The sequence below is a fragment of the Bradyrhizobium sp. AZCC 1610 genome (assembly GCF_036924515.1).
Lineage (GTDB): Bacteria > Pseudomonadota > Alphaproteobacteria > Rhizobiales > Xanthobacteraceae > Bradyrhizobium.
The window spans coordinates 6483917-6541587 of sequence record NZ_JAZHRR010000001.1 but is presented as its reverse complement, the minus strand read 5'-3'; the positions used below and the strand labels follow the sequence as shown (position 1 = coordinate 6541587).

Genomic DNA, 57671 nt, shown 5'->3' with positions numbered 1-57671 from the left:
GAATTATGTTGGCGCCACCTCTTGCGGCCATCTCCTTTTTGAGAAGGATGCAGATCGCGGCCTGAGCCAGTTCGGACTCAAAAGCCAGGTCTGCAACCTGAGAGTCGGCCGTGCGTCCGATTGCTGCATATGCAGTGACGCCGATGCGTTCACTTTCAAGAAGCTCCTTGAGAAAATGCAGTATCTCTTCCTTAGACCAATAGCCGAGGTACCTGGGGTCGCCCACATTCGTCCTGCGAGGAGAGGACGCGAAATGTTGGGTCGTGTCGTCTAAGTCCGCTTGTTGGCCTAACCGGGCTTTCCGCATGATTTCGTTTCCCTGCGAGAACGAGATGAGGATCTGCAGCCGTCTTACTCTTCGGACCGCGTGTTGCTTGGGCTGCCGCGCACAACTACTTGCTATTTGGCCAAGTTCTACAAGCGAAAAGTATTGTCAGTTTGCATCAAGAAAGTTGTTACTTGAAAGAGTTGGAGTGGCGCAGTGTGCGATATGCGTATGTTGCGCGGGCTCCGTCTTCCACTTCGCGGGTGAGCGAGCGGTATTGGGTGACGCTGTGAACACGCTGACGTGAAATTGGTCAGCGACGTTGATGAACATCGCGCCGATAACATTGGCCGATAGCATTGAAGGAGCGCGCATAAGGATGATGAACCTTCATGCTAGCAGGTCCAAGTCATTTGCGGATTGATAGTACGACGGTGAGGCGTCTGATCGATCAGCACTCGTTGTCGACGTTAACAATTCCGGTGTGCCTCAAAGCATTGGTGTCAAAATCGGATCGAGCGGGATGTTGGACATCGACGCTGCTTTCGTAGCCATAGGCCTACTCATGATCTTCACGATATCGACAATTGGATTGGTCGCGACGTAACGACGGGCGATGGCCCTGTTCGGCTAGGCCAAAGACTGACATTGACCAGCAAGAGGCCTCCAGGCGGCTTTACTCGGCGGGCGGCTCCCTCCGTTTCCTAAACGGATCGGCCGCATCGTCGTGACCGCTGCGGCTGCTGAAAAACATGAGGGCCATCAGACCGCATCCAATGAGAAGCGAAAAGAATGTGCCGAGACCGAGGGCGATCCAGCCGTGCTTATCCATCACGACGTCGCCGGAGGAGTTCCATACCATCGTTGCCCATATGCCAGTGAGAATGAGCAAGGCAACGAGAACTGCGATAAGAGCGATTTGGCCGGGGCTAAGTCTTCGCATGGGTAGCGCCTTTCCGTTCCAATCTCCGACAGGCGAGTTGAACCAGCAGGGGCATCCGTTCCTCAGCGAAAAATGGATCAGGACGGGGCGGTTCGCCTATTTGGAGCAACGGGGTCATGTACCTATGCAGGCTGATGGTCGACACCGCCTCCAAGTGGCCCAGCTGTTCCTCTACAATACGTTCGCTGGCAAACAAGCTTAAGCCAACACAATGGAAGCTGGATCTGAGCAAGTCGTCGATCGACAACAAAAGCCTGCGCACGAATGGAGATGCCAATAGTCTCTCATCGAAGGATGCAGCATGCAAAACAATTTAATTCACATTTGAATGTAATTGTCATGCTAGATGAGGTCCCTGGACATCGAATTGGCTGGGACGTTTTTGGAGATCGCCTCGACGGCAAGCTTCATCAAGGCTGCCGAGTGACTACATGTCGGTCAAACAACCATCAGCGCTTGGGTACGCTTGAACAGCTTGGGCGTCCGCGTTTTGTCCGGAACAAAGCCGGAGCGTCTCTGGCCCCAGCCGAACAGCAATTTCTGCGTTTCGCACCAAGCTTTGTGCAACTCTGGCCACGTGCACCAGCAAGTGGCCGTGCCAGCCGGAAATCGCGCGGTGCTTGCCGGTGGGTAGCGAGGTCCCTGTGGCAGTCTCTCTTGCTCAACTGGGTTCGGCGGATGCGACGTTCATACTCGAACATTGCTCTTCGCGTTCATGTCGATGTCCACAGGATCTCATCACTCATGTAGCAGCGGGAATTGTCGACATCGCGTATGCGCCTCAACACCGGCCATGACTAAAGATCGATCTGGTAATGGAAGAGGATTTGTCCTGCATGGCTACGATCCCTCTCAGGTCGTGCGGACTGCGGAGCGCTCTCGCTCGACGCGTTCGGTGACGTCGCGTGCCACGGCGACCGAACCAAGCACTTCGCCTTCGTCGACCTTGACGATGGCAAAGGTCATCTCGACGTAGAGTTTGCGTCCGCTTTTGTGCAGCGCCCGGGTCAACGTCGGACGACCTTGAAGCTTCGTTACGCCCGTTGTCATCGCCGCGTTAAAGCCGCTCCAGTGCGAGGCGCGCAGATGCTCTGGAATGATCAGATCGAGGCTACGGCCGAGCGCCTCTTCCGCGGAGAAGCCAAACATACTCGTCGTAGCGCGGTTCCATCGGACAATTTCGCCCGATCGGTTTGCGTAGACAACGGCATCGGCAATTTGATCGAGAATTCTCTCAGCCAAGAGTCGGTCTTCCATGGGTAGCCTCCCGGACATCGGCTCCGCGACGAACGCTAGACGTCTTCTGATTGTCGAGCAACCTGCTGGTCTCGAGGATTGCAGCAATTGTTTTGGGCCCGAGGCGCAATTTTTTTCGCTTGTAGAAAGCGAGTGGTAAGCGAGAATTGCGTGGCTGGATACGACAGGAGTCTGGAAAATGAATGCCGCCGACTACCATCATCCCGTGACGCTTCCCCCGGTCATTATTTCAGAGACGGATCGAGAGAATCTGTACACTATTGCCACCTCCGCGCTGACGAATAGTCGCATGGCGCCGGCTGCGTCAAACGTATTGCGGGAGATCTATCGAGCGACAATTGTCCCTAATGATCAGCTTCCAACGAATGTTGTAGCTGTCAACTCATGCGTAGATGTACGGGACAACGTCGCCGGCGCGAACAGGCGAATAGTCCTCGCCCTGCCAGACGAAACGTCTTGCGAACCGAACACGGTTTCGGTGTTGAGCCCGCTGGGCGCGGCCTTGATTGGACTGTCGGAAGGCGCGTCGGTCGAATGGTGCACTGCAAGCGGCGATCGAAGGAGTATAACGGTTGTTCGCTCCACGCCGAGTTCGGCAATGCTCGCCGATAGGAAAGTATCGCAACTCGAAAAGCCCATGTGAGGTAAATGCGGGCAAGGCGAGTAGGGCAGGCAATGTATACAACGCTTCCGTGCGACGGGTTTACAACGTCGCACGGCCAAGCATCGCGTCAGTGCCGATGAAGTTTGCGGACCGAGATTACGGTGAGTTGCCGCGTCTCTCCGAGGGGCGTTTCCCACGTGATCGAGTGTCCGGTCCGCAGGCCAATTAGGGCTGTTCCGACCGGCGTCATCACGGAGATCTTCCCTTGCGAGATGTCGGCTTCGTCAGGATACACGAGTGTAACCTGACGGGCACGCCCCGTCGTATCATCGCGAAATTCGACGTCGTCGTTCATGCCCACGAACTGGTTCGCTATTTCGTCCCGGCCCAGCACGTGCGCGCGGCCGACCTCCGCGGCCAACTCAGACGCCAGATCAGGCAGTCTGTTCTGAGCCGCGCGCGCAAGCGTGGAAAGCCGATCATAGTCCTTTGCTGAGAGGATGATCGCGGGCTTGACGTCGCTCCTCGCCATGGTGACTGTCTTTTCAATTGTCATCTCAATCTCCCTGATTCATGCTCGCCAAGTCGCCGTTTTGCTAGGTAAGCATCGGCGGTCGGACGGCACCGAAGTCATTACGTTATCTTCCTTAGGCGGTCTGCACTGCGGCTTCCGGCGTTAGCTGCCGGCTGATTGCTTGTTAAGCGTTGGTCCGACGATCAGCAGTCAGGGCTTTTCTCGGCCCCGCTGTGGCTCCGACGAGGTCTCGGTGCGCTGAATCCATCGGGGTCAAAAAACAACACCAAGCTTAGCCACAAAATCAGGACAGTCGCTGTTAACATTAGCAGCATTGACATCATCACTCCTCTATCGCGCGAGCTACGACCGTTCCGCCTGGCAGGCGTGCAACGACGCGTGCCAAGCGGGTCGAGTAGGTGAGATTGCAAAAATTGGATAGAATCATCCCGGCCGGCGTAAGCCGTCCGGGCTACCTGCCAGCTTGCAGGAGGCCCACGCGAGATTGTAAGGGGGGCGCTTTTGACATCATCATACCTACGAGCTAATCATGAAATCAGAAACGTCAAGTCGTCGTTATTTCACTTCCACGCTCATACAGATCGTCTGTGTCGAAGCTCAGGAAAATTTATCGGCAAACTGCTTTGCTAGCGCGTCAGCGGTAGCATCGGCAATTTGATAGATGTGATTTTTCATCTCTTCCCAGGTGTGAGCCTCGGCTTCGTACTTGCGACCTTTCAATTGTTGGATCTGCTGGATGTGATGACCGCCATGCGCCAAAAGAAGGTTGTTAACTGCATCCTTCGGCAAAAAAGGGTTTGCTTTGCTTAAGAAGCTGGCAATCTCCTCAGCGTTCGACGTCAGAGATTGAGTTGCCGTGCCTTGCTTGGTGGCGTCGTCTGCGACCGTCGCCACAAGATAGGCCTTTACAGCACCATAGTGCCCCGCGAGGAGCTTGAAGAAGGTGTCCTTGGCCGCTGCTCCGTAAAATGGTTCGATGGTCGCGGCGATGGACTGCGCGTTGGTGACGGCTTGTTGCTCTGCTATTGTTGCGGCGGCGTCGTGCTTTTCGATCGTGGCTACCGAGACCGCTCTTACCCAGAAGATATGTCCGATCCAAAGATCTCGAAGAAGCGCTGCGGTCTCGAACGTTTTATCGGTGCGGGCCTTTCTTTTGGCGCGGTGAGAATGTCTGCTGGCCGCGAAGGCACTTCCGGAGAGTGGCACTAACGCTGCGATAGCGGCACCGACGGTTAAAAGCTCGCGACGATCGGTGAGGGCCTGTCGTATTACGTTCCGTGACATTGAAGCCTCCTCGGACGGATCAGCACCGTTTGGCTTGAGTGGTTTAAAAGGTTGTATTTCACCAAGGGTCGGACCAGGCAAACGAATATAATTGTGATTTCAATTCATGATTGTTGCTAATCGTGGCGCGGCGAGGAATTTCGGCCATGAACGTCGTAGACTGGTAGCATGAGCTACATGGCGAGCTGTCGAAGCCGAATTGTCGCGCAACTGCACGTGCAGACTGGCGCATTGACAATCTGCTCGCCAATGCCTCTAGCGACAACGCGTCGCGTCTTGTCGTCCCGTCGAAGGGTAGCTTTTAGAATCGGACGGACCAACTGAAACGAGAGGGAATCAACAAGGGTGTCGGACCGGGCCTCTTGATGAGTGGACCTCGGCAATCTTTGTTAGGAGCGATCGTATGCAGATCCTGGCAGCAACGGATTTTTCCACGCGGTCCCAGCGGGCGTTGCGTCGAGCTGGCCAATTGGCTCAAGCCACGGCCGCGGAACTCGCCATCGTCCATGTCGTGGATGATGATCAGCCACAGCGTCTCGTCGAAATGGAGGCGCGGGAGAGCGAACGCATGCTTACGGAACTGATCGGCGCAGTGTCGGAATTGCGCGACGTGCGATGCCACCCGAGGGTCGTGATAGGCGATCCCTTCGACGCCATCGTGCGCACGGCCGTGGCGCAAACGGCTGATCTCATCGTGATGGGTGCACACCGCAAGCAGTTACTGCGCGATATCTTCGTGGGCACGACAGTTGAGCGCGTGATCCGAACCGGACACCATCCGGTGCTCATGGTAAACAACGAAGTGAACCTACCTTACGAGGTTGTGCTGTCTCCTGTCGACTTGTCGGACGCATCCGCGAATGCGATCAGGGCTGCCCGAACCGTGGGGGTGATCGACGGAGCCCGCTTGGAGATCCTTCACGCATTCCTGCCGGTGGGGAAGGGGAAGATGTCGATGGCGGGTCTCGATCAAGCCGACATCGACGAGTACGTTTCGAGTGAACGTCAGGAAGTGACGGAGGACCTGACAGCGTTCTTGCTCGAAAGCGATCTTGGTGGGCTTGGAGCATCTCTGCGCGTCGAGGAAGGAGGTGCTTTCGAAGTGATCTCTGCTGGAGTCGATAGGATGAGGCCTGATCTTCTGGTCATTGGAACGCATGGCCGTTCTGGGTTGCTGAAGGTGCTGCTTGGAAGCGTCACCGAAGAGGTGCTGCGTTCGTTGAATGTGGACATTCTGGCTGTGCCACCTAACAAACGGGAAGATATAACCGGGCCCTGAGCAAGACATACAAGGCGCACAGTGCGATCACTCGCAGCCGTCCGTCACGATCGGCTGGGTATGCTCGTCTCGGGTCTCGACGATCGTCGCCGTGCAGCAGCTTATAATTGTCGGAATTGCGGGCCTCCGTCGACGTCAACTTGCCTCGATGTTGTGATGGCGTGAGCTACGCCGGCAGACCCGGCTTGAACGAGAATCCAGTGCGCGGTTTCGCCGCAATGTAGGCAACGCGATGTGGCACTATGTTAGGTCTTCCATGACAAACGCTTCCGACATTGATCCGCGCATCGCGCGGCTTTGTGCGCATTCCGGCCGCCTGCAACTAGGCATCTAACCGGGCGGCTAGTCGCGCCGTCCGGCTTCTTTTCGAATCCCATTCTGATTTGTGGCTGCTCTGCAGGGGCCGGTTGCTTCGAACGTGGGAGTGCGCCGTGCTGCCTCTTCCTAAGCTCGCCTTGACTGCTTTCAACTATCCCGCCTTGAACAGCCCGCGCGGGTAGCCGCTAAACGGGGGGATATCGATGCGTTGTCCCTGATGATTGAGATCAACCGCGCGGAGATTGTCCCTGACGATGCGCTCGAAATCGAATCGATCGCAAGGATCGGGTCTTGGGTGAACTACTGGACGAGGCGGCGCATGTTTCGAAAGACCGTACAACTGGTCTGGCCGGAAGGACCGCACGTCCGACCTCGCCCGTATCTCGGTTCTGTCCCCATTGGGCGCGGCACTGATCGGCCTCCGTGCCGCGATCAGATGGCCATACTTTGTCGCCGGTGCCATGAACGTCGTACGATCGAAAGCGTGAAACAGTCCAAGCCCAATGTCGATCCTCTTGATCCGCTACTCCGCGCTCCCGTATTGGTCAATGATGACGGCGACGATCCAGGAACGACAACCGCCTCAGAAGGAGGGAGTGCAGTGAAGAGCAGATGCGAGGGCAAGCCCAGACCCACGCTGCCGTCTATCGTAATCAATGCGCGTCTGTTCCCGCGTGCAGCGCGCTTCCTCGCGCGCGAGATCGATCGTGCGAGCGTCGTGCCTGACAGTAACGAACTGCGGAACGTGGTCCGGATGGGCTCCGAGGTCACATATCACGATGAAGAGACCGGCGAGGTGCGGAATGTGAGGTTGGTCTATCCGCACGAGGCGGACATCTCCCATGGAAGGATCTCCGTCCTTGCGCCGGTCGGCACCGCTCTGGTCGGTCTGTCGGTCGGACAGGCGGTCGAATTCGGACGCCGAGCCATGAAACGCGAAACATTACCGTTTTGAGCGTTTCGAAGTGAGGAGTGGCTCGCGAACACGTGACAAAGTCTTTTGCAGGGACAGGCCCGATTGTGCTGTGATGTTTACCCGTAGGGCTCGCCATGAACCATGGTCGGCAAAGGATGACGAACTGCTGCGCACGATGTCTCACGCGGGAAAGAGCATCACGCTAATGACCGTCAAACTCAATCGCCCTATCGCGTCCATCAAGGCCCGAGCCGCGGATATCGGCGTCGGCATCCCTGGCACCCGAATCGGTCGGCAGAGTAAGCCAAGGAGATCTGTTTGAATGAGTTTGTTCGAAGGCAATGGCGGTGTTCACTAACCTAACCCTCGTTCTCGAAGGAGTTGAACTAATGCTGAGATCAGTTACTTCGAAAACTATTGTCTACGATCTATTCGAGGTTGCGTTCGCAACGTTGGCCGCGTTTTCGGCTGTGTCGCGAAACCGGGCGGCGCCGACCAATACGGTCAGAGCGACGGGCGGGGTCACGGCACCTAACCCGACAATCAGGATTTCGTGCAGCACGGGCCGGCTCTGGAGAACTGAAAAGTAAACGATTGAAGCAAGCGCCACGAATACGGTGCCGAGCGTTGTCCCGAGCGTTGGTGCATGGACCCGCTCGTAGAAGGTGCCGAGCCGCAAGAGACCGAGCGAGCCGACCAGCGTGACCGCGGCGCCCATCAAAAGGAGAGCTGCCGTGAGAGCAGCAGCCCAAGCCGGCACTTGTTCCATACCAGTCATTCGATCACCTCGCCGCGTAGCAGAAATTTGGCCAAAGCGACTGTGCCAACAAAACCTAGGAGGGCCATCGCCAGAGCCGCCTCGAAATAGAGCGTGTTGCCTGATCGGATGCCGAGCGTCAGAAGCAATAGCATCCCATTCACATACAATGTGTCGAAGCCCAGCACGCGGTCCTGCGCTCTCGGTCCCCGAAAGATGCGGAAGACAGCGCAACCCATGGCCATCCCAAGCAGGATCTGTGCGACCGCAAGAGAGTATGTCAGCAGGAGGGCGGTCATTCGAATATCTCCAGCAGATGACGTTCGTAGCGGCCCTTGATCGTGCGAATCCACTCGCCTTCATCGATCAAGTCGAGAACATGGATCATCAACAAGCGCTTCTGTGCATCGAAGTTGACCCACAGCGTGCCGGGAGTCGAAGTGATGATGCAAGCTAATAAGGCCAGCCCGTAGGGATTGCGGATGTCGAGGGGGATGGTCACGAACCCAGACGTTCGCTGTCGCCTTCCAAAACCGACAATGATCCGGCCAACTGCGATGTTTGAGCGGATGATGTCCATCGATACCAGGCCCAACAATCGGAGGAGGGTACTCGGCCGGCGAACGTGCGCTCTTGGCAACTGCAGGGTGGTCAGGATCCACCCGCCGACAAGCGCGATCACGCAACCGATGAGGAGCTGTCCCAATGAGGCTGTTTGATTGAGCAACATCCATAGCACTAGAAGGCCGAAACTCACGAACGGAAAAGGTAGCAGTCGTGTCATATGCCGCCTGCCTTTCGTGTGCTTTGCCCGCTGGTCTCCAGGACGTCGCGGATGTAGCCGCTCGGCGCATGCAGCGATTGTGCTGTGGCCTGCATGAAGCGCATGACCGGTCCGGCTTGTACGGTTTGGGCGGCGCAAATGATCAAGAGGAACATGACCGGCGCCATCTCGATCACGCGCACACGCGGCACGGTGCGATCCGGTGAGGCCCAGAAAGAGCGGATGCCCGCTCGCGTCATCGCGACCAGCGTCGCAAAGCCGGACGAAATTAGTACCACGAGGATCGCCCATCCATTGCCAGGAATGGCACCGGCTCGGTGCATCTCCGATGGATGGAGGGCGGCTGTGAGGAGCGCGAATTTGGCGATGAACCCCGACAGCGGCGGAAATCCGGCGATGACGAGCGCGCACCCGATGAAAGCAACACCAAGCAGCCCCATCGTGGCCACAATGGCCATGCCGACCTCCTCTTCCTCTTTGTCCGCGTCATCATCTTCTCCGTAAGCCTCTCGGGTGACGGCGATCATGTCCGCTCCAGGTTCGCGCCCGCGCTCGATTAGTTCGATTAGAAGGAAGAAAGCGCTGATGCCGAGCGTCGAGCTAACCAGGTAAAAAAGCGCTCCACCGGTGACACCGACTTGTCCCATCCCGGTGGCGGCCAGCACCGTTCCGGAGGATACGAGCACTGAAAAAGAGGCTAGACGGGCCGTGTCTTGCGATGCCAAGGTTCCGATTGCGCCGAATACGATCGTCGCCAACCCGCCCAAAAACAACCAGCTGCTGCCGAAGCCCGCCGATGCGCCAGCACCGTCGCCAAAAAGCAATAGCGAGAGTCGCAGCACGATATAGACGCCGACTTTCGTCATGATCGCAAAGATCGAGGCCACCGGCGGACTCGCTGCTGCGTAGGTCGTCGGCAGCCAGAAACATAGTGGCCAGATTCCCGCTTTGAGCAGGAATGCCATCGCTAGGATGCCGGCACCTGCCTCGAGCAAACCGCGGTTCTCAGCAGCGATCGTCGGTATCCGCGCCGCAAGATCTGCCATATTGAGGGTCCCGGACACGCCGTAGATCAGACTGACGCCGATCAGAAACAGCAGCGATGCCACCAGATTCACCACGATGTAATGCAACCCGGCTTTCACCCGCGCAAGGCCGGAACCATGCAGCAGAAGACCGTATGACGCCGCCAGCAATAACTCGAAGAAAACAAACAGGTTGAAGAGATCGCCGGTCAGGAAGGCGCCGTTCAGGCCCATCAGTAAGAACTGAAAGAGGGGATGGAAATGCGCGCCTGCGCGATGCCAACGGGCGAGCGAGAACACCACCGCGGCCAAGGCCAGGATGCTCGTCAGGAACAGCATAAGAGCGGAGAGGCGATCCAGAACGAGCACAATTCCAAACGGAGCCGGCCAATCGCCGAGACGATAGACTTGGCTGATCCCCGTCTGACTCGCATCCGACACTCTGAGCAACGCTATCGCGATGCAAGCGAGTGCAAAGGTCACGGCAACATTGATGGTAGCCATGATGTTGCGGTGTCGTTCTCCGCTAAGCAGCAGCATGCCGGCACCGGCAACGAGGGGCAGGACGACTGGCGCGATAATCAGGTTTGCTACGCCGCTCACGTTTCTGGCTCCTGACCGTCAACATGATCAGTCCCTGCCAGGCCGCGCGATGCCAGGAGGACAACCAGGAACAGCGCCGTTGTCGCGAAGCTGATAACGATCGCAGTCAGAACGAGCGCGTGTGGGAGCGGATCAGCATACTGCGATGCATCCCCGGTTTCGGGTGCAACGAGCACCGGTGCTCCCGTCCGCAACCGTCCCATGGCCACGATAAAGAGATTGACCGCGTAGGAAAGTAGTGACAGCCCGATGATTACTTGAAACGTGCGCGGTCGCAGGATCAACCACACACCGGAGCCCGCAAGCGCACCTATACCGACGGCCAGGACAAACTCCATCACACCACCTCCTCCTTCGGCCGATGGGCGGACGCGCGTTGCTCTCTCTGGAGCGGGACACCGTAGCGCCGCAGGGATTGATGCGCGATTGCGATCAGCATCAGCACCGTTGCCCCGACGACGAGCGAGAACACGCCGATGTCGAAGACGAGAGCGCTGGCCGTCGGAACGCGCCCGATCAGAGGAAGTTCGGTGTAAGCAAAGTATGAGGTCAGGAACGGGCGTCCGAAAACCCAGGCGGCAGCTCCCGTACCAGCCCCCAATAGGAGGCCAAATCCCATCCAGCGCACCGGCATGATGTGCAGACGCGCCTCAACCCATACCGTGCCGCGAGCCATGTACTGCAGGATGAATGCGCAGGCCATGGTGATGCCAGCGACGAAGCCTCCGCCCGGAAGGTCGTGCCCGCGCAGCAGCAGGAAGATGGCCGTTACGCCGATCACCGGAAACAGCAGCCCCATTATCAGCGCTGCCGTAGTTGTCGTATCCTTTACAGTGTCGCCCCTCTTGCGATCGGGATGCGCGTGGTCGTAGGCGTCCTGAGCATGCTGCTGTTCGGGGACGGGAATGCTTTCGGGCGCCGGACGGAAGCGGCGTAGCAACGCATAAACGGTCAGCGCAACGACCGCGAGCACGGTGATCTCGCCCAGCGTATCGAAGCCGCGGAAGTCAACGAGGATGACGTTCACCACATTGGTTCCGCCGCCCATGGTGTAAGCGTTCTCGACAAAATACCGCGAAATACTGTTGGGAGCAGGGCGCTGCATCACCGCTAATGCAAGGCCCGCTAATCCGACGCCTACGAGGAGCGCGATAGCGAAGTCGCGAACGCGGTGCCATCGGATCCTGCCGACGGTGGTGCTCGGGGCGATTTCCGCGACGCGTTTCGGCAGCCATCGCAGGCCAAGCAGGAGGAGTACTGTAGTTACGGTCTCGACGACGATCTGCGTCAGAGCGAGATCGGGCGCGGACAGCCAGACGAAGCTGACGCAGGTGACGAGACCCGCGCCGCCGAGCAGTATCAGCGCGGCGACGCGGTGAAATTTAGCCTGAAGGGCGGCACCCAGCGCGCAAGCAATCCCGACCGTCCAGAGCAGCCCAAACGCGACGTCGAGTTGGCCCTGAGGCGGGTCCCCGACCAGGATTCCGCGTGCATAAAGCGGCATCAGGGCAGCGACGAACGCTGCCCCGGCCAAGAGCCGCAGCTGTGGCTGTAAATGCCTTGTCCCGAGGTTGCTCTCAAGCCATCGTGCAAGTCGCCAGGATAACGTCACAAGCACCCAGTCAAAGATCCGCTTGCCATTGATACGACGCAGCAGGGGCGGCCCCTCACGTGTGAGCAGATAGGAGCGCAGCATCACGTAGACGGCCAGGCCGCCGGCCATTGCGACGAAGCTCATCAGGAGTTCGGGCGTAAAGCCGTGCCAGAGAGCAAGGTTGTACTCCGGCATCGCCGAGCCGAGAACCGCCCGGGCGGCCGTATCGAGTATCGGCGCTACGGTAAACGACGGTGCGACGCCAACGACAAGGCACGTCAGCACGAGGAACTCGGCCGGAAACCGCATCAGGAGCGGGGGCTCGTGCGGAATGCGTGGCAGGGCTGTGGGAGCCGGGCCGAAGAACACGTCGCGAATGAATCGCAGCGAATAGGCAACGGTGAAGGTGCTGGCAAGGGTGACGATATACGGAAGCGCCTGATCGACGAGCGAGTTGTCATGGACCTCGATCGTCTCGGCAAAGAACATTTCTTTCGATAGGAAACCATTCAGCAAGGGCACGCCTGCCATCGCTGCGGCGGCCACCATAGCCAGCGTCGCCGTGATCGGCATGAAGGCCCATAGCCCGCTGAGGCGACGAATGTCACGAGTGCCCGTTTCGTGATCAATGATACCTGCCGCCATGAACAGCGACGCCTTGAAAGTCGCGTGGTTGAAGATATGGAAGATCGCGGCTATCTGCCCGAAAGGAGTATCGAGTCCCGTTAAGAGCGTAATCAACCCGAGGTGGCTGATCGTCGAGTAGGCCAGTAGTCCCTTGAGATCCTGCTGAAATACCGCGAGAAACGCGCCTAGAAAAAACGTGATCAGGCCAACCGATCCCACCAGCCATAGCCATTCATTTGTTCCGCCCATCGCCGGCCACAGCCGCACCAGCAGGAACACGCCGGCTTTCACCATTGTCGCTGAATGGAGATAAGCCGAGACCGGAGTTGGAGCGGCCATCGCGTGGGGCAGCCAGAAATGAAATGGAAACTGAGCACTCTTCGTGAAGGCGCCAAGGAGAATCAGGATCAGTGCTGGAAGATAAAGCGAGTGCGAACGGATCACATCGCCGGACGCCAGCACCCGCTCGAGGTCGTAGCTGCCGACGATGTGTCCAATCACCAGTACGCCGGCGAAGAGGCAAAGGCCGCCAGCCGACGTGACGGTCAGGGCCATCCGTGCGCCGTCGCGAGCGGCCACGTTGTGATGCCAATAGCTGATCAGCAGGAAGGAAAACAGGCTTGTTAGCTCCCAAAAGAACACGAGCTGCAACAAGTTGCCCGAGAGCACGATGCCTAGCATCGCCCCCATGAACGCGAGCAGGAAGGAGAAAAAACGCGGAACGGGATCGCTGGGGGACATGTAGTAGCGCGTATACAGTACCACCAGGAAGCCGATTCCGGTGACCAGCATAGCGAAGGTCCACGCGAAGCCGTCTGCTCTCAGCACGAACTCGAGACCAAGATCCGCGATCCACTCTGCTCTCAGTTGGATCACGCCACCATTATCGACGCTCGGATAGGCTGTTGCCATGAGACCAAAAGCGACAAGAGCGACCGAGCCGGCGAGCCATGCCTCGGCGTTGCGGGCATTGACCGGCAGGACAGCGGCAATACAGCTTCCGACGAATGGAAGAACGAGAACGGCAAGGAGGAACATTTGCGTTCGTTACCCCTTACTGGGAGGTTCCGGGAGATTAGTCTCCGTCATCGATAATTGCATAGCTGGATATCTCCACTGCCAGATTTAAAGTTTCGCGCTGAACGATCGTGCGAATTCGCCGCGACCCGCAAGCCGCGGTTATCTGTCCCGGAACTCTTGAGAATACTGTCGATTAATGTGTCGTTCCAGCCGCAATCCGATCCGATTAATGAGCTGGCCAGACCCAGTGTGGTAGCGTACCAATCGCAGCCGAAAGTGCGACTGTGAGAGCACTGAGCAAAACGTAGAACGCCCACAACCCGATCACTCGCCAACCGCTCGTCTCGACCGGCCGGGTGTCCTCTTCGCTAAAACGTGGGGCGGCGTCGCGTTTCATAAAAAGCCCCTCATTGTTCCGAAGCTCCGGGGATGTGAGCGATAAGTTGAAGACTATAACCCCGGTCCGCAGAATTTCGGCTCACTTTGGCGTCAAATTGCCCGCCACTTTGACAGCATAGGACAGCCGGCGGGGCAGGCGTGAACATTGAACAGTGCGCGCTTTCGCCGCAATGTTGGCAACGCGATCTGGGACTATGTTGATGTCATGACGACTTTCTTTGACATCGATCCGCGCATCGCGCGGCTCTGTCCACACGCCGGTCGCTTGCAAGCACGCGTTTAGCCGGACGGTCGATCGCGCCGTCCGGGCTCTCTTCTCAACAACAGTTTGGTTTTGTGGCTTCCCTACAGGAGCCCGACTCGCCTTGAGCAGAAGGAGTGCGCCGTGCTGCCTCTTCCCAAGATCGTCCTTTCCGCCTCCGAGTATCCTCGTCTTGAGCAACTAGCGCGCGTTGCCGCACAACGAGGGGACGCGAGTGCGATGTTCCTGATGGTCGAGATCAATCGCGCGGAGATTATTCCGGACGATGCCCGCGATATCCAATCGATCATAACGATCGGATCCTGGATCACGTATGGGACAAATTGGGGTGTCGCGCGAAAGACGGTGCAGTTAGTCTGGCCAGAGGACTGCACGTCCGACCTTGCCCAGATATCCGTTCTATCGCCCTTGGGGGCTGCATTGATCGGCCTTCATGTCGGTGACCAGATGCCATACTTCGTCGCGGGCTGCATGAACGTGGTCAGGATCGAAAGCGTCACGGGACCCGAGTCCAATGTTGTGCCGCTGGTCCGAGCGGCCAAGTCCGTCGACAATGCCTCAATTGATGACGATCCAGGGCCCACCGCCGCCTGATTGAAGGAGACCGCAATGAGCCAGAATAAGCGAAGGACTAAATCCCAACTACCGCCCATCCACGTTACAGGCGACGAGATGCGTCGATTGAGAACGCTTGCGAACTCTAAAATGGACTTTATCCCGCGCGTTGTGAACTTCTTGGCGCACGAGTTGGACCGCGCCAGCGTGGTGCAAGATGATAGCGATCTGCGGAGTGTGGTTCGAATGGGATCCCAGGTCAGTTACCGCGACGACAAGACCGGCGAGGTCCGGCATTTGGTGTTGGTGTATCCGCACGATGCCGACATGCATGGGCGGATCTCGGTCCTTACTCCCCTCGGCGCGGCGCTCATCGGCCTGTCGGTCGGACAGGCGATCGAATTCCAGACGCCAGGTATGAAACGGGAAAATTGACCGTTCTCCGCGTTTCACAGCAGGAAGAAGGGATCCGGTATGCGCGACAATCGGTCTGAACATGCTATTCTGATTGTGATTTGCACTACAATAGGGCTGATTGGCCTCGTTTACGTCACGCAGTTGCTCATGTGATGATGCGCCAGGCGGGCCCTTCCTGGTCGCCGTTGGCGTGTCAGATCCATTCCATGACAATCGCGCGGACTGCTCGGCCATGACCTTCGCCGGGCGGCGAGTGCAGCTTAGGAGCTGCGCGCTAGAATCGCATTGCAGCGCGCCCGGTCGGCAACAATGAAAACAGGGCGTCGGACGGTTCGCAAGGCTACGCGACCCGGTTCCTTTGCAAAACCGACGGCGGTCGTGTGCAGTAGCGGCCCCCGACGAGACTTGCGTCGATCTGTTGGTCCGTCGCTTTCACGATCTCCGGCTGCTACGATGCGTAGTGGGCCGCTGCTTCTCGATCTGCAGCGGCCTCATCGCACGCGATGCTGCGCATCTGTTGGGTGATGTCGTTGCGGCGTTGGCCCGACGAGAAGGCCAGAAGCTGGTCTTTCATATAGGCTGCCGACTGACCCTCCTACTATGGGCTGCCAACCTTGTTGTCCGGGCCGCCGTGGCAGGACCCGCAGGGCGCGATGCCCCGTAGCGGTGCTCCGCAGATCACGATGCGCGGCTTCGGAACTCGCGGTGTCGGGTGATAGGCCGGCAGCCTGGGCAGATAGGCGTAGCAGGTCGCGATGTCGGTGATTTCCTGATCCGTCAGATCGACGCCAACGGAGACATCACAGCGTTGGTCCGGACGCCTGTGCGGAAGTCGAACAGTTACTTGTAAATCACGCTGGCGTACTGTCCGGCCAGATAAAGCGAACCGTGATAGATCATGCAAGGCTGCGCGAGGGGTCTTCAAGCAGCGGTGCGGCTATCTTCGGCCTGGCTTCGCGCATCCAGCTGAAGCCACTGGCCAATTCGTCCACAACAACCAGCGTACCACTGAAGCCTTCCAACATCATTGCGCTCCTGTTCTATCGTTCGAACGAGCGTAGCGGCTTGCCTTGATATTTTCGGCCGGCAGGGGCGTTGTGCCAGCCTTTGCTCCGGACATTGTGCCAGCCTTGTTCGGGACAAAGAGTGTGCATCCAAGTTGGTCTTCGAGCGTGCGGATGCGCGCGCTGACCGTCACAGGCTGACGTGAATCCGGTCGGCCGCGCTAACGAAGTGTCCACTCGTGATGACGGCCCGAACCTTGCCGGATCTGGGTCCATGCGAGACCTTACCTCAATAAAATCGATAATAAGTGACGATACTTTTCGTTTGTCAAAATTGATCGCGGGCATACGTTGACGGCAACGCTAGCGCGCCGGTCGTTGCACCGGCGAGGCGCATAGTGGAGGACCAGATGACGAAGAAATCATTTCGGAGATTTGAACTGGTGACTTCTCTGCTCAGAACGCTAAGGCGGGTCATGGACGCCCGTTTGCTTTTGGTTAGTCCCGAAAGTCTCGACAACGAACGGGCATCGCTCTTACGGCCTGGATCTATCGATGAAGGACGCTTGCGGCCGGCGCTAATACCCATTCGCCCTTACAGCAGGCGACTCTAGCACAGCGCGCAACAGCTCCTTCAAGCGTCCGTTTCGACGCCAAGCCCGTGAGTGAGCGTGACTCCGTTGTCGCCGATGCAGGGCGGAGCCTCAGATATCGGCAGCCAAATGCGCCGATTATGAGCTCAGCGTACCAACCTACAAAAGGGAGATCCCGCATGTATCAAAAAATTCTCCTAGCTTTCGACGGTTCACCCGATGGCCGCGAAGCACTGGTTCAAGCCGAAAACTTAGCATTAGCATGTGGTGCGACAGTTCATCTTCTTGCGATCATAGACCCGTCCGAAAGCATGCTCATCGTTGAGGCAATGTCTTTCATTCCCGACAATCAGCGTTTTGTAGTCCAGACCGTACTTGACGAGGGCGTGAAGCGGTTGCGACGCGCTGGATGCACTGCAACCAGCGAACTCAAGTATGGCAAGCCAGCGGAACAGATAATTCTGTCCGCAACAGACATAAGCGCGGATCTGATCGTCGTTGGTCATCGGGATCAAGGGACGCTTGCGCGTTGGTTGAACGGGTCGGTCGGCGAATCAATCTTGCATCAACCGCCATGCAGCGTGCTCGTAGCCGTAAAGTCCGAGCAAGGGGCGAGTAACGTCACGCCGATTCAGCAACGGAAGGCGCGGGGTAAAGGATAAACTTCATGTTGAAAACCTCTGCTGATGGGCGCCTTCATACGTGATGACAAACTCGCGATAATCCGCGACCTAGATAGAATGTACGAACAGCGGATGTGCGCGATGGCTCGCGGATTGATGGCGGCTCCAATCCTGCTGATGATCGACGAGATGAGTTTGGGACTGGCGCCCGTCGTCGTGGAACAGTGATGGATGCGCTGGCAACGATCCGTTGCGAGGGCGTGACGATTTTATTGGTTGAACAGGACGTCAATCTGGCTCTGTCGATTGCCGATCGAGGTTACGTCATGGAAACCGGTCATATCGTTCGTAGCGGGTCCACCAAGAAACTCATAGACGATCCTGAAGTCCGGCGTGCCTATCTCGGACTCGTTGAGACGTCAGCTAATGACGGAAAAACCGTCGAGAGTAGCGTCTGTCCTATGTGATAACCGGCCGCGAGGACACAGTTTCGTATCAAGTCGGAAGGAAGGCAGGTTGAGTTGCTAGTTCCGCTTAAAGTCGAGCATGCCATGACCAAGGAAGACGCGATTGATGAACTTAGATCGCTGCAACGGAACGGTGAAGGCTCCAACGTGCACGCGAACGCCGAGACGGTTCTTTGCGACTTCCTTGATGCAGCCGGCTATGGAGAGGTCGCACGCGAGTTCCGGAAGATCCACGAGATGTATCCGGTGGTGACCCCTAGATATTCGAAGCCTTCTTGGCCGTCGTAGGCAGAAGATAGGCGAACGGCTACACCAAGGATCGTCCGTGCTGAATTGTTGGGTCCAGCTCCATCATTCGGGCCTCCGGACATCCAAGGCAGCGGTGTCGATTGGGAGAGTCCGTTACGATTTCGAACGAGGAAAGCGTGCTCAGCGATGGAGAGGGCGAGTAAACGGCAATCACGGCGCTGGCGGTTGATTGATCAAGAAACATGCACTCAAACAATAATAAAATTCGATTGTCGCCTGCATCCTCCGATGAGACACAATAGCAGATGTGGCGGATGTCGAAGGCCACGGGAGCATTCGGCGCTTGTATCACTCGCGGGTGAGCTGCTTGATCGGAGCTAGTGATGCCGACTATGTCGAGAGTTAGCGACGCGCCCGAGAGAGGTCACGCATATCCGAGCGGCTGGCGCCGCTATCTTTACTCAACCAACCACAAAGACATTGGCACGATGTACTTCGTGTTTGCTATCTGCGCAGGTCTGATCGGTGGAATCATTTCAGTTGTAATTCGGATGGAATTGCAGCAGCCGGGCCTCCAGATTTTCACGAACACGAATACCTACAATGTATTTGTAACCGGCCACGGCCTGATCATGATCTTTTTCACGCTCATGCCGGCGATGATGGGTGGATTTGGCAATTGGATGGTGCCGCTGATGATCGGCGCGCCGGACATGGCGTTTCCGCGCATGAACAACATATCGTTTTGGCTACTGCCTGCATCATTTGCACTGCTCATTATCTCGATGTTCGTCGAAGGCGAGCCCGGCTCGAGCGGCGCCGGTACCGGTTGGACGCTGTACGCGCCGTTGTCGACCTCGGGCCATCCGGGACCGGCCGTCGATTTCGTAATCCTGTCGATGCATATCGCGGGTGCGTCTTCGATCCTCGGCTCGATCAATTTCATCACCACCATATTCAATATGCGGGCGCCGGGTATGAGCCTGCATAAAATGCCGTTATTCGCCTGGTCGGTCCTCGTGACGGCCTTCCTGTTGTTGCTGTCGCTGCCTGTGCTCGCCGGCGCCATTACCATGCTTCTCACCGACCGCAATTTTGGAACGACGTTTTTCGCGGCGGAGGGCGGCGGAGATCCGGTATTGTATCAACATCTTTTCTGGTTCTTCGGTCATCCCGAGGTTTACATCATGATTCTGCCGGGCTTCGGCATCGTCAGCCACGTCGTTTCCACATTCAGCCGCAAGCCGATCTTCGGCTATCTCGGAATGGTCTATGCACTGGTTGCGATCGGATTTATCGGATTTCTCGTCTGGGCCCATCATATGTACACGGTCGGGATGTCAAGCACCGCCCAGGCGTATTTCGCGTTGGCCAGCATGGTGATCGCAGTTCCAACTGGCATAAAGATCTTTTCCTGGATAGCAACCATGTGGGGCGGCTCCATAACATTTCGAACGCCGATGCTGTGGGCGATCGGATTCATCTTCGTGTTTACGGTCGGCGGTGTCACCGGTGTTGTGCTCGCCAATCCGGGCATCGACCGGACGTTGCAGGACACTTACTACGTAGTTGCGCATTTCCATTATGTACTGTCGCTTGGCGCCGTATTCGCGATCTTCGCAGGTTGGTATTATTGGTTCCCGAAAATGACTGGATACATGTACTCGGAAGCCCTCGGCAAACTGCACTTCTGGCTGACCTTTGTCGGCGTCAACCTTGCGTTTTTTCCGATGCATTTCCTCGGATTGTCGGGAATGCCGCGACGAGTTGCAGATTATCCCGACGCATTTGTAGGCTTGAACCAGATTGCCTCGATGGGGTCCTATGTCTCCGCAGCCGGTCTGATCGCGTTCTTCGTGGGCATGGTTTATGCCTTCGTACGGAAGGAGAGGGCTGCGGACAATCCGTGGGGACCTGGCGCAACCACGCTGGAGTGGACGTTATCTTCGCCGCCACCGTTTCATCAATTTGAGATCTTACCCCGAATTGAATAGATCAATTCTACGAGCTCTACAAATCAGCCGCGCCGACGTGGCAAAGGAGCCGGCAGACGCCTCCGATTCCGCGTCAACGATGCTCCGCTTTGCGTCGCACGCACGGTAGCGGTTGAAGCCATCGTTAAAGGGATCCGAGCCCGTGCGCAGACCGAAAGGTGTCACACAAGGCACTCCATTCTCATCCAACCGCAAAAATGTATTCAAGCGTCAATAGAATTCGTTTGTCTAACGTCCTTGCAAGATGGATCCTCAAGTGCTGCCGAGACGATCTTAAAGCGAAGCGGCATACGCGGTGACAAGTGGAGAGTGATTGTGATCAAGGACATTCTGGTGACCCTTCCGGCGGGCGATACGCCGTCCTTCGCGGTGGACTACGCCGCAACAGTCGCCAGAACTTTCAATGCGCACCTCACGGGCATTGCATTTGTGCAAGACGTGGCCAGCTCTGGAGCGTTGTTTGACTGGGCTCCGACGATTGTTCTGGATGATTATCGTCGAGAAGTGGAAGCTGCCGCTGAAGCTGCCAAAGCCCGGTTCGAGGAAACGTGCCAGCGAGAAGGCCTCTCCGCTGAATCGATGATTCTCAACGCGGGAGCGGTCAGCCTTCCTGAACTCCTTGCACGCGCAGCGCGGAGGTTCGATTTGACAATCCTTCCTCAGGCTGACCCGGAGGACGAGCGGTCGGAGGAGGTGATGATCGAGGCAGCCTTGCTGGGATCCGGTCGCCCAATCTTGCTCGTTCCCTATTTCATGGAAGGCGCAGTCAAGTTTGACCGGGTTCTTGTTTGCTGGGACGGCAGCCACAACGCCGCGCGCGCGATAGCCGACGCGATGCCATTCCTGAGATGCGCCAAACAGGTTGAAGTAGTAACCGTTGCGACTGATGGGAGAGCGAATGACAGCACGGCCGGACTGTGTATAGCACATCATCTTGCCCGGCATGATGTGATCGTCGAAGTGAGGAATATTGTCGCTCACGGCCAAGACGTGTCACTCAGGATTCGTTCTCATGCGGCGCAGCACTCGGCAGATCTAATTGTTATGGGTGGCTATGGGCATTCGCGGCTTCGCGAGTTCGTTCTAGGTGGCGCGACGCGCGACATTCTCGAATCGACGGTTGCTCCAACCCTGATGTCACGTTGAACTGACCACCGGCAACCCTGGTAGCGATAATCTTGAACTTAGAGTTCGCGTCCGCCCGCAGTTTCTTGGATTTGCGAATGGAGGGAAGCAGGACGTGAAATCACCCGGATGGAGGCGTGCTGTGTCCACTCTCTTCTGACCATCGCGCTGCCCGCGTCCGATCGCCAACTTGGAAGGGTTAGCACGCGTGCCGCGGAGCAAGGCGACACGGATGCGGGCCTGACGGGGGAGGTCGATCGGGCAGCTCTTGAACCGGCGATGGCGCCGCAATGCGAGACGCAACCTCAACTGCCGTCTGCGATTGTGATCGTGGCGACGCTTTCTCACCGGAGATGTCCCGTTGCGCCTCGGCTTTATGAACGACATCTCAGAGCCGCCGGCGTTGCGGCTCGCCTTCGAGGAGGGCGGCGCGAACATCCATCGCGTGCCCATCCTTCGGCCGTATTGAACGCGCCACGGATTACTTGTCGGCAGTATCCGATATGCGTGCGAGAGAGAAACAAGATAGTCTTCATCTTTGGGCGCCCGAACGAGGACTCTTGTGTAAACTTCTGTAGTGTTGGGGCGAGACACCGTACATAGCCTTGAAGCTTCTACCGAAATGGGTCATATCGGAAAATCCCCAGCCGTACGCGATGTCGCTGATCGTCCGATGTCCTTGCAGAGGGTCTTCAAGCGCTATTCGACATCTCACAAGTCGCCGGGTTCGGATCAGGCGCGTAATCGAGGTGCTCTGCTCGCCGAGGAGTGCGTTGGCATACCGAACGCTAATTCCGGCGGCCTCGGCCACTGTTCGAGGATCCAGCGCTGGATTGCATAATCTTGATTCGATAGCTGTGCGCACGTTGAGCAGCGCGAGTGACCGCGCGGACGAAACGCGCGGTTTTGATAATCCCACCGCGTTCAGAAGTGACCATGCAATGACATCGAGTGTTTGATCTCTGGCGATTTCTTCCGCAGCGCACGGAATGGAGCCGGCAATTCCGGGCAACATCGCTACGAACGATGAGGTCGAACCGAACCGGGGATCGCACGCCGAGATTGGAATTGCAACCATCTCGCGTGTTTGCCCAAGGCGGGCTCTTAGATCGGCCCTAGGAACCTTCAGCACAAGTAGCTTGGATACGTCCGAGAATCTTGCAAAATAAGGTAACAGCGGGTCAACGAGCGTCACGTCGCCCGCTTGCAGTATGACTTGACGGCCGTTCTGCTCTATCGCGACTGAGCCTCTGACCTGCTGACAAACGAAAAGGCTATCGCTCTCCGATTGCGCGATGTGCAGCGCTGTACGTGTGACTGTCATGGAGGAATTCTCGAAAAGAACAAGCCCCATATCTGCGATCGACCCGCCTTCGATCTGTGCTTCAAAAGTCTGCTTGGACGCCGGCTTTGAGGAATGTCCCGCAATGTTTCTGCACGCAACGTCATGCCAATAGTCAAACCGGTCTCGAGGATGTACATCCATCGTCGAAAAGAGTTTATCCATCTGGGGTGTACCTACGTAGCCGAGGAAATATGCCTATATGGCCGAGTAACCTTTGCGCCCAGTAATAAGATGATAGCAAGAATCAATCTGCCGGCACGAATGAAATATCGCAGGGGCAACATCAGATCGCGTTCGACGGTCTGACGGGCTTGTGCGGCTCCATAACATTGCCGCATGCCCCAAAGTCGCAGGCGAATTTCACGAAACCAGATGCATGGAAGGCACGGGGATTGGCGTCCTTACGCCAGAGGTCTGTAAATGACGCGTCAGATATACATAGGTCTCAGGCTTGGCAGAAACGAACCATATACTTTGGGGCAGCCCAACCCTTCTGGGGAGCTGAAGAGAGCCGTCCGTGATCAGTAGTGGACATGAAATGTCCCACGTTTTCGTTGTTGATGATCAGAATCACTTACGTTCGGTCCTTGCTATGGTTCTCCGCATTAAAGGGCTCGAGGTCGTCGTGGCCGAAAGCGGTGGGGCAGGTTTGCAGGAGCTCGAGGACTCGAATTTTGAGTTGGTTGTCATCGACATTTTCTTGCAGGACGGCATGGGCGGCATCGAGCTTATTAGAATGCTGCGGGAGCACGACCCAAGTTTGCCTATCATCGCGATACCGGGCATAGCGCCGATCGATTTACTCACGCAGTATCCCGAGCTCAGTAGTGTGATACGTCTGTCGAGCCCTTTCGTCCAATGGAGCTGAATGCTTGCCGCTGACGAGGCTACTCAGTCAAACCTGTGATGAAGGCACGCACAACTCTTTGGTTGTTCTAATCATGACAATGAGCAAAGTATGAAGGGTGGCGAGAATAGGATCGCGCTCCTTATCGATGGAGTAAACCTTTCGGCGAGCGCCAAGGCGCTCGGTTTCGACATCGACTACCAACGCCTGCTGACGGAATTCCGGACCCGCGGAACGCTGCTGCGCGCGAACTATTATACGGCGATCATCGAGGATCGGGAGCCTTCCTCGGCTCGTCCGTTGATCGAGTGGCTTGATTACAATGGCTACACCGTCGTCTCCAAGGCAACCAAGGAATTTATCGACGCCAGCGGCCGCCGCAAGATCAAGGGCAACATGCATGTCGAGCTCGCGGTCGATGCGATGGAGCTCGCGGAGCATGTCGACGAGATCGTGCTGTTCTCCGGCCATGGTGATTTCCGCTCGCTGGTCGAAGCGGTGCAGCGCCGCGGCGTCCGCGTCACCGTGGTCTCGACGATTTCGAGACAGCCGCCAATGATCGCCGATGAGCTACGGCGACAGGCCGATGTCTTCACCGATTTATTGGAACTGGAATCCAAGCTCGGCCGCGAGCCGCAGAAGCGACGGCTCTCTCGACGCAAGGATCGGTGCGGGTAGTTACTTTCAACAGGCTAGGGCATCGGGCAAAAAGTCGCTGCCCCCTTCAGTACATCCCACGCAGGCACGTGTGAGGGCCCATCAAACGATTGGCGATGCTTAGTGCGCCGGGCTCATTGGTTTCGAGGGCAATCTTCTGAGCCAGCATGACGTCACCGGCCGCTAGATAGCCAACTGGCCCGAAGCACCATCGGCAAACGGCCTCACCCGCGCTGTTCAGTTCCTCAATATTCGTCTGCGTACCATGGCGGATCCTAAAGACGCTGCCGCTATGGCTGCCGATGACGTCGAAATACGCAAATCGCTCATAGCAGGCGAGTTGCTCCGGCGAGAGCCACTGCTTTAGGAGCCTTAGAGCGCGGGCATGACCACTACGTTGTATGGAATGCTGTGCGAGAATCCCAGCAAGCAGCAACATCAGTATAATGATGATCAACGAAATGGTCATCGCCATCTGCGACATGCATTGATCAGCTGCCAACCAGCCGCGGAAAGAACAGTGTTTCGTCCGCGGTCGGATCGAAATTTTTGATAACCCGGGGCTCGCCAAGCCCAGAGCGAGCGGCCGCCGTGAAGCCAGCGCCCGTCAACTCCAGGAAACGCTTCTCTGCCAGCGCCAGCTCAGCGTGATCATTGCTATCGAAGGTATGCCGAGTATCGCCGGAGCGGTCCATCACTATTTGAGTTGACATGTAAGCACTCCCTTTGAACGAAAGTGTAAGGCCCCCGCGCAGCAGCTTTCTCTATCAAGAACGAAAACTGACGTTAGTTCCAAAGGTCTGGAGGCATAGTGCTCAATCCGATTCGACTTCTGGTCCTATCGTGGCTTGCTTTACGGGTGAACTGAACTTCGTGCTTTCGCCTTAGTCGCGCCGCTCGTCATCATCGTTGGCATAATCTAAAGACCTTCCTGCAGGAACCAAACCCACCAACTAGCGTCAATTGGATACCCTTTCCACGCGAGGTGCTGCTATGCCTGCTAACCCCCAAAGCACTGCAAAGATCGGAAATCATCCCCTTCATCCAATGCTCATCCCGTTCCCGGTTGCATTCCTCGTCGGTGCATTCGTCAGCGACTTGGGATTCCTAGGTACCGGCGACAGCTTCTGGGCGAGAGCGTCCATGTGGCTGATCGGCGCCGCGATCGTGATGGCGCTTCTCGCCGCTCTGGCAGGCTTTGCGGATTTCTTCAGCGAACCCCGTATCCGCGCCTTGTCCGATGCCTGGTATCACATGATCGGCAACCTGACTGCGGTGGTCATCGCGCTGGTCAACTTCGCACTCCGCTACAGCCAAGGCGCCGAATCCGCGATCAGGCCATGGGGCGCAGTGTTGTCTTTTGTCGTGGTTGGCATCCTGCTATTCACCGGCTGGAAGGGCTGGGAGATGGTGTACCGCCATCGGGTGGCTGTCCTCGATGCCCCCGAACAAAGGGCGGCCGGCACGACGGATACGCGGCCGCGGGGCCCGGGACGTCGCAGCGCCGCGTAATGTTTTTGCCTAAGTTAGGCGAAACGGAAAGGAGGGCTGCTGCCCGGCCAGGATGAACCGCCGCCAATGCCCGCGCGTGACCGTGTGCCTTATGGGCAGCTCGGAGACATGACGCCAAGTGGCGGCGGACGCTGCACGCCTTACGGTCCTGCGCGCGCGATCGATTCCGACCTTGTAGTGTACCGCTACCGGTGCATTCTTCTTCGGCGCGGCGTCCACGATAGGCTCCGTGCTCGATGGCCTCGCCGATAGCCACAAGGCGCATGCGCACGATGTCTGCAATGGGAACACCCAAACTTTGTTCGATACCTCTTTCGCAATTGATTCGATCTAGGGGAGAATAACGGCGTGCGCGGTAGCCGCCGCCATATGAGGGCCAATCCGCTCGCTGCGGCGAGGGCTCCTCCATTTTCATGCCTGGCGGCGGAAGGGCGGCGCCAGCCTCGGCATTCGGCTTGCCAAAGGGACCCACCAGTACGAGGATTGCTCCGATTAAGAGCAGGAGACCGACTGCAATAGTTGCGGCAGCTTCGTAGTCATGTCGATATGTCCGCAGTGTTGGGGTGATCGCAATCACGCAAATTAACAGCAAGGCCGGTCCGAGGATCCGAGCAAATAGATCCCAGCGGTTCGCACCGACTTCCCACCAAGTCCAAACCAGGGTGAGCAGGAAGGCCAGCAGGTAGATCCAGGCTCCCTCGGCCCGACGTTGGCCCAACAGATAACCTGATACGATAAGCCCGACACCGACCAGCATATAGTAGAACGACCCGCCCGACGCGACCAACCAGGTGCCGCCTGCCGCGAGCGCCGCCCCAAATCCCACCATGGCACCGGCGGTGCCTTATGCCATCCAATCGGCTGCTGAATTCCTGCGGAGCATGGCATAACCTTAACAGACATGTCGCCACTCGGAATGGAGAGCTGAAACGGCGGCTAATTGCCGTTCAGTTCATCTTCGATCGGCTGAGCATACTCATGAATTGTGCCGTGGCGTTGCCGAAGGCCATGGCAGTTAGGACAAGGACGACGCTGTCCGTCATAGTCAAGGTAAGTCCCTGAGGTCGGATCACAGGATTTGAAGCGTTGGAAACAGTAGGCGTCATTTTGGGCCGCCTGCGCCTTGCTGTTGGCGATAGCGCCCCCAATGATTGCGCCCGCGGCAAGCCCGCCTACCGCCGGCCCCCAAGCCGTAGTGGCGATGATAGTCATGTCGCCAACCATGTGCCGTCAGCCATGGTGCTAGCGTCCGCCGCGCCATTGGAGCTTGACGGCTGTATCCACCTCAGGGGCGACGCCCGTGCCCGCGATCAAGGGAGCTGCCAAGGCTGAGCCGGCAAACGCGCCAGCGCGGAAAGATGACGGCCGCGGCTCGCAAACTGCGATTGAACATATCTTTTCCCCTGTGCTTTGCACTGACCAAAGTCAATCCATCGCATTACGGGTGGTTGCATCAATGAAGGTACGCATACGTACAGAAGAGAGAGCGCGCTGGGAAAGCTCGCCTGGTCTGGGCTTGCCCCCGAATTGGGTGTCTCAAAGAGAAAGCTCGAAATTCCCATGACAAACGGTTGGTCGCGAACAAAGTCCGCGTCCTTACTTGATGTTTTATCGTTTATCCCAGGGATGAAGAGTCGCGTTCTGCCCACCTGCCAGTTCAAGTACTCCTCACGGTGGAGGAAAGGCAGCACATCATCTTCGTGGGATCGGCCGGACCCTTCGCGTTGGATGGATTGCAATCCTGATGTTCGCCTTATGGATGTTGAGAGACATAGTCTTAGTGGCGTTCGCCGCCATTCAGAGCGGCCAGATCACTGAGCAGCTCAAAACTGGCCGAAAACGGAACCGCCTTCGATACTGCCGATTGGCAACGGAAGCTGGCAGCCGCCCGGCGTAGAACGGATTTCATAAAGCGTCCAATAACGGGAAGCCGATGCGCACCCTGCCGCCGCATGGTCACGAGGTTGATTTCGCGCAGATGCTGTGTCTGAGGCCAGCTTGCGATCACGGAGGATCTGTCACCCTTGCTTTGAAGCCAAAGCCGAGGCGCGGCTGAATCTTGCCCTGAAATCCAATTCGCGCCGGACAGCGCAGATAGAAGGAGAACCCAGCCCTCTCACCGCGACTACGCGCTACGACAGATGTCTGATAGCGTACCAAGGTTCGCAATCGTGATCTGCAGAGTTGAGCCTTCGTGGTATGTCTGGGTTGCCATCTGTCCCCCACGGATGGCAGTTCCTCTGAAAGCCCAAGGCCCCAACTCCTTACTCGGAGTTGGGGCATTTCTTTTCGCGAGAGTCGCAGATGATAGTCTTCGTCGTTGGCTCTTTAGCAAACGCCTAGCGCTGTCACGCACCTAGGTTGCATAAGTCAGAGGCACCAAGTTCTTTAAGACGTATAAGCCCGCTCGGTGGTATAGCTTTCCGAACCACTCTGGGTGACGAACTGCGTTGTAAAATCTCCGCGGGTTGAGGGGACGAATAGCAGCCCTCGACGATCGATTTCGCTTTACGTTTTCTACGATCTAGATCAAGACCAGCGTCGTTCGCGACAGTTCCTGATCACCAAGATTATCGGGAATCATCCGCATCCTGTCCCGAGGCGAGGTCAGGGAGCGGCGGCAAGGATTGCCGCAGTTCCAGTTTGGCGTCGATTGCGCTGAAAGACGCTGACGTTTCGAATATGCAAGCCTCTTCGACTAGGCATCTATCCTAGCATCAGACGCCGCGACCATTGCCAGGTGGCTGCTTTTGCAGCTCTCGTCGCCTTGTTGGCCGGTGAGGCTGTGTTCTAAGGCAGAATAGCTGGAGTCGTCGGTGCAGAGCGGCCATCGTCGGCTGCAAGTTATCGCTCGCGATGTTAGCGGCTGACAGGCAGCGTCTCGGCAACCACTGGTGCAGCGTCCGACGGTGCCGGCGCCAGCAGTATGCCGGCCACCGCAATCGCTATGAACATCGCCGTAAAAAGGATTGTCAGGGCCAAGCGCATCGTCATTTCTCCCATAGGATTATGAAGACGGTCTCGCTCAAATGGATTTCTGAGAGCAGGTCGATAAAAGCCGAACGTCGCGAGAAAGTTCGCCTGCACTTTCGATAGACGGTACGTTTTCGCACCACTGCAAACATCTCTTCTTTCCCCAAGCACGCTACTCGCGATCTGGAATCGGGTTTTGTAGCTCCAGCGCCCGGAGCACGCCGCCCGTTACGATAGCTGTGAAGAAGGCGTGTCGCCTGCGTAGGTCGGCCAATCCGTGCTCGTCGAGCTGCTGCAGGTAGCCGCGTCGTTTGTCCAACACGGGTGGAGGCAGCGGATCGGCTTGGCGGGTTTCAGTCGTCAGCTGTTGTATCGCGGCGTGCATCATCTCCTCACTCACGAGGTTGACCACGTGTCGACCTTGATGCGGCCTGCATGTATCCAACGAAAATGGACGAGTGTCGTAACGCAGTCGAAGGCAAACAGATGGCAAGGCTAAGTAGATGCGGAACAAATGCATCGTCGTTCTCGGTCCTAACTCTACGCGGACGATGAGATCAGCTTTGTTTTGATCGCGAGGGATACAGGTAGGAGTAGGGGGCGCGGCGCGCGAATTAGGCGGCTGGCAAACCGACTCTGGAGCTAATTCTGTATAAGCTTAATCGTCGAAATAGGCCATTGTCCGGCGTGGCCGCTGACCGAAATGCGCAAGCCGTGCAATTCGTCCAAGAAGAGTCCGTCGATTGTTCCTGCTTTTCCATCGCTGAGCACAACTGCCTTTCCTATCAATTCGGTCTGAGCTTGTTCGTACTGTACCAAGATCGTGTAAGCGCATTCTTTGACGAGCGGCATTTCCATCTCGACTGAAGATTTGGAGCAAGGCAGCATCAGAACTCGGACACCAAGAGCCGCAACTATTTTTTGCATTTGCGAGGTCGTGCGAACACGTCGCAGGCGGCCCGCAATCCTTAGCCCACGACATCAACATCGGCGGCATCGAGATAGGGACCTATCAACGTTTAGTCCAGTGCGCGCGGCAAGCTTTTCAAGTTCTCTTGGTCGAAGGTAAGTCAAACTCATGTCGCAAAGTGGATTGGTGCGATTGCGTACCAACTTCGTCGCTCGTTGGCAGAGTTGTGGAACGTGAGAAACCAACGGTACGTGCACGTTTAGTACTGCCGAACTGCCCGCCATCAGGACATGCAGCTCTGAGGCGGGCTGACAATGCGTCCCGAAGATGAGGGACGCTTCCAAGACCAGGAAGGCCGAAGGCTAGCCCTTCGATATGGCGTCATGTCGAAGGTGAAGATGGTCGCCCCGCCGCCGGCGCGGCGTTATAGGCGGAGACGGGGTAGAACAGGCCGACAGGTCGCGCAGCCAATTTCATCCGATCGCCTTCGCTCGAGTGAACTTGCATGCAGTGCGGTGGACCTACTGAACGGAGGTGCGTCTCTCGCCAGACCGCATGTCTTGGTTGGCTTGAGAAAGCTCCGTCGCGTCCATCGCGGCAAGTCGCTCAGCGCAACGTTCTGCGGCGGCGGCGACCGGCTTGTCCAAGCCGGGGAGCTTGGCCCATCCCCCCTTCTCAATGAAATCATCACGCTGCCAAGAGCTGGTATTCTTAAGGGCCGTGAGTTGAGCGCGCGCATCGGACGCGTCGGCGAAACGCTGAACGCAAACATTCGCCGCGAGCTCAGCGCGTGCGTCCCGGACGGCCTTGTCGGCCATCTCCCTGGCTGTCCCGCCGGTTACCCAGCCGCCCCACGTGAAACCGATGATCAGTGCGACGACGACAGAGCCCACGCAGCTCCAGAATAGAGCCGCTTTTGAAGGACGATATTCTCGCCAACGCCGCCCCAGTAACTGGGCGCTAGCCATATTGTGATCTCCTCACTGCTTATCGGTCCATCGTCAGCGTCTTGACTCTGCTTGTATCGACGGAGACGAAACCTCGACGCAATAACCGCGATCGCTAAAGAAAGCTCCACTGTCGTGCTGATAGATTGTACGCTGGTGTACGCACTGTCGATTCCGACTCAGCCGTCGAATTGGAGGGTACTGCTGGTGCAAAAGAATGGGGGACTAGGAGCCCGTATGGCTCAGCTCGTCTACGTAGCGCACAATGGCAGGCCTGCCGAACCCAGATGAGCACCGGGCAGGCGGACCTGTAAGCAGAGAGAAATCGGGATCCCGGCCGAAAGCTGGAGCGAAGATCGCGTTTCGCTCGGTGTCACCTTGACCTCGAATTTGCTCAGACTCGGAGTTCGCCTCCGCTAACAGATCCGTGATTTCGCGGTCCGCGCTGGCACGAAGCTCCTGAGTGACGCACGTTGCGCGTTTGAGCATCGATGACGGCGAGATACCTGCTGCACGACCATTTCCAAATCAAGCCCAGGATGAATTTCATGTTGGCAATCTCCTTGAATCTGAAATAAGGATGGCGACGCCCGTTTCTGGACGTCTTCGCTGGCTGAGGAAAACGGCGAGTTTTGCCTCTATCTGCGCGTGGCGCCGCCGCGCGAGTCCTCAAATCGGCTTCGCCCTCCTAACGGCCTCTTCTAGACAAGCGCTACGGGCAGGGGTGACGCAGTCCATCATAGCCCAGATATGTTCCCGACCGCGGGTCATACGATTTGAACCGCTGCGAACAGTACGCGTCATTTTCCAGAGCCTGGGCACGACTGTTGGCAATAGCACCGCCGATCGCTGCACCTGCTGCAAAGCCGCCGATGGCCGGGCCCCAGCCATAGTAGTGCGGATAGCCGTGTCGCCCGCCGTAATGGTGCCGTCCGTGGTGCCAGCCACTGCCTCGCCAGCCGACGTCAACGATGTGGCCCGCACCTTCGGGACTGTTTTGCACCGTCACCGGAGCTGCCGCGACGGAGCCGACGCCCGAAAAGGATGCAACGGACGCAATGGCCGCAATTCGCAAAGTCCGATTGAATCTCATGTTTCACCTCCGTTGTCGTGCACTGCATGCGACCAATTCGTAAGCGCGCAGCTTGGTTGCAATCAGCGACGGTACAGATGCGTACAGATGTGAAAGCGAACGGTTAGATCCAAACGCGCGCTTGTTGCCGCGGGTTGAGATCAAAGATAGAGCCCGCCACAACAGCGGTATTGCCAGAAGCCAGGAACAGAATGCCGCGACCGTCGGTTTCGGAGTGGCCGCGCTGCTAAGCTCATTCCCGAACTAATCAACGGCTGGGTTCGATTCTCAAAAGAGAGGCGGGCGCGCCGGTCGTCCTTTGATAGTCGCCGCGGCCGACATCAACCCTTCGGAGAATGCTCAAGCCACCCTTGAGAAATGCCGTAACGTACGATGTCAGCCCGCGTAAACAGCCCCAGCTTTTCCACAGCCCTGGATTTGTGCGTTTCGACCGTCTTGACGCTGACGTCCAGACGGGCGGCGATTTCCTTGTTGCTGAACCCCTGGGCAATGAAACGGAGAACCTCGGTCTCGCGAGGAGTCAGTTCGAGTTGGGCGGCTTTGCCCGGTGATCGATGTTCGCCGGAGCCGGAGGGTAGGGCCTTCTCGGCGATAGCGGGGTCGAGGTAAAGCCCGCCACCGGCGACGGCGCGGATCGCGCGCACCAGTTCGTCGGCGGCCGAGCGTTTCAGGAGGTAGCCGCGTGCTCCGGCCTGCATCATCGGCTGTACGTAGGCACGGTCCTCATGCACGGTCAGGGCCAACAGCCGAACGGTCGGGAAATCAGCCGAGATTCTTCGCGCAAGCTCGATCCCGCCGAGACCCGGTAGCGAGATGTCCAGGACAGCGATATCGGGCATGGCTTGGCTGATCATCTCTATTGCAGCTTTCCCGTCGGTCGCTTCGCCCACAATCGTAATGTCCTCGACCGGTTCGAGCAGGGCCTTCATGCCGGCCAGTACCAGCGGATGATCATCAGTCAGGGTAATGCGGATAGGGTTCACGGGTCGGATTCCCTTCCACTCAGCGGCACCATCATGAAAAGCGTTGTACCGTTCGACGGCTGAGACTCGATGGTGAGCGATCCTCCCAGCAGTACCAGTCGTTCTTCTATAACGGACAGGCCGAGTTTTGAATTTCTAACTTCAAGCCGTGTCAGCTCCTGGGTGTCAAAACCACAGCCGTCATCTTCGACTATGATGCGAAGCTCGTGGTTCCGACGATCCAGCACGATGCTGACGTTTCGGGCGCTGGCATGCTTTACAACGTTGTTGAGCGCTTCCTGAATAGCGCGATATACGGCGATCTCGACATCAGCCGCCGGTCTTTCGATATTTCCCAGCACCTGAACGTCAACGTTCACTCCGAAGCGCCGGCTCCATTCGGAGCAAAACGCTTCGAGCGCCTTGTACAGCCCTAAATCGTCCAGTCCGGTAGGCCGCAGATCGGCAGCGATTTGATGAATATCGCGACCAATCGCCCTTGCAAGACCTTGAAGCCAATGCAGCTTCTCAAGGCGTGCCGCCCGCGCCGGCACGTCTCCAAGCGACTGCTCCAGGCTCTTGAGGCCGAGCAGCAGGCCGGTCACGGTTTGCCCGATCTGATCATGCAACTCGCGCGCAATTCGCCTACGTTCATTCTCCTCGGCTTGTCCAAGGCGCCTCAGCAATTGGTGGCGCTCCAGTTCCGCGCGCTTGGTCTCCTCGATATCCAGAAGGACAGAGAAAACTGAGTCCGCCGCTGAGCGATCAAGACTAGACACGCGTCCGCTTGCTCGCAACCAGCGGCCGTTCGGCGGAGCAGTTCGGAAATCGACCACGACGGCTTTGCCGTCGCGACACTGAAGGAAAGATGGCTCGAAGAACGAGCGATCGGCCGGGTCGATGCTGGCCAGCAACCGCTCGAACGAAAGGCTTGTTTCCGCCAAGCCAGGAGTAGCTTCAAGGTGAAGCATTTCCAAGGCTCGCGCGGAAGCGACCACCTCGCCGGTCCTGAAATTCCAGCTGAATACGCCGAGATCTGCCGCATCGATCGTAAGTCTCCGCCGTTCTTCGCTCGCCTTGAGCGCGAGAGCGGCCTGCGCCTCTTGTTCTTGGCGGCGCTGCGATATGTCGCGCGCCGTAAACCACACAAGCGCCAGTGCCAATGCCAAGCTGACCGCACCGCCACCGGCGAGAAACACGACCGAGCGACGAACCGGTGCATCGAGTTGATCGGTCGGAATACCGAGGTGTACGGACCAGCCGTTTGTACCGGGAAGCTCCTTGTAAATCGAATCAACCTGATGTCCTTCGAGGGTCGTGCCGATATAAGCGCCCTCGGGTCCTTGTGCGATGGCCTCGCGCACAGACTGGCTCGCCGGACGCCCCAGCTCAAATTGCTCTCCAATCGTTCGCGCGACAATATTCCCCTTTGCATCAACGACAGCGCCGATCCAGCCGGTCGGAGCGCCGACGCCCTTCAGAATTTGGCTTACGGCATCAGGAACGAGCGCAATCGTCAGAACGTATTTAAGTTCGCCGTTGCGCTCGACCGGCGCCCGGAGCGCGATCAGGCGTTTTCCCGAGATCGGTCCGAGCGGGCCTATCCCACCTATGGCCGCCTTGCGCGTCCGCAGTATTCTCTCGAAGTTTTCCCGATCCGCCGTTGCTCCAAGATCGGCGCCGATCGGACGCAGCAGATTGAGCACCTGATTTCCTTGAGGGTCGACAAGTTCGATCGTCTCCCAAAGCGGCCGGGCTTCCTTGACACGCAGAGCCTCCAGATAGAACGAGCCCAGGTCCGGCTTGTCCAGTGTCGCCGAGGCCGCCAGGGTTTCTGCGATCTGGACTTGCACACCGAGTTCGGATGAGAGGCGGGTCACGACCCGATCGAGTGTTTCGAGCGCGGCAAGGCGTGAATCAGTACGTTCCTGACGGGCGTTCAAGAACACGACCCAGCCTGCGAACAGGACAAGCGGGATTGCTGCAGCCATCACCAGCAGAATTAGCGGACGTTGTGCTACGTTCTTTGTCATGCCTGCTCCGGATGCTTCGGACCTAATCATCCTTGCGACCAGACGCCCTACGCCTTGAATCCTTTAGCCTTTCCTAGGATGCCGCGAACTCGGCCAGGCCCATGGTCAGGTTTTTCCTGACCGACCCTGACGCTCAGCCCGACTGCTGATGGCGGCCATCTGCCCCAACCTTTAGGCAGAGGTCACCATTATCCAGGAGATAGTTATGCTTAGGCCCGATCAAACGGCAGAAGCAAGAACGAGGCACTCAGATGGGGTCGAAACTGCATTGAGAGCACCTCGCGCATGGACAGGCGGGCCCGGTTGCTTAATTGCTAACGATCTCGTCGGACGCCTGTCGTCGCAATCGCGTCACCAACTGCTCGATCGTTGCGAGACGGTCCGCCTGTTCCAGCGACAAATGCTGCAGGAGCGGGGGGCTGAATTGCGGTTTGCCTATTTCATCGAGTCGGGTGCCGCCTCCCTCACTGCCCGAGCGGGGGACTGCCCGCCCGTTGAGATTCATACATTGGGCAGAAAGGATTTCGTCGGCATACCCCTAATTCTTGGAATGCGGGTTTCTCCGCATCGCTGCACAGTGCAGGTGGCGGGACAAGCGTTGCGCCTGCCAGCCGAGGACCTCGTCCATCTCGTCAAGACGAACGTCGAGATTGAAAAGCTGCTTTTGGGATACGTGCAGGCCACGCTGATACACAGCTCCCAGCTGATTGCGTGCAATTCGCGGCATAACCTGACACAGCGCCTCGCAAGATGGCTGCTGGTAGCCAAGGACAGATTTGGTTCAAATGAGATCGCTCTGACGCATCGCGCGATGGCGCAGGCATTGGCCGTACGCCGCGCTGGAATCACGACGACCATGGGTGCGATGGAGCACGCCGGCATGATCCGGCGGGGCCGAGGAAGGACCGTTATCGTCGACGAGAGACGCCTCGAAGCGGTATCTTGCAATTGCTATCATGTAATCCAATCCGCTCACGATCGTTCGCTCAATTTGCCTCCCGCGATCCGAATCGCTCATTCGTAAAGGACAAAAGTCGCTTCTCAGGCAGGGCCTTCTTCAGTCGGAAAACGTATGCAAGGAGCATGACATGAAAGTCAGTATGCGAAGTGCGACCGCTCTAATTGCGGCAATGGCCCTGGTCTCGTCCATTGGAGCGGCCACCGCACAAAAGAAGTATGACACCGGCGCGTCCGACACTGAGATCAAGATCGGCAATATCATGCCCTACAGCGGGCCTGCGTCCGCCTATAGCGTTATCGGGCGCACCGAAGCTGCGTATTTCCGGAAGATCAACGACGAAGGCGGCATCAACGGTCGGAAGGTCAACTTTATATCGTACGATGACTCGTACAGTCCCCCAAAGACCGTCGAACAAGCCAGAAAATTGGTTGAGAGCGACGGTGTCTTGCTGATCTTTAATTCGCTTGGCACGCCAACCAACACAGCCATTCACCATTACATGAACCGGAAGGAGGTACCGCAATTGTTCGTCGCTACCGGAGCCACGAAATGGGCGGATCCAAAGGACTTTCCGTGGACCATGGGCTGGCAGCCGAACTACCAGACCGAAGCAAGGATCTACGCCCGCTACATCCTCGAACACAAACCAAACGCGAAAATCGCCGTCCTGTATCAGAACGACGACTACGGAAGGGATTACCTGAAAGGTCTGGTTGACGGGTTGGGGAACAAAGCAGGTATGATCGTGGCCAAGGACAGCTACGATGTATCAGAACCAACGATATCGTCTCACATCGTGAACCTGCAGGCCAGCGGAGCCGACGTTCTGTTCACCGTCGCGACGCCCAAATTCGCCGCGCAGACGATCCTAGAGGTGCGCCAGCTCGGTTGGGATCCGCTCTTCATTCTCAACAACGTAAGTGCATCGATCGGCGCGGTTCTGAAGCCCGCCGGATTTGAAAATGCCAAGGGGATCATCTCGGCCGCGTACATGAAGGACGAAACGGATCCCAGGTGGATGAGCGAACCGGATTCCAAGGAATGGGCGGCATTCCTCGACAAATATATGCCGGACGCCGACAGATCCGATGCAGGCGTGGCAGTCGGCTATTCGGTGGCGCGGACGCTTGTTCATGTCCTCGACATGTGCGGTGACAATCTGACGCGCGAAAACGTTATGAAGCAGGCCGCCAACCTGAAGGACTTCGATCCCGGATTGCTGTTGCCCGGAATCAAGATCAACACCAGCACTTCGGACTTTGCGCCAATTGAGCAGTTACAGATGATGCGGTTTAACGGGAAATCCTGGGAGTTGTTCGGACCGGTCATGAACGCTGAGGCCAGCTCATAGCACTCATGGAGTAACTCTCCGCGCGAGAGTGTAGCGGAGGGCTAATTTGTCGATCCCGCTCGCTTGGCTCGTCACCGCGGGCAGACCTCCGAACGTCGCATGCTGCGATTGTCGCGAAGTCGGCGCAATGCGTGCGTCTTGCACTTGTTTCTTGCGGACTCGATTCTTGATCGAGATCGCCTCCAAATTAAAGCGAAGGTGAGGGGGAGAGGCGTCCTAGGGCGACGCGAGAAATGAAATTCAAGGCGAGGGCGCGCCGCAAGAAACTCAACTCTCCTTGAGAAGGAATCAATTCCCCAATCAACATCTCGAAAGAGTGAGACCGCCAGGTAGCGCGCGCGTTATTGGGTGTATCTTATAAGAGCCGGGGCCCCCGGATGTTTCGACGTATGGCCATAATGTTGGTCGCTGTCGGCGTGGTTTTTGCGGCGATCTTTGGGTTTGAAGCTTTCAGGGCGAGAATGATCCAGAAAGCAATCGAGGGTCTGCGGAACCCGCCGCAGACGGTGTCCACGATCACGGCCACCACGCAGCAGTGGCAGGATCGCCTGGAGGCTGTGGGCAGTACCCGGGCGGCGAAGGGGGCCGACCTTAGTGCGCAGGTCGCCGGAATGGTCAAATCGATCCACTTCGAGTCCGGCGGAAGAGTCGAGAAGGGAGCGCTGCTCGTCGAACTGGAAGATGCCGACGATGTCGCCCGTCTGCACGCTTTCCAGGCGACGGCGGCGCTAGCGCAGCTCAACTATGACCGCGACAGCAAGTTGCTAAAGACCGAGGCCATCAGCCAGCAGACCGTCGATAACGCCCTGGCGACGCTCAAGAACAATCAGGCGCAGGTGGCGCAACAGCAGGCGCTGGTCAGTTACAAATCGATCAGGGCCCCTTTCTCCGGCCGGCTTGGCATCCGACAGATCGATCTCGGCCAATATATCGCGCCAGGCACGCCGATCGTGACGCTGCAGCAGCTTGAGCGGATTTTCGTCGATTTCTACCTGCCGCAGCAGGCGCTGGCGAAGGTCAGGGTCGGGCAGGCCGTCATCGCCGAGGTCGACACCTATCCCAAGTTGAAGTTCACCGGCGAGATCCTGGCAATCAATCCGCTCGTCGATGAGGCGAGCCGCAATGTCCAGATCCGCGCGACATTTAACAATCCCGACGAAAGGCTATTGCCGGGAATGTTCGCAACCGTCGACATCGACATTGGCGAGCCAAAGCGCTACGTGACCCTGCCGAAAACTGCGATCTACTATAACTCTTATGGCAGCATCACCTACGTGGTTGAGAATGCAGGAAAGGACGAGGGCGGAGGCGAGCAGGAGGTCGCGCGCCAGGTCTTCGTGAAGACGGGTCAGACGCGCGGCGACCAGGTCGCGGTGCTGGAGGGAATCAAGCCCGGCGATGTCGTGGTCACAGCTGGGCAGAACAAGCTCCACAACGGGTCGCCCGTTCGGACCAACAACGAAATTCCCGTACCCTTCAGCGCGAACCCGCAAGTCTCGGAAGAGTGAAGGGACTGCAATGAACTTCACCGAGCTTTTCATTCGTCGACCGGTTCTCGCAACTGTCGTTAGTCTGATGATCCTTGCACTCGGCCTGCGCGCCATGGGTTCGTTGCCGGTGCTGCAGTATCCGCGCACGCAGAACGCCGTCGTAACCGTCACCACGACCTATTACGGCGCTGATCCCGGCGTGATCGCGGGATTCATCACCACGCCGCTCGAGAATGCGATCGCGCAGGTGAACGGTATCGACTACATGGCCTCGAAAAGCGCGAGCGGTGTCTCTTCGATAACTCTCAACCTGCGGATGAACTACGATGCCGCCAAGGCGCTGACGGAAATCAACACCAAAGTCAATTCGGTGTTGAACCAGCTTCCCTCAAGATCGCAGCAACCGGTCTTGACGGTGCAGATCGGCCAGACCGTGGACGCCATGTATCTTGGCTTCGATAGCGAAGTGCTGGCCCGGAACCAGATCACCGACTATCTCACCCGCGTCGTGCAGCCGAAGCTACAGACTGTACCGGGGGTGCAGACCGCAGAGATTCTGGGTGCGCAGAACTTTGCGTTGCGCGCGTGGCTCGACCCAGAGAAGCTCGCCGCCTACGGCCTCAGTGCCGCCGACGTTTCCGCGGCGCTGACCCAAAACAACTATATCTCTGGAATCGGCACCACCAAGGGCCAAATGGTGGAGGTCAATCTGACCGCGTCGACCGGCCTGCACACTGAAAGCGAATTTGCCAATCTGATCGTTAAGCAGGTGGGCGGCGCGATCGTGCGGCTGAAGGACGTAGCGGACGTCTCGCTCGGCGCGGAAAGTTACGAAACCCAAGTCGCCTTCGACGGCAAGTCCGCGGTCTATATCGGCATCCAGGTGGCGCCGACGGCCAATCTGCTCGACGTTATCGCTGGCATACACAAGATATTCCCGGCCATCCATGCAGCACTGCCGAATGGCCTGCACGGCCGGATCGTTTACGATTCGACGGATTTCGTGCATGCCGCAATTCGCGACGTGGTGTGGACGCTGGTCGAGGCGCTGCTGATCGTCAATTTGGTCGTGTTCCTGTTTCTGGGATCTGCGCGTTCCGTCGTCATCCCAATGGTCGCGATCCCGCTGTCATTGGTCGGCGCCTTCACGATGATGCTGGTGCTCGGCTTCTCGATCAATCTCCTGACTCTACTAGCACTGGTGCTTGCCATCGGCCTCGTAGTTGATGACGCCATCATCGTCGTCGAGAACGTCAACCGTCATCTTGAGGAAGGAAAGACGCCGGTTGTCGCGGCGATCGAGGGTGCGCGAGAACTCGGGCGTCCGATCATCGCAATGACGATCGTCCTGGTCGCGGTCTATGTCCCGATCGCGTTCCAGGGCGGCCTGACCGGCGCGCTGTTCAACGAATTCGCATTCACCCTGGTCGGCGCCGTGACCATATCGGCAGTCGTCGCGCTCACCTTGTCGCCGATGATGAGTTCGCGCCTGCTCAAGGGCCACGGCACGGCGCAAGGCTGGCAGGAACGCCTCGTCGTCCTTATCGACTATCGCTTCGAGCTACTACGGCGCTTTTACATGAGGTGGCTGCACAGCAGCCTAGACTTTATCCCCGTAACGGCGGTCTTCGCATCGCTGGTGCTGTCCAGCATCTATTTCCTCTATGCTGGCGCCAAAAGCGAGCTCGCACCGCAGGAAGATCAAGGCGTCGTTATCGCGTCGTCGACGCTAGCGCCAAACGCCACGTTGCAACAGAAGGTGCTCTATGCCCAGCAGGTTTACCGGATCATGAAAGGATTTCCGGAGACCGATCACGTCTTCCAGATCAACTCCCCCGCCAACGTGGTCGCGGGCATGGTGCTGAAACCATGGGACGAACGCAAGAGAACCAGCAACCAGCTCCAGCCGATCGTTCAACGCCAGCTCGACCGGGTCGCTGGCGCTCGCATTGCCGCGTTTCAGCTCCCGCCGCTGCCGGGCAGCCAGGGCTTGCCGGTACAGTTTGTGATCAAGACCACCGATTCATTCGACAGGCTCAATGATGTCGCCCAGCGCTTCCTTAGGGCCGCGCTCGACAGTGGCATGTTCATCTTCCTCGATACGGATCTGAAGATCGACAGCCCGCAAGCGGTGGTCGAGATCGATCGCGACAAGGCCGCGCAACTCGGGCTCAATATGAGCGATGTCGGCAACGCCATGGCGGCGATGCTGGGCGGTGGGTATGTGAACTATTTCAGCCTCGATCAGCGTTCCTACAAGGTGATCCCCCAAGTTCAACGGCGATTTCGCCTGAACACCGATCAGCTGCTCAATTATTATGTCGCTAACGTCTCCGGCGTTCCGGTGCCTCTGTCGACGATTGCACACATCACCGCCAAAACGGTACCGGAGACACTCAATCACTTCCAGCAACTCAACAGCGCCACGATCCAGGGCGTTGCAGCGCCCGGCGTGGCGCATGCCGACGCGCTGGATTTCCTCATCAACCTGGCCGCCAAAACCTTGCCTCAGGGCTACACTGCTGATTACAGCGGGCTGTCGCGGCAATACATCCAGGAATCCTCCGGGTTCCTTGCTATCTTCGGATTCGCGCTTGTCATTATCTTCCTCTCGCTTGCTGCGCTGTTCGAAAGCTTCCGCGATCCGTGCATCATATTGGTCTCGGTGCCGATGTCGATCGCGGGCGCGCTGATCTTCGTGAACCTTGGCGTCGGCGGCGCATCGCTAAACATCTACACCAATGTTGGCCTGGTGACCCTGATGGGGCTGATCAGCAAGCATGCGATTCTGATCGTCGAATTCGCCAACGAGCTGCAGCGCAGCGGCGTCTCCAAGCGTGAGGCTATCGAGCAGGCCTCCGGTATCAGGTTGCGTCCGATTTTAATGACGACCGCGGCGATGGTGCTCGGGGTTGTGCCGCTGATCACCGCAAGCGGCGCCGGCGCCGTATCGCGGTTCAACATGGGACTCGTGATCGCGAGCGGACTTTCGATCGGAACACTGTTTACGCTGTTCGTGGTTCCGGCGGTCTATCTGTTGATAGCATCCGATCATTCCCGCCGGGTGGAGCAGGGCGCCCCCGGTGCGGTGAGGACGGTCTGAAAGTCTAGCATTGAAGGAAAGGGGACCGGATCGAACAACCCGCCCTTATAGGCCTTGCCGCTTGGCGCGTCCGGCGACGCGCACAGGCAGCACCTCCTGCTACCAGCCAATCCGCATCGCGACGAACTTGGTGGCCCGCGATGTCTTCACCTTTACCGCACGTCGTGTTGCCGTCGCTTTTCGCTTCCGTGAGCGCCTTGCGGATGTCTCCTGCGCCGCCGACGATGTTGCCGGACTGCGAGCCGTGACCCGCGTCCGCGCCCTCGGGATCGACGGTTGTCACGATCACACTTTTGTCTCCTTTATCGCCGGAGCTCGCCACTTCGTTTGTCGGAGCGGCCGTGAGGCCGAGATGGGAGATGTTGCGGGCTTGCTTCGGCTGATACTTTGTCGACCTTGGAGGCAAAACACCGGGTTGTCAGGGCTTCCCCTGAGCCTGCACCTTCGGTCTCGATGTTCGCTTCGCGCCAACTTGCGTGCGCGAGCACTCGCTGCCAGTCCCATCTTCTCCGACTGCCGAGCCTCAACATCGGTGGCGGGGGCGACGACCTCACGGTGGACTACCTGCTGACGACGACGCGGCAGGCATCCCGGCATCCTGGTATTGACGAACTCGATGAGCTCTTCCGGGACCTCACATCTGAGGTCCCATGCGGCGGCGGATGTTGCAGCGCTCACATGCGCTCGCAACTGGATGGTCTCCGCGGTAGGGTCGGTAACCTGAAGACTGACGACGCGGCGGTCCCACCTCGGATTGGCGGCGACTATCTCGTTTAGTTTCGAGCGTATCGTTGGGACGTCCGTCGAATAGTCGACGTTGAAGGTGACAGCGCCGATGATGGATGAACTCTCGCTGGTCCAGTTTTGGAACGGCTTTTCGATGAAGTAGCTTAGGGGGAGAACCATTCTGCGCCAGTCCCACAACTGTATCACGACGTAGGTTGAGGTGATTTCCTCGACGGTGCCGTATTCCCCCTCCCACGATGATGACATCCTGAACTCGGATCGGCTGTGTCATGGTAATTTGAACGCCGGCGATCAGATTCGACAGCAAGGGGCGCGCAGCGAGGCCTACCGCAAGTCCCGCCACGCCCGCCGATGCGAACAGGCTGACTCCGTATTGCCGAACCGCGTCGAAACTCCGGTGCCGATCACGGCAGTCACGGTGACTGCGGCACGTTTCAATATTCGCACTTGCGTGGCGTGCTTGCGCGCAAGAAGGTTGTTCTCCACGTTGACTTGAAGATGACGAAGATACACCGAACCAAAGATTTCGATAATAACGATCGCAATCCACGTAAGTAGCGCAATGACAGCGACTTGCAGAACGCGAGCGAGAAAAGCGGGGGAGCGCACCGCTAATCGGGGTAAGTTGCAGCAGCGATGTCGCGAAAAAAATGACAGTGCCAAGAGCGGATGGAGCCCGCAGCTTCTTCAGGACCAGCAGCCAGGCAAAATTCTCGGTACTGCGGAGCCACTTTTCAAGAGTGAGAAATAGAAATCGATAAACCAGCAGCCCGGCGACGATGGCTGCCAGAAGCGTTGCTGCGACGATGACCCACGCTGGCACCGAGTTTATGACGGTAGCCATCGACGCACTCCAGTCTTGCATCACGGTTCGCGCAACTTGCCAATGAATTGGCTTTTGGGATGCGGGCACGCCAGCGACAGCAGATCATTCCCGATCATTCGCGTCCGGTCTAAAGTCCCAGTCCAAGAAACACACATATAGGAAGAAGCAAGAACCGCCGCGTTCGTTTCCTGGTGTGGACCGGCAGTCCCCCGGAAAGCGAGGCCAATTGGTCTCGTTGCGTACCAATACCGAAACAGAGCCATGAACATTTGCGAAGACGATGATGCGTTTCCCAGCATCCGTCGAGGAACGAAGCGCGCGGCCACGCGAGTTTACGGTCACGAAGGTTTTCGGTGACGACGCACTGACGAAACTAAGGATGTCGACCTCGCCGTTGACGAGAGCATGCTCTACAGGATGCAAACTGCTGGATGCCAGATATTGGAGGCCCGAATCAGCGTTAAGGCTCTCGTCGTAAGCAAAGTGCACCGGAATTCGACTAGATACGTCGCGACGCTCGACTAGAGAACAAGTCCGCCTCTGGGCTGCATAGCGTCAGTCGGCTTCGTCTCTAACCTGTAACGGCGCCCATTGACCCGGTACGATACCGTACTGTCTCGAAGGCCCCATTGGTTGCGCAAGGAACTGCAAGAGTCCCGGGGGCGTTTGCATTGAAGGGCGACGCGCGGGAATTCATCATGATCAGGTTCGTCGCCTGCCTCGTCACCGGGCTTCTTGTGTTCACGGCAATGCCCATGACTTTGGACGCACAGCCGAGAGGGCATCGTCCAGGAGCTGCCGCACCCGCGCCTCGCGCAGCGATGCCAAGACAGGCAGCACCGCACCGGGTGGTCCCGAGGGCTGCTCCGGTTCCGCGCGTTGCCCCGCGCGGCATGCCGTCTCGCGCCGCACCAAGCATCCGACGGGCTGCGCCACCGCAGGTTCGCCAAAAACTGCAACGGCAACAGCGAATTCAGCGGCACATGCGTGCGCAACCTCGGTCGCGGATCGAGCAGCGCGCCCGCCAACAGCGCCGACAGGAACGTGTCCGGCGCCCGCAACGGCATGAGAACGTTCAACAGCAACGTCGAGAGCGGTTGCAGCCCCGACGGGAGAGGGCCGAGGATCGGCTGCAGCGCCGGCGGGAACGGGCCGAGGAGCGGTTGCAGAAACGGCGGGAGCGCGCGGTGCAGCCAGACCGCCGAGAGGACCGCGAGCGCGCGCGGCAGGCGGAGCCGCAACGAGAGCAACGCCAGCAGGAGCGTGCCGCAGAGCGGAAGGAGCGGCTGGAGCAGCGTGAGCAGCGGCGACAGGACGGTGCGCAGCGACGGGAGCAGTTGTTTCGGGAACGTGCGCAGCAGCGCGAACAGCGGCGCCAGGAGCGACTCGAAGCGCGTGAGCGGCGGCCCGCTCCCCTAACGCCGGAGGCGGCCGCTCGCGGGCGCTTCGCTGCGCAATTCCGCGCCGACCGGCGGCAGGCCGAGGAAGCCCGGCAGCAGGCCAGAGAGGCGCGCCGGGCCGGGGTCGCTGCACGGCACGCCTGGCGGCATAAGCATCACGCTCACTTCGTAGCGTGGGTGGGACCGGTCTTCTGGCCGTATGCCTACTTTGACATCTTCCACTATACGTTCTGGCCTTATGCCTATAGCGAGGGTTATTGGGCATACGCCTACGACGACATTTTCGAAGGAATCTTCTGGCCGTACGGCAGTTCCTATTCTCAATCCACATATGCCGCGCCGTACCCGGACGGTTTGAAGAGTGCGTCGCCTGGCGACCGGGCGTCCCGCGACCGAGCCGCCCGGGTGATTGCGCAGGTCTGCGAGCCGGCCAAAGTCGTCACGGCGTGGCCGTTCGAGCGCATCGAGAATGCTATTCGGCTGGATCCCGCGCAGGAAAAGCTTCTGGATCACCTCAAGACGGCGGCAGCGGAGGCAGCCGAGGCGTTCAAGGCTGCCTGCCCCACGGACATTCCGATGACGCCGACCGGACGTTTGCAGGTCATGATTGAGCGGCTTGAGGCGACGCTTGAGGCCATCCGTATTGTGCGGCCGCCGCTCGAGGCGTTCTACAATTCGCTGGACGACGAGCAGAAGGCGCGTTTCAACCTGCTCGGGCCGGAGGTGGGCCGCGCCAGCACCGGCCGGCAGACTCAGGCGCAAGACGAAGCCTCCCGTTGCGGCGAGCCCAAGCCAGGCCTGATAGACCTGCCGATTGGAAGGATCGAGGAGGTTGTGCGGCCACAGGGGTCGCAGGAGAAGGCGCTCGACGAATTGAGAGGAGCGACGGTGAGCGCAGTTGATATGCTCCAATCCGCTTGTCCCGACGTTACTCCGCAGACGCCGGTCGGCCGGCTCGAGGCGATGGAGAGCCGGCTAAAGGCGATGGTCGACGCTGCCAGGACAGTGCAGCCGGCACTCCAGACGTTCTACGCTTCGTTGAGCGGCGAGCAGAAAGCGCGCTTCAACACGCTTGGAAGCGAAGCGAGACACAGGCGCCCGTGAGTAAAAACGCAGCCATGCGTTTCACGCCTTTTCCCCCACCGTCAGATTGACCCCTGGCGGCCCCGGCTCCGCCTGGTAGGTCGCGATGACTGGAATTAACAGAGCGCAATCGTTTGGTCGCCGAGCACAGGACTTCGTAGTCAACAATGATACCGTAGTTCAGCTGCTGAACTAACAGCGTCCTGGTCCCTGTCCAAGCTTGAGGTCTCGACAATGCACTCGATCTTAGGAAAGTTTTGGCGAACAGGTATCATTGGAAATCTGCTGACTGGCATGTTCGTTCTGCTGCCATTTATGCTGACCGTCCTGATCATCAGTTGGGTCATCAGTACCGTTGGAGCGACAATCGGTCCGGGTACGTGGATCGGCGATCTGCTGACGAGTGGCGGCGCGGCAATCGTCGGGCAGAAACGTGGGCTAATCGCCTTTCTCATCGGTGCTTGCATCGCCCTTGCAAGCCTTTGGCTCCTTGGCCTTATCGTGCGAATCGAGGCACGACGCGCACTCGATCGGACCCTAGACGACGTGCTGGCGACGGTGCCTTTATTTCGATCCATCTATCGCCCCGTTTCCCAAGTCGTTCGTCTTTTTGCCGCCAGCAAAGCAGACTTGGCCGGCCTGCCGGTTGTGATGTGCCGCCTCGGAGGGGATCAAGGGGCGGACGTCCCAGCCTTGCTCGCTGCTAACGAGGTTTTCGATGTTGGCGGCGACCGACGCTTGTTGGTCTACCTGCCGACTTCGCCTCTCCCCGCCTGGGGTGGCCTGGTTTTAGTACCGGAAGCCGCAGTGATACGCGTTCCCAGCATGGACGCGGACGCGCTGATAAAGCTCTACTTTTCCTTCGGTGTGCTTGCCCGCGAGGTTATCCCGACGGTCGCGCGGTCCTGATGAATGGAAGACAGACGGGCTGTTAGTTCAGTACCAAGCGGTGCCGATGCGCTTCGGTCACGGATCAACACGATGTGGATGCGGCACCTTGGCGCGGTTGCGCAGAAGGCTCCAGCAACCAACCAACAGCTGGCAGTCGATCGATACGAAAATCGTCAACAGTGCGAGCGAGAATGAAGTAACGGATGTCCCCGATCGCTGTCGACAAGGCTGCCGCGTGCGCAGCTCGCTCAATCCGCACCTAATCAGCGCGAACGTCAGTCCCCGAGCGGATATTTGAACAAGCCTTCGAACGTCAAGAGATCACCTTCCTTTTGAGTTCCCGTGGAGAACCTCACTACGCAACGGCGCTGCCAGGCTGCTCGGCCGGCGCAGTCGTTCGGATGAGCGCCACACCGAGCTCGAAAACGCGTACCCTCCCATAAGTAGCTTAGCCCTCCGAACTCGGGTGCCACGGGGTCGATCGGACCATCGCAGGGGGAGATCAGGCTTCATCCCTCAGAAAGAGCTAATGCGACAAACCGAGTGACGTCTCCGGATTTCACGCGCATCAGCACGTGCCGCTTGTCTGATTGAGCCGCGTCGCGTACTTCTTGGCGCACGTCTGAAGGACTGTTCACGGCTTCGCCTGCAACTTCAAGGATCACATCACCTGAGCGGATACCAGCGGCCACCGCTGGGCCGTCGGGACTGACGTCGATCACCACCACGCCGCGGTCGCCGACGCCCGCGACACTGCTCGCCGGCACGAGGGTGAGTCCAAGGGGGGCTGCGCCTCCGCTCAACGGCCCCTTGAAACCCAGGCCTGCCTGCCGCTCGCTTGGCATCTCGCTGACCGTCAGGGAGATCTTCTTTTCGGCACCATTCCGCAAGATCCCGAGCTCAACCTTCGAGCCTGGACGACTCGCGGCAATCTTCTTCGCAAGGTCGCGAGAATTTTTGACGTCTTGACCGTTTACTGAAGTGATCACGTCACGCGCCTTGATACCGGCCTCCGCCGCTGGCCTGCCCTGCTGAGGTTGGACAATCAGCACCCCCCGCGCTTGCTTCATGCCCAGAGCGTCGGCCATATCGGGCGTGATCGATTGGATCCTGACACCGATCCACCCGCGGGTGACGAAGCCTGTGTCCTTGAGTTGCGCGACCACGGACTGGGCTGTGTCCGCTGGAATGGCAAAACCGATGCCGATAGATCCTCCGGTCGGTGAGTAGATCGCGGTCGTAACACCAATGACGCTCCCATTCGCGTCGAACGCCGGCCCGCCAGAATTGCCCTTGTTAATTGGCGCATCGATCTGGATGAAGTCGTCGTAGGGACCGGCCCCAATATCTCGGCCGCGAGCGGAAACGATGCCAGCCGTCACCGAGCCGCCCAGCCCAAAGGGGTTGCCGACCGCGATCACCCAATCGCCAATTCGCGGAGCGCCTTCGGCAAATGTAACGTACGGAAAGTTCTCGCGTCCTTCGACCTTGAGAAGGGCAATGTCTGTTTTCGCATCCGCCCCGACCACCTTGGCGCTATAGGTTTTCCCATCATCCGTGGCGACCTCTACCGATTTGGTGCCTTTGACCACGTGATTGTTCGTCACAGCGTATCCGTCGGCCGAGATAAAGAACCCCGACCCCTGCGCCCTCGAAAAGCGATGTCGCGGTATTCCTTCCGGGAAGCCATACTCGCGGAAGAAGCGCTCCAAAGGTGATCCCGGATCGAATGGAAACACTGCCTCCGGCCCAACCTTGTTTTCCACCTTGACGCGGACCGCGATCACGGCCGGCTTCACCCGTTCCACGATATCCGCGAAACCCGGGGGCCTTGTGCTTTCGGTCGCATAGGCGTGAGTCATCAGTCCTGGAAGGTTCAGCTGAGGTGAGGTGCCGGACCCACCAACCAGCAGGCCCAGTCCAATCAGGGCTGCCGCAAGGAGGCTCGATTGCCCGAGCGTTCCAATCCTACCCACCGCAAACCGATAAGCACGTGTTGGCATCATCGCTGGTTTCCTCCGGGTGTGCACAGTGTGCATTGAAGGTGTTCGACCGTCCCAAATGGAAATGGCGATCTATAGGTGTTGGGCCTAGCACTAAAGATCACGAACTCGGTACGATGGCAGACCGACTAACCTCGCAATCGGCACATTGGTGCGCGCTCGTCGCAGTTTCGCTACCAAGAATAGACCCAGTCGGGAAATTCTTGATGGTGTCGGCGCCGCGATCCACAGCTCGGGGGAAGGCTCCATATCCGCAGGAGCGCCGTGTGCTTAGTGCGATCAGGCTACCGGGTCGGCATGTCGGGGAAAGAAAAATGCATTGAGCCTCCGTACCAACAAGAGCAGCGCGGTCGCTTGCACGGCCTGACCCATGGGTGACGTTGAAACGAAAGAATTTTATCACCAAATAGGTGGCGTCGAAACAAATGGGATCAGTCAGTCCAACGAATAATGCTTGCTCTCGATCTGTTGCCTGGTACCGACCAATCGCGCCGTCCATCTTTGGCGCTGAGGAGCTTCGCATGACGACACTTGACCCTCGTGAGCCACGCGTTCCGCGTCCGTTACTTATCGCCCTCGTGATTGTTGCCGTCTTCGGCGTAGCAATTGGTCTCGGGGTCCAAGAATGGCGTTGGCGCGGCTTCACAGCGGTAAGTCAGTCACAGCTGGAACGCGCTAAGGAGGCCATTCGGGAGGACAATCAGTTTGCAATCAGCGTCTTCACTCAGCTGTCCGATAAGAACAATCCCGATGCGCAATATTGGCTCGGGTACATGACCGAGCTTGGATTGGAGACCCCCCGTGATCCGGGGAGGGCTATTGAGCTTTACAAGATGGCCGCCAATCAGAACGTCGTTGCTGCAGAGCTCAGGCTCGGGGAAATCTACCTTCACGGCAATCTCGTACCGCCTGATTTCTCGCAAGCAAAGATCTATCTGAAGGAAGCGGCCTACCACGGCGACCCGCGCGCTGCGATGCTGCTAGGTCGCACGTACCGCCTTGGTCTTGGTGTAGTTGCAGATCCGATAGAGGCATACGCGTGGTTGGAAGTCGCTGTGCTTGAGGGCAGCACTTTCGCAAAGAGCGATCGCGATGCGTTACTTCACGACCTGAGCGTAAAGGATCAAAAAGTCGCGATCGCTCGCGCAAAAGAGATTCTTGCGGAGATCAAGCGCGAAACGACTGTACCGGAGCAGCCAAATCTGCTGTCATGAGATCAAACATTCGAGTGGCTCCTGACAACTCTCCCTTCTCTCCACCGCGAATCGGCACAGACGGACGAACTATTCGTAGATCTGCACGCCGAGCCGGCCCTAGACGACCGGTTCGTGCCAGGCGCGCTTGATCGCGCACGAGCCCTCGAGGTCCAAGAAATGCGCTTGCCATGTCCAGCCTTATGGGCGGCGGCGGTCATGGCGTACGGTCCACGACGGGTGTCACGCGAGCTTCCACTGAGCCTCGCCACCGCTTTATTGCTGACTGTGAAGCGATCAGGCGCGCGAGCGCTCCCGCGCAAATTCTCGCCTCGTCTTCCTCTCTATCGTGAGCAAGCTCGATTGTTATCTTTGGGAAAGAGCGACGCGCATGTTCTGCCAGGAGACTCGCCAAGGGGGTGCCTGAATGCTTCGACACCCGTCACGCAATGTCGAGCGTGGACGTCATTGCATCAATTCTCTCCGGCTCGAAAACGAGTTCGTGCACAGTATGATTCCTGCGGGCAGACCATGAATGCGGCTTCCCATCTTCTCGCTCACGTCACGAGAGAACGGAAGCTATTGTCCGATGCCGTACCTAACCTTGATGTCTGTCGCAGCGGAGCGCCGGAACTCGTCGCACCAGTCATTTGTCGTGATCTAGATACCGATCTCAATTGCCGGTACAGAAGACGGAATTATTGGAGTCCTCAATGGACATCCAAGACGGCCTTAACGACGACATCGGTCAATTGCATCATCAAGGTCGCACTTAGGAAGTGACGTTCACCACTTTATCGGACGGTCGGAAGTAATCGAGGAAAGCAGCAAACGCGACTACGTACGCCGCCGTACTTTGTCGAGAAACCGCAGGGCGGAACGTATGTTGATAATGACGAATGGCAGGTGCGGCCTACTGATGTGTCGCAGTCATCTTTGAGTTCGTGACTGCGGAGGGACATTTGCGTGGACAGTCAACCTGATGGATTCCTTTGAAATCAACAAGATTCTCGGCGCAATCCTGGGTACTTCTACCTTCTTGCTCGCGGTCAATATCGGCACAGACGCGATCTTTGCGCCCGACGAGCCGGCAAAGCCCGGCTATGACATTGCGGTACAAGAGCCAACGACCCCCGAAGCCAAAGTCGAACAGCCCGCCGAGCCGGAGCCAATCGAACAACGTCTGGCGAAAGCAAACGTCGAGCGAGGCAAGAGCGCCGCGAAGAAATGTTCAGCGTGTCACACATTCGAAAGGGGCGGTCCGAACCGAGTCGGTCCTAATCTCTGGGGCATCGTCGGCCGGCGACGAGCCTCGGAGGATGGTTTCAACTACTCGACGGCGATGAAGGATAAGGGCGGAAAATGGACGTTTGAGGAGCTAGACAAATTTCTGACCGATCCGCGTGGGTATGTCCCCGGCACATCGATGACATTCGCTGGCATTTCGCGCGCGAGCGAGCGGGCCGACGTTGTCGATTACCTTCACACGCTGGCAGACAATCCGGTGTCACTCCCCAAAACGGCAGAGTCTCCGGCAAAAACTCAGAATAATGACAAAGATACAGCACCCAAGGCACACTGATTGAATGCGAGGCCGGGGGTGACGTCCCAGATGGTGCCTCGCTGCGCGACCCGGCTTCGGATTCCATGTCATAGTCGCTCGGACGCCGATGCGGCTACTGCTTGTAAGTATGCCTGCCCCTGTTCGTGGCGAGGGTGCAAAGCAATCACACACCAAGAAGCTCAAGACAATGTAGTTTGAGGGACGCCGGCGCTGCACCGCCTCGACCAGTGGACGGAAATCGCAGTCGCGGGAGCCGAGACCGATACGATCGGCTTCGGATACCCGGGAGATGCCGAAGCACCTCCTTCCTGCCGATTTTGTTCACAAGAGCTCTTGCGAGGCTCTCTGCCGACGAGAGGACTTGGCGGAGGCCCCGCTCTCACTTGTCGAAGCGCAGGAAGCTGTTGGAAAGGGCCAGACGGCCTCCGGCGGGTAGCGAAGACCTTGACAACCCGCCACGACGAGCTCGCCGGCAACTACCTCGCATTCGTTCGGCTTGCGTCCATCAGGCCGGGGCTTCGCGGTAATGACGCCCTAGTTGATCAAAAGCGGCGGGTCGTGCGGCTCCCCAGCGATGCTGACAGAGCCATCAACTGACACGAGAGCCGAGCGCGCCGAGATCGATGGGATGCGGGACGACGGATGCACGCGCCTTACCGCCGGCCCCAAGCAGGTCGATATATGCCCATAAGGGGTTCCCGATCAGGTTAGTAAGCCATTTACCGCGTGGCCTGGGTGACCCAGAGCCCCCGGATTTCCCAAAGCGGTGTCTTACTGATGTTGGCCCAGATCCCGCTGCCGAGCAGCAGCAGGGCTGCGGACGTAACCAGCACAAGTGTCGCGTACCTCATGCGTCCCTCCCTTCTTTTACTACGCCTATTGTTCAGCGGTGTGTTCGGTGTTCTTGCGCTGTCGGCCGCCGTGTCATTGCCGGGCCCCGCAGGAGCGCGAAGGCGGCTGTTCATTGGACGGCGTGTAGGTGCTTCCTGTGATCTCTCAAGCGATCGCTATGCGATGGCCTATCGTGCCGGCCCGGGACGAATGCTTCGAGATCGATCCGCTGACCAAGGTAACGTAGCGGTGATGCACCGATTTTGGCTCAACTCCAAGAAGTGCGAACATTTGAACAGTCGGCATCGCGAGGACACCGCCGTCGTAGGCGATCACTTCCTCGGCTCGAAATTTGATCCGGGCAGATGACGCCAAGAGGCGCCGCATTGCGAAGCGCGCGCCACGAGGGCGGCTGCCGTCTCACGCGATGCCGATCCGCTCCGCAACCAAGGGGCCCTTTGTGCGTGTATCGGATAAAGGGGACCGGGCCTCAAACGCAAATAGTATTTCCCACGGCATGGAGTTGTCGAACGTCTACCTTCAGGCTTGACTGTAACTCGACGTCAAATCGTGCAGCCGCCGACGCGCTCGTCGAGAGCTGGTTTTCCGCGGGGACCCTGTTGTTCGCGTTTTGCCTGATCGGATCCGAAACGGCGCCTGGAAACGAGAGTGACGGCTGCGGCGCGTCAGGATTTACCTGACCTTAGTGGGCGACACGGGGCTTGGCAGACTAATGTCAGGCTGGTCCGACAGCGGAATGCAATGTAAGGGACACCACGGCATTTTTTAGTCTTCGCTGGCGAAAAGATATGCGCACAACCGTGATCGCGGAATTGGGGAGCAGGCTCTCCTCCGCTTCAGGCCGGCCAAAGGAAGGAGTCTGGCTTTTCACGGCGCTCGTTCTCACGGCCGCCATTCCGGTCCTGCTTCTCGGGGGATGGATGGCCTATATCACCGCCGATCAGGAACGAAGCTACGCCCGCAAGGCCGCCACAGAAGCGCTGACCCAAGCGGCGCACCGGATTGAAGGCGAGATCTCCCGTGAATTGCAGGTGGCTGAGACGCTTGCAAGCTCGGCCGCGCTCGATCAGGGGAACCTGCGGGATTTCTATCTCGAGGCAACCCGGATCGTGGCCGCCCGCCCGCTGTGGGAAACCGCGGCGCTGACGAAGCCGGATCAGGAGCAGGTCCTGAACGTGCTGCGGCCGCTCGGCGCCCCGCTCGGACCGGTAACCGACGCCGAGAGCTTTAACGCCGTGCTGCGGACACGAAAGCCGGTGCTCGGCGGGCTCGGTCCGTACCAGGCCGCCATTGGCAAGCAACTCGTGTCCCTGCGTGTCCCCGTTATCAGGGATGGGGAACTCCGCTACGTCCTGACGATCGGCCTGTTGCCCGACCAGATCGGTACGATTCTAGGCCAGGCGGGACTGCCCGCCGGATGGGCTGGTACTGTCGTTGACGCCAAGGAGAAGATCGTTGCGCGCACGCCCGACACGAAAATCGCCAAGGCAGGCGCGACGACGCCGGCCGTACAGGAAGCCATGGCGCGCGGCGGCTCGAACTCGGCACGAACGCAGACGCGTGAAGGCATCGATGTTGAGACTGTCCACCGCATGCTCGCGGGCACCGATGGGTGGTCGGTCCACGTTGGCGTGCCGGTTTCGGAATTGAATGCGCCCGTATCCCGCTCGTTGCGGCTGTTGTTCGGCGGCACGGCGGCGAGCGTTGGCCTCGCCATCGCCCTCGGGCTGGTAATCGCCCGGGAAATTGCCCAGCGGCGGCGAATGGAGGCGCTTCAGTCGGCAGCGGCGTTGCTGGACAGTGAAAAGCGCGGGGCGCTTGCGATCGATGCGGCTGAACTCGGTACATGGCGCTGGGATCTATCCGCAAACGAATTCAGCGGCTGTGGCCGCTTCTGCGCGCTTCTGGGCCTGGCAGGCGCGCGATCGGGAGAAACCCGATGGTCGGCAGACCGGATTGTCGCGCTGGTCGAACCAACGCATCGCGCGGCGCTGGCCTCGTTTGCCACCAACTGCCTCGAGAGCGGCAGATCGAGCAGCGTCGAGTTTCCGATTCAGTCGGACGATCGCGGAGAGTATTGGTTGCGCGCGGCGGGGAGGGCCGAAGGGCCACCCAACCGCCGTCATGTGATTCACGGCGTGTTGGCCGACATCCATGTTCTCAAGCGCGCAGAAGCCGAACGGTCTCACTTGCTTCGGCGCCTGGCTTCGGCCCAGGAAGAGGAGCAGCGCCGGATTTCGCGGGAGCTGCACGACCAGATCGGGCAGACCGTGACCGGGCTGTCTCTTGGCCTGAAAGCGCTCGAGCAGGGATTGGCCAAAGGCGGCAACGGCGAGGCGGCGACCGAGCAGGTGCGATGGCTGGAACAGCTTGCCGCACAGATCGGCCGCGACATTCATCGCACGGCGTCGGACCTGCGGCCGACGGCCATCGATGACCTCGGCATCTTCAAGGCGATCGAAGCCTATGTTGCGGAATGGCAGGAGCGCTACGGCGTTCGTGTCGATATCCAGACCTTCGGGCGCGACAATTCGCTGCCACCCGACGCGGCGGCGGTGCTGTACCGGCTGGTTCAGGAGGGATTAACCAACGTGCTGAAGCACGCCAGCGCAAGCAAGGTGAGCATTGTGCTTGAGAAGAAACCGGAAGGGCTGGCGCTGGTTCTCGAAGACGACGGGATCGGTTTCGACCCTGAGAACGTCGGCCGGGTGGCGTCACGGGGCGGTCGGGCATCGGGATTGGGTCTCTCCGGCATGAAGGAGCGGGTTGCCCTTCTCGGCGGTACGATCGCCGTCGAATCTGCGCCAGGAAAGGGAAGTACGATTTTTGTTCAGATTCCGATGGAAGCGTCGGAGGCCGTCAGATGACGCCTGTTCGCATCGCGCTCGTTGACGACCATCCCGTCGTGCTCGCCGGCATCCGCGCGCTGCTGCAGGGCGTGCCCGAGGTCGAACTCGTTGGCGAAGCCAACACGGGAGCCACGGGCTTGAAGGCTATTTGCGATTCCTCGCCGGATATCGCGGTCATCGATCTTTCGCTGCCTGACATCAGCGGAATGGAGCTTGCCCGTCAGGTGAGCAGGCAATGCCCTGACGTGAAGATCATTGCGCTGACCGTTCATGAAGATCGGGCCTATGTGCATCCGGTGCTTGAAGCGGGCGCGAGGGGATATTTGTTGAAGCGATCGGCCGGGGACGAACTGCTCCGTGCCATCCGGGCCGTGAACCAGGGCGACCTCTATCTCGATCCCGCGATAGCCGAAAAGGCGGCGATGAACGCGCCCGAACCAGCCTTGTCGGAAGAGAGCGATGGTGGCGAACTCAGCCGGCGGGAAGAGGACGTGCTTAAGCTCGTGGCTCAGGGCTTCAGCAACAAGCAGATCGCAGGACAGCTTGAGGTGAGCGTCAAAAGCGTGGAGACCTACAAGGCGCGAGCGTCGGAAAAGAAGGGGCTTCATAGCCGAGCGGATATTGTCCGCTATGGCATCAAGCAGGGCTGGCTCGCCGCGCCAAACTGACATGGGGCGGGGGCAGGCAACTACACCTTGCGCTAACGCGAGCCCAAGCTGTGTCGAGCGGCTATGGGGATGTGGGCTACTTGGCGAGGCCGGAGCGCGGCACGCCCTGCAGATCGCTCATAGGCACACAGCTCTTCTTGCGGCGCTGATTCCGAGGTGCGCCCTGCACCTTCAGAACCTTGCCTGCCGAACAGGAGCCATCGTTGACATAGATCGTGGAGTACGGATCCATCATCAGTGGCTCGTAAGCATATAGTTTCTGGGCGAAAGATGGCTGTGCCATGAACAAGACCATCAGAAGCACCGCGAGGCCCGCCTGCCTCGCGCAGGACCACAGTGCCTGAGGTGCGTCCGCGGCCCGGGCCCGGCTTGCTTGCGCGCACTTCATCGATCCCTTCGAAGCCCGCGCGTCTCTGCCGTCGGGCGAGGGCCTCGCGATTTGCCGTGGATGACATCCGTCACCGGGATGAGATTGCGAGCGTATGCTTCCTTCAGCCTTCCAATCATTTCGACGTCTTCTTCCGATGCGTTCAAGCCAAAAACATCGTCCTTGCGGACCAGCAAGCCATTGGCACAAAGTCCCTCGAGCGCTTTTGCCGTTTCGGTTTCGCCGGCGTAGATGCGGGCCGCGACCTTCGACACGCTCCAGCGCTTCTCCGGATTCGACCAGATCAGGAGCAGCGCTTCAATCTGGGCTACCGAAGCGATATGCTTCAATATGAAGTCCCTGATGTCGCCGGGGACGTATTGCGTTGCCATGCCGTCGGTTGATGTTGTGGGTTCCAGACCAATCGCGGAGTGAATTCGCTTGCTGCGGAAATTTCTCACCCGGTGCGACACTCCGGCCTGCCATGGGCCGCGGCGGTCTCTCGCGGCCCGGCGGGCTGTTCTATTTCCAGCTTTGCTCGCGCCGCCTCCTTTTCATATTCGTCCACCAAGGCCTGAAGCTTTGTCGCAAATTTCGGATCGGCTGCGCCGATCGCCAGGCGCTTGAAGAAAAACGCCCGTTCGTACAGTTGCTTACTCCGGTACTGCTTGAGCGATTTGTCGTCCTTTTGGTCCACCGCGCGCCCCCTCGGAAGTTGCATGCTCTCACTCGACCAATCACCATCCTAGAGCCCAATCCCGCGCCGGCGCGTCAGGAAAAACCTGTCAACTGTTAATGCCGAACATGGCGCACCGAACATTACGCTGCACGAAGGCGCTCGAACCGTGCTGCTTATGAAGATGATCCGATTGCCCTTTGGTGCGCTGTATCACTGCGCGAGTCGTTGCTGCAGACCAGGCAGACGGCTCTCGATGTAAGCCGGCCGTTGACGCCTAGCCGTTCGTAGCGGTGCGGCGTTCTTTCCGAACATGGAACGCAGTAAGCCAAAGGTTGATTATTGACTGTGTTGCCATTGAACATTTTCAAGCCTCGATATTGAATTTGAATCTCCAGCTACTTTTCTCTCTCGTCAGCCCCACCAACAATCACCACCACAAGCACGAACGAGAGGGCGGCAGCGGAGATGAGAGCATTAAGCCTCAATACGGAGGCGGGGACCCCCAGCCCGTAGTGGATAAGCAGCACCGTTAACAACGCGGTCACGCCGGCACTTCCGATGAAGATGGTGAGCGCAACAGCCCGATCTACGATCCATAGTTGGCTAACTTGCTATCGCTCCTTGCTCGCGAGCATTTCGATCGTGACAAGGCCCGCCATGAGGGCCGCGCAGATCAGCGCCTGCTCGCGAAGCGCGGATCGAGAAAAGCCGAGACTGTAGTGTGCAAAGTGCGCCGTCGCGTACGCCACGATCGCCGCACTGCCCAAGGCAAGAACAGATATGACTACGAGATGGAAGAACTGCTTCACCTGTATTCACCTCGTGCTGTCGATATGCCCGAAGATGGTTTTGATGATACGGATTGG

Annotated in this window: 52 protein-coding genes and 2 pseudogenes (1 of these 54 cut by a window edge); 23 read left to right on the top strand and 31 right to left on the bottom strand. The window is 58.4% G+C overall.

Annotated features, from left to right (window positions below; genetic code table 11):
• From V1279_RS32105 to V1279_RS32095, 3 genes are all read right to left on the bottom strand, one after another.
• Positions 1-307, bottom strand: the 5' portion of a protein-coding gene (locus tag V1279_RS32105) for a hypothetical protein (RefSeq protein ID WP_334444364.1). The gene continues 206 nt to the left of window position 1, outside the view; 307 of the gene's 513 nt are visible here — the first part of the coding sequence; the start codon lies at positions 305-307; its stop codon lies off the left edge, out of view.
• A gap of 634 nt (positions 308-941) precedes the next feature.
• Positions 942-1208 (bottom strand): hypothetical protein, encoded by a 267-nt coding sequence (locus V1279_RS32100; RefSeq protein WP_334444362.1) that lies wholly within the window; start codon positions 1206-1208, stop codon positions 942-944.
• Between the two features lie 852 nt (positions 1209-2060).
• Entirely contained in the window at positions 2061-2465 is a 405-nt protein-coding gene (locus V1279_RS32095) for a PAS domain-containing protein (RefSeq protein ID WP_334444360.1), read from the bottom strand.
• Between the two features lie 178 nt (positions 2466-2643).
• Here V1279_RS32095 and V1279_RS32090 point away from each other — a divergent pair, with 178 nt between their 5' ends.
• The gene (locus V1279_RS32090; protein WP_334444358.1) at positions 2644-3108 is read left to right on the top strand and encodes a GreA/GreB family elongation factor; all 465 of its coding nucleotides are present in this window, start codon (positions 2644-2646) and stop codon (positions 3106-3108) included.
• An 88-nt stretch (positions 3109-3196) separates the two neighbouring features.
• On the opposite strand, the gene rnk (V1279_RS32085) is transcribed toward V1279_RS32090, so the two are convergent.
• Together rnk (V1279_RS32085) and V1279_RS32080 are read right to left on the bottom strand one after the other, a co-directional pair.
• Entirely contained in the window at positions 3197-3625 is a 429-nt protein-coding gene (rnk, locus tag V1279_RS32085) for a nucleoside diphosphate kinase regulator (RefSeq protein ID WP_334444356.1), read from the bottom strand.
• Between the two features lie 576 nt (positions 3626-4201).
• Positions 4202-4888 (bottom strand): hypothetical protein, encoded by a 687-nt coding sequence (locus V1279_RS32080; RefSeq protein WP_334444354.1) that lies wholly within the window; start codon positions 4886-4888, stop codon positions 4202-4204.
• A gap of 403 nt (positions 4889-5291) precedes the next feature.
• Here V1279_RS32080 and V1279_RS32075 point away from each other — a divergent pair, with 403 nt between their 5' ends.
• Positions 5292-6167: a universal stress protein gene (locus tag V1279_RS32075; protein WP_334444352.1), complete on the top strand. Its 876-nt coding sequence runs from the start codon at positions 5292-5294 to the stop codon at positions 6165-6167.
• Positions 6168-6702: 535 nt separating this feature from the next.
• Entirely contained in the window at positions 6703-7440 is a 738-nt protein-coding gene (locus V1279_RS32070; protein WP_334446656.1) for a GreA/GreB family elongation factor, read from the top strand.
• Positions 7441-7822: 382 nt separating this feature from the next.
• Here V1279_RS32070 and mnhG read toward each other — a convergent pair whose 3' ends face one another.
• Genes mnhG through V1279_RS32040 form a run of 6 tightly spaced genes read right to left on the bottom strand, consistent with a single transcriptional unit; the run spans position 7823 to position 13829 of the window.
• Positions 7823-8179: a monovalent cation/H(+) antiporter subunit G gene (mnhG, locus tag V1279_RS32065; RefSeq protein WP_334444350.1), complete on the bottom strand. Its 357-nt coding sequence runs from the start codon at positions 8177-8179 to the stop codon at positions 7823-7825.
• A complete protein-coding gene (locus tag V1279_RS32060; protein WP_334444348.1) occupies positions 8176-8457 on the bottom strand; it encodes a K+/H+ antiporter subunit F in 282 nt (93 codons plus the stop codon). The genes mnhG and V1279_RS32060 overlap by 4 nt, the downstream gene beginning before the upstream one ends.
• Entirely contained in the window at positions 8454-8942 is a 489-nt protein-coding gene (locus V1279_RS32055) for a Na+/H+ antiporter subunit E (RefSeq protein ID WP_334444346.1), read from the bottom strand. The genes V1279_RS32060 and V1279_RS32055 overlap by 4 nt, the downstream gene beginning before the upstream one ends.
• On the bottom strand, positions 8939-10570 hold the full coding sequence (locus tag V1279_RS32050) for a monovalent cation/H+ antiporter subunit D (protein ID WP_334444344.1): 1632 nt from the start codon (positions 10568-10570) through the stop codon (positions 8939-8941). Before V1279_RS32050 ends, V1279_RS32055 begins: the two co-directional genes overlap by 4 nt.
• Entirely contained in the window at positions 10567-10908 is a 342-nt protein-coding gene (locus tag V1279_RS32045) for a Na+/H+ antiporter subunit C (RefSeq protein ID WP_334444342.1), read from the bottom strand. The genes V1279_RS32050 and V1279_RS32045 overlap by 4 nt, the downstream gene beginning before the upstream one ends.
• Entirely contained in the window at positions 10908-13829 is a 2922-nt protein-coding gene (locus V1279_RS32040) for a monovalent cation/H+ antiporter subunit A (RefSeq protein WP_334444340.1), read from the bottom strand. Before V1279_RS32040 ends, V1279_RS32045 begins: the two co-directional genes overlap by 1 nt.
• A 766-nt stretch (positions 13830-14595) precedes the next feature.
• Between V1279_RS32040 and V1279_RS32035 the strand changes: the two genes are divergently transcribed.
• Complete coding sequence (locus tag V1279_RS32035; RefSeq protein ID WP_334444338.1) at positions 14596-15066, top strand: GreA/GreB family elongation factor; 471 nt, start codon at positions 14596-14598, stop codon at positions 15064-15066.
• Between the two features lie 15 nt (positions 15067-15081).
• The gene (gene rnk, locus V1279_RS32030) at positions 15082-15462 is read left to right on the top strand and encodes a nucleoside diphosphate kinase regulator (protein WP_334444336.1); all 381 of its coding nucleotides are present in this window, start codon (positions 15082-15084) and stop codon (positions 15460-15462) included.
• A gap of 430 nt (positions 15463-15892) precedes the next feature.
• Here the strand turns inward: rnk (V1279_RS32030) and V1279_RS32025 are convergent.
• A pseudogene (locus tag V1279_RS32025) lies at positions 15893-16359 on the bottom strand (c-type cytochrome); the annotation flags it as partial.
• A complete protein-coding gene (locus tag V1279_RS32020) occupies positions 16341-16469 on the bottom strand; it encodes a hypothetical protein (protein WP_334444334.1) in 129 nt (42 codons plus the stop codon). The pseudogene V1279_RS32025 and the gene V1279_RS32020, both read right to left, overlap by 19 nt.
• A 751-nt stretch (positions 16470-17220) precedes the next feature.
• Between V1279_RS32020 and V1279_RS32015 the strand changes: the two genes are divergently transcribed.
• The 5 genes and pseudogenes from V1279_RS32015 to V1279_RS31995 all read left to right on the top strand — a co-directional run bounded on the left by V1279_RS32015 (position 17221) and on the right by V1279_RS31995 (position 21520).
• Positions 17221-17703: a universal stress protein gene (locus V1279_RS32015; protein WP_334444332.1), complete on the top strand. Its 483-nt coding sequence runs from the start codon at positions 17221-17223 to the stop codon at positions 17701-17703.
• Positions 17704-17721: 18 nt separating this feature from the next.
• Positions 17722-18131: pseudogene (locus V1279_RS32010) on the top strand (hypothetical protein); the annotation flags it as partial.
• 84 nt (positions 18132-18215) lie between these two features.
• A complete protein-coding gene (locus V1279_RS32005) occupies positions 18216-18419 on the top strand; it encodes a hypothetical protein (RefSeq protein WP_334444328.1) in 204 nt (67 codons plus the stop codon).
• A gap of 344 nt (positions 18420-18763) precedes the next feature.
• Positions 18764-20374, top strand: a complete 1611-nt coding sequence (gene ctaD, locus V1279_RS32000; RefSeq protein WP_334444326.1) for a cytochrome c oxidase subunit I — start codon at positions 18764-18766, stop codon at positions 20372-20374.
• A 315-nt stretch (positions 20375-20689) separates the two neighbouring features.
• Positions 20690-21520: a universal stress protein gene (locus V1279_RS31995; protein WP_334444324.1), complete on the top strand. Its 831-nt coding sequence runs from the start codon at positions 20690-20692 to the stop codon at positions 21518-21520.
• Positions 21521-22031: 511 nt separating this feature from the next.
• Here V1279_RS31995 and V1279_RS31990 read toward each other — a convergent pair.
• Positions 22032-23006: a helix-turn-helix domain-containing protein gene (locus V1279_RS31990; RefSeq protein ID WP_334444322.1), complete on the bottom strand. Its 975-nt coding sequence runs from the start codon at positions 23004-23006 to the stop codon at positions 22032-22034.
• A 376-nt stretch (positions 23007-23382) separates the two neighbouring features.
• Between V1279_RS31990 and V1279_RS31985 the strand changes: the two genes are divergently transcribed.
• Both V1279_RS31985 and V1279_RS31980 read left to right on the top strand, forming a co-directional pair.
• Entirely contained in the window at positions 23383-23712 is a 330-nt protein-coding gene (locus V1279_RS31985; protein WP_334444320.1) for a response regulator, read from the top strand.
• Between the two features lie 90 nt (positions 23713-23802).
• Complete coding sequence (locus V1279_RS31980; RefSeq protein WP_334444318.1) at positions 23803-24369, top strand: LabA-like NYN domain-containing protein; 567 nt, start codon at positions 23803-23805, stop codon at positions 24367-24369.
• A gap of 46 nt (positions 24370-24415) precedes the next feature.
• Here the strand turns inward: V1279_RS31980 and V1279_RS31975 are convergent, their stop codons facing one another.
• Both V1279_RS31975 and V1279_RS31970 read right to left on the bottom strand, forming a co-directional pair.
• Positions 24416-24832 carry a hypothetical protein gene (locus tag V1279_RS31975; RefSeq protein ID WP_334444316.1) on the bottom strand — a complete coding sequence of 139 codons (417 nt, stop codon included), beginning with the start codon at positions 24830-24832 and terminating at the stop codon, positions 24416-24418.
• A 7-nt stretch (positions 24833-24839) separates the two neighbouring features.
• A complete protein-coding gene (locus V1279_RS31970) occupies positions 24840-25061 on the bottom strand; it encodes a hypothetical protein (RefSeq protein WP_334444315.1) in 222 nt (73 codons plus the stop codon).
• A 280-nt stretch (positions 25062-25341) separates the two neighbouring features.
• On the opposite strand from V1279_RS31970, the gene V1279_RS31965 reads away from it, so the two are divergent.
• A complete protein-coding gene (locus tag V1279_RS31965) occupies positions 25342-25860 on the top strand; it encodes a DUF2231 domain-containing protein (protein WP_334446655.1) in 519 nt (172 codons plus the stop codon).
• A gap of 936 nt (positions 25861-26796) precedes the next feature.
• On the opposite strand, the gene V1279_RS31960 is transcribed toward V1279_RS31965, so the two are convergent.
• From V1279_RS31960 to V1279_RS31930, 7 genes are all read right to left on the bottom strand, one after another.
• Positions 26797-27072, bottom strand: a complete 276-nt coding sequence (locus V1279_RS31960) for a BA14K family protein (protein WP_334444314.1) — start codon at positions 27070-27072, stop codon at positions 26797-26799.
• A 1933-nt stretch (positions 27073-29005) separates the two neighbouring features.
• Positions 29006-29353, bottom strand: a complete 348-nt coding sequence (locus tag V1279_RS31955; RefSeq protein WP_334444313.1) for a hypothetical protein — start codon at positions 29351-29353, stop codon at positions 29006-29008.
• A gap of 122 nt (positions 29354-29475) precedes the next feature.
• On the bottom strand, positions 29476-29685 hold the full coding sequence (locus V1279_RS31950; protein ID WP_334446654.1) for a PRC-barrel domain containing protein: 210 nt from the start codon (positions 29683-29685) through the stop codon (positions 29476-29478).
• A 579-nt stretch (positions 29686-30264) separates the two neighbouring features.
• Positions 30265-30711: a hypothetical protein gene (locus V1279_RS31945; RefSeq protein WP_334444311.1), complete on the bottom strand. Its 447-nt coding sequence runs from the start codon at positions 30709-30711 to the stop codon at positions 30265-30267.
• 691 nt (positions 30712-31402) lie between these two features.
• A complete protein-coding gene (locus tag V1279_RS31940) occupies positions 31403-31783 on the bottom strand; it encodes a BA14K family protein (protein ID WP_334444309.1) in 381 nt (126 codons plus the stop codon).
• A gap of 320 nt (positions 31784-32103) precedes the next feature.
• Complete coding sequence (locus V1279_RS31935) at positions 32104-32766, bottom strand: response regulator transcription factor (protein ID WP_334444307.1); 663 nt, start codon at positions 32764-32766, stop codon at positions 32104-32106.
• Positions 32763-34778 carry a sensor histidine kinase gene (locus V1279_RS31930; protein ID WP_334444305.1) on the bottom strand — a complete coding sequence of 672 codons (2016 nt, stop codon included), beginning with the start codon at positions 34776-34778 and terminating at the stop codon, positions 32763-32765. The genes V1279_RS31935 and V1279_RS31930 overlap by 4 nt, the downstream gene beginning before the upstream one ends.
• 205 nt (positions 34779-34983) lie before the next feature.
• Between V1279_RS31930 and V1279_RS31925 the strand changes: the two genes are divergently transcribed.
• The 4 genes from V1279_RS31925 (at position 34984) to V1279_RS31910 (ending at position 41683) form a co-directional block, all read left to right on the top strand.
• On the top strand, positions 34984-35802 hold the full coding sequence (locus tag V1279_RS31925) for a Crp/Fnr family transcriptional regulator (RefSeq protein ID WP_334444303.1): 819 nt from the start codon (positions 34984-34986) through the stop codon (positions 35800-35802).
• A gap of 76 nt (positions 35803-35878) precedes the next feature.
• A complete protein-coding gene (locus tag V1279_RS31920; RefSeq protein ID WP_442894926.1) occupies positions 35879-37090 on the top strand; it encodes an ABC transporter substrate-binding protein in 1212 nt (403 codons plus the stop codon).
• A gap of 461 nt (positions 37091-37551) precedes the next feature.
• On the top strand, positions 37552-38598 hold the full coding sequence (locus tag V1279_RS31915; RefSeq protein WP_334444299.1) for an efflux RND transporter periplasmic adaptor subunit: 1047 nt from the start codon (positions 37552-37554) through the stop codon (positions 38596-38598).
• Positions 38599-38608: 10 nt separating this feature from the next.
• Positions 38609-41683 (top strand): efflux RND transporter permease subunit, encoded by a 3075-nt coding sequence (locus V1279_RS31910; protein WP_334444297.1) that lies wholly within the window; start codon positions 38609-38611, stop codon positions 41681-41683.
• Between the two features lie 4 nt (positions 41684-41687).
• Here V1279_RS31910 and V1279_RS31905 read toward each other — a convergent pair whose 3' ends face one another.
• Together V1279_RS31905 and V1279_RS31900 are read right to left on the bottom strand one after the other, a co-directional pair.
• On the bottom strand, positions 41688-41972 hold the full coding sequence (locus V1279_RS31905; protein WP_334444295.1) for a hypothetical protein: 285 nt from the start codon (positions 41970-41972) through the stop codon (positions 41688-41690).
• Positions 41969-42676 (bottom strand): mechanosensitive ion channel family protein, encoded by a 708-nt coding sequence (locus V1279_RS31900; RefSeq protein ID WP_334446652.1) that lies wholly within the window; start codon positions 42674-42676, stop codon positions 41969-41971. Before V1279_RS31900 ends, V1279_RS31905 begins: the two co-directional genes overlap by 4 nt.
• Before the next feature lie 1767 nt (positions 42677-44443).
• On the opposite strand from V1279_RS31900, the gene V1279_RS31895 reads away from it, so the two are divergent.
• Together V1279_RS31895 and V1279_RS31890 are read left to right on the top strand one after the other, a co-directional pair.
• The gene (locus V1279_RS31895; protein WP_334444293.1) at positions 44444-45760 is read left to right on the top strand and encodes a Spy/CpxP family protein refolding chaperone; all 1317 of its coding nucleotides are present in this window, start codon (positions 44444-44446) and stop codon (positions 45758-45760) included.
• Between the two features lie 273 nt (positions 45761-46033).
• A complete protein-coding gene (locus V1279_RS31890) occupies positions 46034-46648 on the top strand; it encodes a DUF502 domain-containing protein (protein ID WP_334444291.1) in 615 nt (204 codons plus the stop codon).
• A 491-nt stretch (positions 46649-47139) separates the two neighbouring features.
• Here V1279_RS31890 and V1279_RS31885 read toward each other — a convergent pair whose 3' ends face one another.
• The gene (locus tag V1279_RS31885; RefSeq protein ID WP_334444289.1) at positions 47140-48636 is read right to left on the bottom strand and encodes a Do family serine endopeptidase; all 1497 of its coding nucleotides are present in this window, start codon (positions 48634-48636) and stop codon (positions 47140-47142) included.
• 518 nt (positions 48637-49154) lie between these two features.
• On the opposite strand from V1279_RS31885, the gene V1279_RS31880 reads away from it, so the two are divergent.
• Together V1279_RS31880 and V1279_RS31875 are read left to right on the top strand one after the other, a co-directional pair.
• Complete coding sequence (locus V1279_RS31880) at positions 49155-49847, top strand: tetratricopeptide repeat protein (protein ID WP_334444287.1); 693 nt, start codon at positions 49155-49157, stop codon at positions 49845-49847.
• Positions 49848-50808: 961 nt separating this feature from the next.
• On the top strand, positions 50809-51408 hold the full coding sequence (locus tag V1279_RS31875) for a c-type cytochrome (RefSeq protein WP_334444285.1): 600 nt from the start codon (positions 50809-50811) through the stop codon (positions 51406-51408).
• Positions 51409-52109: 701 nt separating this feature from the next.
• Here the strand turns inward: V1279_RS31875 and V1279_RS31870 are convergent.
• Positions 52110-52241, bottom strand: coding sequence for a hypothetical protein (locus tag V1279_RS31870; RefSeq protein ID WP_334444282.1), 132 nt, complete (start codon positions 52239-52241; stop codon positions 52110-52112).
• Between the two features lie 789 nt (positions 52242-53030).
• Between V1279_RS31870 and V1279_RS31865 the strand changes: the two genes are divergently transcribed.
• A complete protein-coding gene (locus V1279_RS31865; protein WP_334444279.1) occupies positions 53031-55109 on the top strand; it encodes a sensor histidine kinase in 2079 nt (692 codons plus the stop codon).
• Positions 55106-55759: a response regulator transcription factor gene (locus V1279_RS31860; RefSeq protein ID WP_334444276.1), complete on the top strand. Its 654-nt coding sequence runs from the start codon at positions 55106-55108 to the stop codon at positions 55757-55759. The genes V1279_RS31865 and V1279_RS31860 overlap by 4 nt, the downstream gene beginning before the upstream one ends.
• A 76-nt stretch (positions 55760-55835) precedes the next feature.
• Here the strand turns inward: V1279_RS31860 and V1279_RS31855 are convergent, their stop codons facing one another.
• From V1279_RS31855 to V1279_RS31840, 4 genes are all read right to left on the bottom strand, one after another.
• Positions 55836-56054, bottom strand: coding sequence for a DUF6719 family protein (locus tag V1279_RS31855; RefSeq protein ID WP_334444273.1), 219 nt, complete (start codon positions 56052-56054; stop codon positions 55836-55838).
• Between the two features lie 89 nt (positions 56055-56143).
• Entirely contained in the window at positions 56144-56518 is a 375-nt protein-coding gene (locus V1279_RS31850) for a hypothetical protein (RefSeq protein WP_334444270.1), read from the bottom strand.
• Between the two features lie 65 nt (positions 56519-56583).
• Complete coding sequence (locus tag V1279_RS31845) at positions 56584-56847, bottom strand: hypothetical protein (RefSeq protein WP_334444267.1); 264 nt, start codon at positions 56845-56847, stop codon at positions 56584-56586.
• A gap of 569 nt (positions 56848-57416) precedes the next feature.
• Positions 57417-57614 carry a hypothetical protein gene (locus tag V1279_RS31840; protein ID WP_334444264.1) on the bottom strand — a complete coding sequence of 66 codons (198 nt, stop codon included), beginning with the start codon at positions 57612-57614 and terminating at the stop codon, positions 57417-57419.
• Positions 57615-57671 lie beyond the last annotated feature (57 nt).

What these genes read in the sequence shown, in the direction of transcription:
- V1279_RS32100 (WP_334444362.1), bottom strand. Translation starts at nt 1,208, where the DNA reads ATGCGAAGACTTAGCCCCGGCCAAATCGCTCTTATCGCAGTTCTCGTT.
- V1279_RS32095 (WP_334444360.1), bottom strand. Translation starts at nt 2,465, where the DNA reads ATGGAAGACCGACTCTTGGCTGAGAGAATTCTCGATCAAATTGCCGAT.
- V1279_RS32090 (WP_334444358.1), top strand. Translation starts at nt 2,644, where the DNA reads ATGAATGCCGCCGACTACCATCATCCCGTGACGCTTCCCCCGGTCATT.
- rnk (WP_334444356.1), bottom strand. Translation starts at nt 3,625, where the DNA reads ATGACAATTGAAAAGACAGTCACCATGGCGAGGAGCGACGTCAAGCCC.
- V1279_RS32080 (WP_334444354.1), bottom strand. Translation starts at nt 4,888, where the DNA reads ATGTCACGGAACGTAATACGACAGGCCCTCACCGATCGTCGCGAGCTT.
- V1279_RS32075 (WP_334444352.1), top strand. Translation starts at nt 5,292, where the DNA reads ATGCAGATCCTGGCAGCAACGGATTTTTCCACGCGGTCCCAGCGGGCG.
- V1279_RS32070 (WP_334446656.1), top strand. Translation starts at nt 6,703, where the DNA reads ATGATTGAGATCAACCGCGCGGAGATTGTCCCTGACGATGCGCTCGAA.
- mnhG (WP_334444350.1), bottom strand. Translation starts at nt 8,179, where the DNA reads ATGACTGGTATGGAACAAGTGCCGGCTTGGGCTGCTGCTCTCACGGCA.
- V1279_RS32060 (WP_334444348.1), bottom strand. Translation starts at nt 8,457, where the DNA reads ATGACCGCCCTCCTGCTGACATACTCTCTTGCGGTCGCACAGATCCTG.
- V1279_RS32055 (WP_334444346.1), bottom strand. Translation starts at nt 8,942, where the DNA reads ATGACACGACTGCTACCTTTTCCGTTCGTGAGTTTCGGCCTTCTAGTG.
- V1279_RS32045 (WP_334444342.1), bottom strand. Translation starts at nt 10,908, where the DNA reads ATGGAGTTTGTCCTGGCCGTCGGTATAGGTGCGCTTGCGGGCTCCGGT.
- V1279_RS32040 (WP_334444340.1), bottom strand. Translation starts at nt 13,829, where the DNA reads ATGTTCCTCCTTGCCGTTCTCGTTCTTCCATTCGTCGGAAGCTGTATT.
- rnk (WP_334444336.1), top strand. Translation starts at nt 15,082, where the DNA reads ATGAGCCAGAATAAGCGAAGGACTAAATCCCAACTACCGCCCATCCAC.
- V1279_RS32020 (WP_334444334.1), bottom strand. Translation starts at nt 16,469, where the DNA reads ATGTTGGAAGGCTTCAGTGGTACGCTGGTTGTTGTGGACGAATTGGCC.
- V1279_RS32015 (WP_334444332.1), top strand. Translation starts at nt 17,221, where the DNA reads ATGTATCAAAAAATTCTCCTAGCTTTCGACGGTTCACCCGATGGCCGC.
- V1279_RS32005 (WP_334444328.1), top strand. Translation starts at nt 18,216, where the DNA reads ATGACCAAGGAAGACGCGATTGATGAACTTAGATCGCTGCAACGGAAC.
- ctaD (WP_334444326.1), top strand. Translation starts at nt 18,764, where the DNA reads ATGCCGACTATGTCGAGAGTTAGCGACGCGCCCGAGAGAGGTCACGCA.
- V1279_RS31990 (WP_334444322.1), bottom strand. Translation starts at nt 23,006, where the DNA reads ATGGATAAACTCTTTTCGACGATGGATGTACATCCTCGAGACCGGTTT.
- V1279_RS31985 (WP_334444320.1), top strand. Translation starts at nt 23,383, where the DNA reads ATGTCCCACGTTTTCGTTGTTGATGATCAGAATCACTTACGTTCGGTC.
- V1279_RS31980 (WP_334444318.1), top strand. Translation starts at nt 23,803, where the DNA reads ATGAAGGGTGGCGAGAATAGGATCGCGCTCCTTATCGATGGAGTAAAC.
- V1279_RS31975 (WP_334444316.1), bottom strand. Translation starts at nt 24,832, where the DNA reads ATGTCGCAGATGGCGATGACCATTTCGTTGATCATCATTATACTGATG.
- V1279_RS31970 (WP_334444315.1), bottom strand. Translation starts at nt 25,061, where the DNA reads ATGTCAACTCAAATAGTGATGGACCGCTCCGGCGATACTCGGCATACC.
- V1279_RS31965 (WP_334446655.1), top strand. Translation starts at nt 25,342, where the DNA reads ATGCCTGCTAACCCCCAAAGCACTGCAAAGATCGGAAATCATCCCCTT.
- V1279_RS31960 (WP_334444314.1), bottom strand. Translation starts at nt 27,072, where the DNA reads ATGACTATCATCGCCACTACGGCTTGGGGGCCGGCGGTAGGCGGGCTT.
- V1279_RS31955 (WP_334444313.1), bottom strand. Translation starts at nt 29,353, where the DNA reads ATGCATTTGTTCCGCATCTACTTAGCCTTGCCATCTGTTTGCCTTCGA.
- V1279_RS31950 (WP_334446654.1), bottom strand. Translation starts at nt 29,685, where the DNA reads ATGCCGCTCGTCAAAGAATGCGCTTACACGATCTTGGTACAGTACGAA.
- V1279_RS31945 (WP_334444311.1), bottom strand. Translation starts at nt 30,711, where the DNA reads ATGGCTAGCGCCCAGTTACTGGGGCGGCGTTGGCGAGAATATCGTCCT.
- V1279_RS31940 (WP_334444309.1), bottom strand. Translation starts at nt 31,783, where the DNA reads ATGAGATTCAATCGGACTTTGCGAATTGCGGCCATTGCGTCCGTTGCA.
- V1279_RS31930 (WP_334444305.1), bottom strand. Translation starts at nt 34,778, where the DNA reads ATGACAAAGAACGTAGCACAACGTCCGCTAATTCTGCTGGTGATGGCT.
- V1279_RS31925 (WP_334444303.1), top strand. Translation starts at nt 34,984, where the DNA reads ATGCTTAGGCCCGATCAAACGGCAGAAGCAAGAACGAGGCACTCAGAT.
- V1279_RS31920 (WP_442894926.1), top strand. Translation starts at nt 35,879, where the DNA reads ATGCGAAGTGCGACCGCTCTAATTGCGGCAATGGCCCTGGTCTCGTCC.
- V1279_RS31915 (WP_334444299.1), top strand. Translation starts at nt 37,552, where the DNA reads ATGATCCAGAAAGCAATCGAGGGTCTGCGGAACCCGCCGCAGACGGTG.
- V1279_RS31910 (WP_334444297.1), top strand. Translation starts at nt 38,609, where the DNA reads ATGAACTTCACCGAGCTTTTCATTCGTCGACCGGTTCTCGCAACTGTC.
- V1279_RS31900 (WP_334446652.1), bottom strand. Translation starts at nt 42,676, where the DNA reads ATGTCATCATCGTGGGAGGGGGAATACGGCACCGTCGAGGAAATCACC.
- V1279_RS31890 (WP_334444291.1), top strand. Translation starts at nt 46,034, where the DNA reads ATGTTCGTTCTGCTGCCATTTATGCTGACCGTCCTGATCATCAGTTGG.
- V1279_RS31885 (WP_334444289.1), bottom strand. Translation starts at nt 48,636, where the DNA reads ATGATGCCAACACGTGCTTATCGGTTTGCGGTGGGTAGGATTGGAACG.
- V1279_RS31880 (WP_334444287.1), top strand. Translation starts at nt 49,155, where the DNA reads ATGACGACACTTGACCCTCGTGAGCCACGCGTTCCGCGTCCGTTACTT.
- V1279_RS31875 (WP_334444285.1), top strand. Translation starts at nt 50,809, where the DNA reads ATGGATTCCTTTGAAATCAACAAGATTCTCGGCGCAATCCTGGGTACT.
- V1279_RS31870 (WP_334444282.1), bottom strand. Translation starts at nt 52,241, where the DNA reads ATGAGGTACGCGACACTTGTGCTGGTTACGTCCGCAGCCCTGCTGCTG.
- V1279_RS31865 (WP_334444279.1), top strand. Translation starts at nt 53,031, where the DNA reads ATGCGCACAACCGTGATCGCGGAATTGGGGAGCAGGCTCTCCTCCGCT.
- V1279_RS31860 (WP_334444276.1), top strand. Translation starts at nt 55,106, where the DNA reads ATGACGCCTGTTCGCATCGCGCTCGTTGACGACCATCCCGTCGTGCTC.
- V1279_RS31855 (WP_334444273.1), bottom strand. Translation starts at nt 56,054, where the DNA reads ATGGTCTTGTTCATGGCACAGCCATCTTTCGCCCAGAAACTATATGCT.
- V1279_RS31850 (WP_334444270.1), bottom strand. Translation starts at nt 56,518, where the DNA reads ATGGCAACGCAATACGTCCCCGGCGACATCAGGGACTTCATATTGAAG.
- V1279_RS31845 (WP_334444267.1), bottom strand. Translation starts at nt 56,847, where the DNA reads ATGCAACTTCCGAGGGGGCGCGCGGTGGACCAAAAGGACGACAAATCG.